Below are 47448 nucleotides of genomic sequence, written 5' to 3' on the forward strand. Positions count from 1 at the left end.
TTCTAATGTCATATCACGCTATGGCAAACACTTCTCTAATCATAACGTACTCTGATCCTTTCCTTCAGGGCACTACCACAAGACGCGGTTTCAACCGCCGATCGCTCAAAAGGGTTACGTGAAAATGATATCTTGGGTGAGGTTTGTCACACCTCAGTGCGATCGCCCTTTCCTATTTTCTACGCAGTCCTATAAAAAATTAGTATTAATCTATACTTACAAATGCCCGGTCTAAAATTATAATGAAAAAAATTGAAAAAGTCCCCAAATTCCTGTAAAATTGCCATAAATAACCAAATAGTCGCGATCGAAAGCACTCAAAGGCGAAAAAGATCGCATATAAAAAAGAAAACAATCAATTAGACAGAAAATAAAGAGGTGAAACCCCTTGCAAAAATTAGCCAGCATAGAAAAGCCGATCGACTCAGGGGAAAAATCCATAGCAGTCAACACCCAAAAGGCTCAAACATTGTACGATCGCGGCAACGCCCTAGAAGCAATGGGACGATTCCAAGCAGCGATCGAATCTTGGGAAGAAGCGATCGAACTTGAACCAAAATTTTATGAAGCCTGGTACAACCAAGGCGTAGCCCTCAAAAAATTGGGCCAGCTAGAAGAAGCGATCGCAGCTTACAACCAATCCCTAAAAATCAAACCAAACAATCCCGAAGCTTGGTATAATCGGGCCAACGTTTTGCGGAAGCTCAACAGACTCTCAGAAGCGATCGCATCCTACGAAAAGGCGATCCAACTCAATCCCAGCTACCCCGAAGCTTGGACGAACCGCGGCAACACCCTCGTCAGCTTAGAAAAATTATCAGAAGCGATAGCCTCCTACGAGAAAGCTATAGCCATCAAACCAGACTACTGCGAAGCTTGGTACAACAAAGCATTTGCCCTGAGAAAATCCGACCAAAATACAGCCGCGATCACCTCCTTCGACAAAGCGATAGAACTTAAACCAAACTTGCATCAAGCCTGGTACAACCGCGGCTTAGCCCTAGCCGATGAAAAACTCTACCCGGAAGCCGTCGCCTCCTACGACAAAACCCTGCAACTGCGGCCGAATTCCGCCGAAGCCTGGAACAAACGCGGCACGGCGATCGCCCAAATGGGAGAATTTGAAGAAGCGATCGCCTCCTGGGACAAAGCTCTCGCACTCAAGCCAAACGACAGCGAAACCTTTTACAACCGCGGCTTAGCCTTGGCCAACTTACAACGCTTTGAAGAAGCAGTCGCCTCTTGGGACAAAACCGTAGAGTTGCAACCAGACAACACGGAAGCCTGGTACAACCGCGCCGTCGCCCTCAAAAAAATTCAACGATTTACCGACGCGATCGCCTCCTACGATAAAATCATCGCGCTCAAACCCGACGATCCAAACCTGTACTATCAAAAAGCTTGCCTTTACGCCCTGGAAAAAGAAGCAGGCGAGCTCACAAACAGCCAGGAACTTGTGGCTAACAGCATCGGGCTGGCGATCGAAAACTTATCCAAGGCGATCGAACTCAATCCGCATAAATACCGGAAATTGTGCAAAAATGACTCTAAATTGCGTACAATACGGGAAGAAGTGCGGTTTTTAGCTTGATTTCAGGGTAGCAATGATTGATGGATACCGATGCCGCACTGCAACCTTTGTAGGCAAAACAGCACCATAAACCCCCATCATGCAAACCCTAGACAAAACTCAAGCCAAATTCGCTCAACTGGCAGCCCACCTGAGAGAAGTTAACGACATCGAATCAGTCTCGTCGCTACTGCATTGGGATCAAGCAACCTATATGCCTGCCAAAGGTGCAAGTGCCAGAGGCCGCCAGTTGGCTACTCTCAAACAAATATCCCACGAAAAATTTACCGATCCAAAAATAGGCGAACTCTTAGAAGACTTGCGTTTCTACGAACAAACCCTCCCCTACGACTCCACCGCAGCCAGCCTGATCCGCATAGCCCGCAGAGACTACGATCGCGCCTCCAGAGTCCCCGCAACCTTCATGTCCGCACTCTGCCGCCACCAAGCCGACAGCTACGAAGCTTGGGCCGCAGCCAGGGCAGCCAACAATTTCGCAGCCGTTGAGCCGTATCTCGAAAAAACCCTAGAATTAAGCAGGCAATACGCTGACTTTTTCCCGGGCTACGAACACATCGCCGATCCTTTGATCGATCGTAGCGACTACGGCATGAAAGTATCTCTGCTGCGCCCGCTTTTCGCCAAACTGCGTCAAGAATTAGTGCCGATAGTCGAAGCCATCACCTCGCAACCACCGGCCGACGACTCCTGCTTGCACCAAGACTTCCCCGAATTCCAACAACTAGAATTCACTCGCAAAGTTGTAGAACGCATGGGGTTTGACTTCCAACGGGGACGGCAAGACACCACCCTGCACCCGTTCATGACCAACTTCTCCATAGACGACGTGCGAATTACCACCCGCGTCTATGAAGACCACCTGGATCAAGCACTGTTCAGCAGCATTCACGAAGCCGGACACGCCCTCTACGAACTCGGAAATTCCCCGGAATTTGAAGGCACGCTTCTGGCAGGCGGGATTTCCTCCGGCGTGCACGAAAGTCAGTCGCGACTTTGGGAAAATTTGGTCGGGCGCAGTCGCGGTTTTTGGGAATGTTTTTACCCGCAACTTCAAGGGGTATTTTTGCGACAGTTGGGACACGTATCCACTGACGCATTTTACCGGGCAATTAACAAAGTCTCGCGATCGCTCATCCGCACCGACGCCGACGAAGTAACCTACAACCTCCATGTCGCCATCCGCTTTGACCTAGAATTGGCAATGGTAGAGGGAAAACTAGCAGTGCGAGATCTCCCCGAAGCCTGGAACGAACGTTATAGAACCGACCTCGGCGTTGTCCCCCCCACCGACAGCGAAGGCGCCATGCAAGATGTTCACTGGTATGTTGGTACGATCGGCGGAATGTTCCAAGGTTACACCCTCGGCAACTTGATGAGCGCTCAATTCTACGAAACAGCAGTAAAAATCAATCCTGAAATTCCCGTAGAAATAGAACGGGGCAATTTTAGCGTACTCCACAACTGGCTCAAACAAAACATCTACCAGCACGGCCGCAAATACACTGCTGTCGAATTGATCGATCGCGTTACAGGTTCACCTTTAACTATCGATCCCTTTATCCGTTACATTCGCCACAAATACGGGGAGTTTTATGTCATTTGAGGGATAGCAAGTTCAGATTGTAGACTTTAAAATTACAAAAAAAGTAGCCGCTGAAAAAACGGGCGATACTGTTTGAGTATCGCCTAATTTTACAGCGGAAATCAAAAGTCTTACATAAGGGAGTATGTATGTCTGAACTTTTTCAGGCTGTGATCGCCAGCGACGAAAAAACCGAGTTGCGTCAGTTTGTCAGCGATTTACGCGCTTTGGGAAACAAATATTTACTGCGAAACGACATAGTTAACGCTTTTGCCGCCTACTGCACCAAATACGAAAAGCCTGAACAGTTCCATCAATCTTCTCTTTTAAGCAAACTAATTTACTACGTTCAGGAAATTATTCTCGAAGATGGCAGTCTTTGCGTCCTGCTGCGACCAAAAATTGCTACAATGGAAATAGTGCGAGTTGCAGACGACTTGACTGTTGAGCAGATGACAGTGCAAGAATTGCTCGACGTGCGCGATCGCTTCGTCAACCACTTTCACCCCCAAGAAGGCGACATTCTCGAACTAGATTTCGGCCCTTTTTACGATTATTCCCCCAAAATTCGCGACCCCAAAAACATCGGCAAAGGAGTGCAATTCCTCAACCGCTACCTGTCCAGCAAACTGTTCCAAGACGCCAGACAGTGGCAGGAAACTCTATTTAATTTCTTGCGGATTCACCGCTACAACGGCGTACAATTACTCATTAACGAGCGCATAAAATCCCAAGAACAACTTTCAGAACAAGTCAAAAAAGCCCTCACCTTTGTCAGCGATCTTTCTGAAGAAGAACCCTACGAAAGATTTCGACTGGTGCTGCAAATGATGGGTTTCGAAGCCGGTTGGGGAAATACTGCCGCCCGCGTGCAAGAAACCCTAGAAATTCTTGACGAATTAATTGATTCCCCCGATCCGCAAACCCTAGAAGCATTTATTTCTCGCATCCCAATGATTTTCAAAATCGTCCTAGTTTCTCCTCACGGCTGGTTCGGCCAAGAAGGAGTTTTGGGGAGACCGGATACGGGAGGTCAGGTAGTTTATGTCCTCGATCAAGCCAAGAGTTTAGAGAAACAACTGCAAGAAGACATTCATCTTGCAGGTCTCGATAGTTTAGAAGTCAAACCTAAAGTAATTATTCTCACCCGATTAATTCCTAACAGCGACGGTACGCGCTGCAACCAACGTTTGGAAAAAGTTCACGGCACAGAAAATGCTTGGATTTTGCGGGTTCCCTTCCGGGAGTTCAATCCCAAATTGACTCAAAATTGGATTTCTAGATTCGAGATTTGGCCTTATTTGGAAACTTACGCGATCGATGCAGAAAAAGAACTGCTCGCTGAGTTTCAGGGCAAACCAGATTTAATTGTCGGCAACTATTCCGACGGCAACTTGGTAGCGTTTTTGCTGTCTCGCAAACTCAAAACGACTCAGTGCAATATTGCCCACGCGCTGGAAAAATCTAAATATTTGTTCAGCAATCTCTACTGGCAAGAATCAGAGGAAAAATACCATTTTTCGCTGCAATTTACGGCTGATATAATTGCTATGAATGCAGCTAATTGTATTGTCAGCAGCACCTATCAAGAGATTGTGGGCCAACCCGATAGTGTCGGTCAGTACGAATCTTACCATTGTTTTACGATGCCGGACTTATATCACGTTGTGAACGGGATTGAACTGTTCAGCCCTAAATTTAACGTCGTGCCGCCGGGAGTTAACGAAAGTGTGTACTTTCCCTACACGCGGATCGAAGACCGGGTGCAAGGCGATCGCGATCGGCTCAACGAATTGCTGTTTACTCTAGAAGACCCCGAACAAGTCTTTGGAAAACTCGACGACCCGCAAAAGCGCCCTTTATTTTCGATGGCGCGGCTCGATCGGATTAAAAACATGACAGGCTTAGCAGAATTGTTTGGAAAAAGCAAGGAATTGCAAGAAAAATGCAACTTAATTCTAGTAGCTGGCAAGCTGCGGATCGAAGAAACCGAAGACTACGAAGAAGCAGAAGAAATTAAAAAGCTCTACGCAATTATCGACCAATACAACCTTCACGGTAAAATTCGCTGGTTGGGAGTGAGGCTTTCCAAAAGCCTGTCCGGCGAAATCTACCGGGTAATCGCCGACGCCCAAGGTATATTTGTTCAGCCAGCATTATTTGAAGCTTTCGGCTTGACAATTCTCGAAGCAATGATTACCGGTATTCCCACTTTCGGGACGCAGTTTGGCGGTCCGCTGGAAATTATTCAAGATGGCGTAAATGGGTTTTATATCAACCCGACCAACCACCAGGAGACTGCCCAAAAACTTCTAGATTTTTTATCGAAATGCGAACACAATCCCAACTATTGGTATGAAATTTCAACGCGAGGAATTGACCGAGTTTACAGCACCTATACCTGGAAAATTCATACTACCAAGCTGCTGACGCTGTCGCGGACTTACGGTTTCTGGAACTACTCGTCCAAGGAAAACCGCGAAGATATGCTTCGCTACATAGAATCGCTGTTTTATCTGATTTACAAGCCGAAAGCGAAGGCTTTATTGGCAGAACACGCGAACCGATAACTGCCGAGTTTTGCTTTTTATATCAAATCCGTTGGCATCGGAATTATTAATCTCTCTCTTCCCTTTCTCTGTATCCTTTGCGTCAATAGGGGTTAAATAATTCCGATACAACCGAAATTGGTATTACGGAGAGATAGAAGGAAAAAACTTCGCCTTTCACAGATCGACTTTCTACACAATCAGCCTGTAAAGATTTGTGAATGACAGCAGGTTTTGTACCATAAGACTGAGGCTAATATACGTAGTTTATACGAAAATATGGACTTTGGTCACGAAACATCTCGAAATCAACCGGGTTTACTAGGAAGAGTGGGAACTTGCCCCTACTTCAAACACGTAACTTCCAACTCGCAACTTCTGAGTGCTGGTGTGCCTATTGCCGAAATTCTAGAGACCGGGCCAGATATAGCAACCGCGCCAGAAGGTTGAACTTTCTTAAGGGTCCAAACCAATACGGTCTATTACCCCTTTTCTCGGACTTCTTGTTACCCGATCACGAAGTGAAATGCTCTTGTTCCTTCTTCCTTTGTTATATGTTTCAGAAAGCAGTCCGGGTAATACAATTAGATTTAGAAACATGAAAACAGCGAAACCTTGTCAAACCTCACTAACAGGATGAAATTTATGCGTGTGACTACTGTTACAATTTTCAGCTTGATTGCTCTGCTCGTTCCCGGCTTAACCCGAAAGGCCACTGCTGCTTTCGACTCCGAACCCTTGGTGCAGGAACAGTACCGCAGAGACTTTACTGCTCCCGCCGATCCGGGTGCGTCAGCCTCGGCCGAGGGAAAGTCCCAAGGAGATATGTTTAACAAGCCTTTTTACGCGGGCGAGCAGGCGCCAGTGAAAAAGGAAAAAACTATCTCGGCGGGAGCTGACGGGCCAGAAGTTGCAGCCATACAGCAGCGCTTGCAGGTACACAGTTTCAAGGTAGGGACGATCGACGGTACCTATGGCTCTCGCACTACATCGGCGGTTCGTGCCTTTCAGCAGTCTAAGGGTTTGAACGCAGATGGCATTGTGGATAAAGAAACTTGGACAGCCTTAGCAGCAGATCCGGCATCAGCTTCTGAAACTGTGCAGAGCAATGCTCCAATTCTGAGCAATGCTGCTGTTTCCGGCAATCCTCCAACTCTTCTAAATAAAGGCGCTGTCGGTTCCAAGGTGAAGACGTTACAGGTGCGTTTGGAAATGCAGGGTTACGATCCGGGCCCGATCGACGGTATTTTTGGCGCTCGCACTGCTACGGCTGTCAAGAACTTTCAGAAATTTAAGGGTTTGACGGTTGACGGCATGGTGGACGAAACAACCTGGAAGGCGCTGGGCCAAAAGTAAGCGACGAGTGAAAAATACGGAAAATTGCTGTGGCGATAACTCATGATTGAACCCGGTGTCCAAAAATGACCGGGTTTCTCGATGTTGGGCGATCGAGCAATTTGGTCATAACCCTGCGGATTTATCAGTGGGTCGCTTTCTTCAATCTAAAATCTAAAATCTCAAATCGATTGACCGATCGCTCTGTTGTGTGCTAGAGTAATTGAATGTCTAAATGCGGATATGGCGAAATTGGCAGACGCGCCAGATTTAGGTTCTGGTTCCGAAAGGAGTGAAGGTTCAAGTCCTTTTATCCGCACTACTCTCACAGCTTTGTACATCAATAGTTTCAGGTTTGTTACTGTACAGTAACAAATTATTTTTGACATACTTACCCCTCTCAATAGACGCTGATTCTTGACACTTGACTGACTGACGCTATCGAGCACTATCAACTGCACGATCGAGTATTTCAACGTCAACTACGACTAACCCATAACCATCCTCAGAGAACCGATATTCTCCTCGCTCTAGTGCATCTGTAAAGGTCTCCAGATAAACGCGAAAATTAGGTGCAATCAGCCCTCTAGTAGGCTCCTGCCACTCAACAATAATGACTTGTCCAACATTTCCGCCTGCTGCTGGGGCTAAATTTACGCATTCGCAAGCACCATTGCTTTCCATTGTGAATGGAATCCAATTCTGGTTCCACCAACCGTTCCAGATTCCTTCAAAAATATTTTCACGATCGCACCTAAAATTATCGTCTGAACAATCCTGCCATTTTTCAGATATTTCGATCGCGCTTTCGAGAGAGAGGAACTCCAAGTGGGGGAACAGGGAATAAGATTCTTCATCCTGACCGTTATGCACGCGGTAAGACAGCTTGAAATCTTCGGGAAACTCTACACCAAAAAATGCTTGTGCCCGATAAATCTCCTCATCAGTAGCGCCTGGTTTAAGACTTTTCAGCACTTGAGGTGCATTGGCTGCCAGCCAATTATGAATTCTTTCCCAAATTATTTTCATGAGAAACCTCCGAAGCTAGAAACTCAGTCTATGCGAGAACTGAGAGGAAAGCGAGATAGCGGTTTTAACCGCCTAAAATTCAACCGGGGTGCTGACTTTCTTTGCCCTGCTACTTTTTATCGACTCTAACGAGCGCTGAGGTCATTATAGCAATCCTAACCACGCTCAACTGCTTCAATCTGAACCTTTTTTCCATCTTCTTTCCCCTCCTCTGCGTCCTCTACGGTTCGTTCAATCATTCCTGAATTTAGCTTAATTTTTAGCGACTATGACAACAACTTTCTAATCTATTACGTCAAGGAACATCTAATATTCTCAAATCACGGCTCAAAAAAAAATTGTAGATTTGTGCCTCTCACGGACTCCTACTACAGCAATGCGAGGTCAATTCATGGTGTCAATCTACTCGGTTCAGGCGATAAACAAAGCAATCATCGTCACCGAACTTTCGGTACTCGATAAATTGAAAGCCAAGACGTTCATAGAAATGGTGGGCGCGAGTATTATTGGCAAGCGGATCGACGAGGACAGCTTTCACCGCCGGATCTGCGAAACATCTGGCAATTGCAAGCTGCATCATTTGTGTTCCATAGCCTTTGCCTAAATCGGTTTGTTCCCCAATCCAAATATCAATTGCACGAAGATCCGCCGTGACATCACCCCAATAGTTGCTATCCTCACGTGCCGGATCAATAATCTGGACAAATCCGATCGGACGACCATCGATTTCAGCAATCAATTGCTCCCTCCAATCGGGCGCGCGCTCAAGTTCCACCTCCCAAGCCCAGTCATCGTTAGGATCTGAGGCAATTACGTGAGGTTGCTCATCCCAGTGTCGTAACAGATCCAAATCAGCGGAAGTCGCGGAGCGTAGATTCATCATAACTTCACGTTTGAATGTCAAACTTTTCATAGCTGAGATCCGAGTTTTCCGAGGTAATGTTAGATCGATCGCCCTCGCTTACCCTAACTAAAATCCTACTCTGCTTCCATAACTATTCCTCTCCCTCTTCTTTTCCTTCCTCTGTACCCTCTGCGCTCTCTGCGGTTTGTTCAATCTTTCCTGCCTTCAGCTCAATCTTTTTCTGCTGGCGTTCCGACGCTGCTTTTTGCAGCATTTTCAATTTTTCTGAATCAGCATTCGATCGCCAAAACAACTTATGATCCTTAATTTTAACGCAATTTTCCTCCAAACACTTCATCCATTCCCGATGTTTCTTAACTACGCCACGATCGAGAATACCTAACTTTTCTTCTTGGCGGGTGAGTTTCACAAACTTTTCGTAATGGGGATAACTAGCAGTAACAAAAGCTTCTTTCCTAACTAAAATTGGCGGGTTGTACAAATCAGAATAGTCTTGATAGCTCACAGAAAGATCGCGCAAATCTATGTGCATAGAAGTGTGAAGGGCTGGATGGGGGTTAGTGTCAAAATCGGGATAAAATAAATAGGAAATCTGAGGTTTGCGAGCGTAAAATTTGATAACTGTCGCGCCGTCAAGTCGGCCAATTGTGCGGTTGGCGCAGCCTTCGTAGAGTCGCAGCAAAGGGTCTAGTTCTTCTAATGCAGAGACGTGAACTGAAAGGGAACCGGGCTGTTTGTAGCCGATCGCACTATCTTCGCAGCAGTCAGCCACAATATCAGGTTTGCTCAGACTGTACAGCATTAAATCAGCCAAAGTGCAAGCTTTTTGATAATTGTCAAACAAACCTTTGATGTCGTTGCGGATTTGAGCTGGGAGTCGGCGCATCGAAGGTCGATCGCCCAAACCGTTGAGAGCTAGATATACTAGCAAATCTTGGCGGCGCTTGTCGGCGATTCTCTCCCAATCATCCGCATCCGTTGCTTGCAAAATCACCCTCCAAGCGCGATTAAAACTGTGGAATTCCCCTTTAATTACCGATTCTTCAGCTAATTCGCCTTTAACAGGAAGGCGGCCCCGATCGCTCACAAAAGCCATCAAAGGAGCCAGCATTTCCGAATAATCCTCAAACCGCTTAACTTGCGATCGTACTCTGGGAGTCGATAAGTGCGATCGAAACCGAGAAGCACGAAAACCTTCACCCTCCGCAGCATCCCGAAACACAAAATAAATCCCCAAAGCCACAGGAATTGCATCAACATTCAAAACTTGGTCAATATAAACTTTTAACTCTTCTTGTTCGTAATACTTCTGAAAAGTATTCCGAGAAGTAATCACCCCATCCCCGTAAGCAATTTGGCCTCGATCGCTATCATCAATCAAAACCTGAGCCGCCACAACTAATAAATTTTTAGTTAATTCCCAAGCATTCAGCAAAGCTTCTCGGCGTTCCGCCAAAGATTCAATGACATTAATCACATAACCAATATTCACAATATCAGCACAAATTCGCGGAGTATCCGGCTGATAGTATGGGTCCCAACCAGAAATAGCATAACCCTCTTGTGCAATATATTTAACATCCCCGCCGTAACCGCAACCGTAGTCAAAAAAAGTCGCCCCGTCCCTCACTAAATCAGCTTCTAAAACCAGACGCAGAGGTTTAGAAAGCGAATTGCGTACCATTGCGGCTTTGTGCCGCTCGATCTTAGGAATTGATACCTCGCTATTCTCCTGTTTCACACGCTCGACAACAGTATGATCTTGGATTTCTACACCGCAATATCCCAAGTATTTGAGCCAACCCTCGCGAGTGCCGATAACGCTAGTATTGTCAAGCAGCCCCCACTTTTCCTCGCAGCGAGTCAGCCTCGAAAACTTTTCGTAATGGGGATAATCCGCAGCTACAAAAGTTTCCTTACGGTGCAAAACCGGGGGATTTTCGCTGTTGCTGTAATCAAAACATTTAACTTCCCCAGTTGCTAGGTTAATCTGGATACTGGTTTGCAAAGAAGGATGAGCATCTGTATCGAAATCAGGGTAAAAAAGATAAGATATTTTAGGTTTATGGAGTGAAATTTTCACTAAAGTTGCTTCATCAATATTTTCCAGAGTGCGTCTGGCACAATTTTCGTAGATTCCGAGGACAGGGTTGAGTGTCTGCAAAGCGGAAACGTGAACGTAAAAAGCCGTCGGTAATTTTTTTCCCACTTGGCTCTCGCGACAGCAGCGAGCCACCTTTGCTAGGAGATTGTCAACACCTAAATTATTGATTTCATCGACCGGGTACAGCACAGCGTTTCCAGAATCTTGCTCAGAGATAGCCTTGTTTTCGTACAATAAAACTTCCCGACCAAAAATCATCAAAGGCGTTAGCAGTTTTTCATCATTTTCTAATGAATCGCTATCTAAAATAGTGTTTGTACTGGTATCGTAATTCATAGCTAAATTAATTATTGTTAATTAACCGCAGAGAACGCAGAGGACACGGAGTGAAGAAACAAACAAAATTTTCCTAGATTTTCTATATGTAGGATGCACACTCCGTACCATACCGCTTTATTTATTAGTCTTTTATAGAAGGACTTCGTTTTTGTGAGGGCGATTTTAATCGCCGACTAATATCGACTACGAGCGAGTAAGATATTAACCAAACATTCGAGTTTCCACAAATTCTTGAACCCGGGCTAAATGACTAGACAAACTCACTAATATGTTTTCAACCCTCTCAATATTTAATAATTCCACCTCTGATGGTTTAGATTGAAAGCCTCGCGCTTGATGCTCCAATTGTGCTGCCAAATCCGACATCAGAGCAACTCCCACATTAGCCGAAGTTCCCTTGAGACGGTGGGCTTGATATTCCACAGCTTGCCAATCTTTAGCTTCTAGAGCTAGTTTGGCAGCAGCCATATCAGCTTGGGCGTCTGCCACAAAAGCTTGCAAAAGTCGCTCGGGCAATTTAATATTAACTCGCCCGAGTTGCTCCAATCTGCTCTTGTCGAACAGTCCGTCGTAGTCTCTATGTTCCCAAGTTTGAAGTCCGATCGCCCTTGGTGTCGGTCCAGCCACAACCTGCGCTTTTTCCACAACTTCTGTATAATTTGTTGCTAATGGAGATTTATTTTCCGAATTAATACTTTTAACTCCATACTTATTTTCACCATGAACATTTAGGGCTTCATACTTTTTCAGTGCCGCGGCCAAAGCATCTAAATCTACAGGTTTGCTGAGATAATCGTCCATCCCCGCCGCCAGACACTTTTCTCGTTCCCCCGGCATAGCATGAGCAGTTAAAGCCATCACAAAAGTATGCCGATCGCTTCCTTCGATTTGCCTCAACTTTTGGGTTGTTTTGTAACCATCAAGTACCGGCATTTGACAGTCCATCAGCACTAAATCATAGCTTTTTTTTGCGAGCAACTCCAGCGCTTCTTGACCGTTGACCACGCAGTCAGCCTGATAGCCTAAAACTGCCAACTGTTCGACAAGAACTTGTTGATTGATCGGGTGGTCTTCCGCCACCAAAATTCTCAGCGATGACGGCGAATTGGAAGTAACATATTGATAATTAACTGGTGACAACTTGCAAGTATTAGTAGGGTCCACTCTCCCAAACTCTCCCGTTCTCTTCACCGGCGCAAGCATTGCCTCAAGCAGGTGGCTTGGTCGCACGGGCTCGATCAAATACCCGTTAAAACCCCGACTGCAAAGCACTTCAGCCTTGGGCTGTTCCCGCAAAGCAGTCATGGCGATTAACGAGCCAACTATAGAGGTCGATCGCACTTTCCTCGCAAATTCCTCCGCATCTAACTCTGGCATTTGCAAGTCCACAAGCACCACGTCCCAGCTTTTTCCCCCCTCCCCTGAAGGCTGAGAAATCCCGCGCTGGGAATTGTTCAACCAACTCAAAGCCTCAGCAGGAGTTTCTGCCTCATCGCAGCGAGCCCCCCAACTTTGAGCGAGCGATCGCACCGCTGCCCTTCTCAAAGTGCTTCCAGAGACTACTAACAGTTTCTTGCCCGCAAGTTCGGGATCGTGAGGCTCAAATTGCAACTGTTTTTCCAAAGGTACAGTAAACCAAAAAGTAGCACCGCTGCCTAGCAAACTGCGAACTCCAATGTCGCCTCCCATCATCTCCACTAACTGCTTGCAAATAGCCAAACCCAAACCCGTCCCGCCGTAAGGCCTAGTAGGAGAATCGTCTACCTGAGAAAAAGATTGGAACAGCTTTGTTTGCCCTTCTGCCGAAATTCCAATGCCAGTATCCCGCACGGAAAATAGCAATCTTGCTTCTTGTCTACCGTCTGCCAGTCGGTTGCCCTGTTTCACAGTTACGTGAACTAGAACTTGACCGCGATCGGTAAATTTTATGGCATTCCCCGTCAAATTCAGCAAAACTTGCTTCAATCTGCCCGCGTCGCCCACCAACTTTCTCGGAACTGAGCTGTCAACTAAAATATTTAATTCAATACCTTTTTCTTCGGCTAAGTGCGCTATGATTTCTATCACCGACTCAACGCAACTATCCAAATCAAAATTAGCCTTGTCCAGTCGCATTTCTCCCGCTTCAATCTTAGAGAAATCGAGGATATCATTAATAACATTCAGCAAATGTTCAGCACTGCGGTAAATAGTCTGAACGCAGTCCCGCTGTTTCTGTTCCAGAGGAGCGCGCAGCAGCAATTGAGCCATTGCCAAAACTCCATTCATCGGAGTGCGAATTTCGTGACTCATGTTCGCCAAGAATTGCGACTTCACCCGGCTCGCTTCTAAGGCCGTTTCCCGCGCTTCCACCAACTCATTAATTTTGTCGGCAACCATCACGATTCCCCCGACTTTCTCGTCTGGATCGTACCAAGGGTGAGCAGCCCACCGCAGGTACAGAACAGATCCGTCTGCTCGTTCCCAGGCATCTTCGCTCACAGAAACTACCTGACCTGTGAGCGCTTGTTGATACATTACTTTCCAGCGATTCGGCGTATCTGGAAACAATTCGTAATGGCTAAAATTATTCAGAGACGGCAAGTCCAAATTAAATTGACTAACCCATTTTTTAGAGTTAGCCATATAGCGCATTTGTGTATCGAACATCGCCATTGCTACAGGCACGCAAGTAATAATTTGTCTCAGTTGCTGCCGTTCCCTTTCCAGAGCATCTTCCGCCTGTTTCCGCTCAGTAATGTCGCTAATCATGCCGGCCATTCGCAGCGCTTGTCCTTGGGAATTACGTTGAGCTTTTCCCTGAGAAGTGCAGTAGCGGTAAGCACCGTTCGAGTGTAACAGCCGGAATTCTACATTATAGTCTATTTCTTGTTCCAAGTGAGCGGCGATCGCCGCTACTATTCCCTCCTTGTCATCGGGGTGCAGGCGGTTGTATAGAGCGTCCATAGTCCTGCCAAATTGCTTTCGCGACAAACCGATAATTTCCAAAAGGCGATCGTTCCAATAAACCTCATTTTTACTTAAATCCCAATCCCAAATTCCGTCGTTCACTCCCTCTAAAACTAACCTGTAGCGTTCCTCGCTTTCCTTGAGTTTTTGACTGGTATGAAACGCCTGAGATTCGGCGCGGTACACGCGCATGGCATTGTACAAACTGCGAGACAAACTATCTGGAGAAAGCTTGTTTTTAGCAATATAATCAGAAGCTCCAGCCTTCATTAATTCCACAGCAATTTGTTCGTCGCCTTGACCTGTGAGAACAATTAAGGGAACTTTCAGCCCCGCTTCTCGTAGATTTTTTACCAAACTCAGTCCGTCTCCGTCCGGCAATCCGTAGTCGAGCAATACGCAGTCAAATTTGCATTCAAATATTTGATTTAATAGCAGCCCATTTTCTATCTCATCAACCTCGCTTAAAAGTTGAGATTTATTTTGTTTGGATAGTTTAGCAGTAGCCTGGGGATAATTTTTATTGACCGAGAGTTGGGCCAGCGCATCCGCGCAGTCTTCTGCTTCAGTAACTGCTGCCGAAACACCAGCGGACTTGAGCGAACGTTTGATCGCCATGCGATCGACTGCATCGTCATCAACTATCAGAATTGTGAGAATTTTGTCCATAAAAACAGAATTGTGGATTACTCCGAAAAAGCTGCTGTCGAGAAAAAGGAATTAAAACAACTGCATAGCTGAAAAATCATAAAGCTCCCTTGAAAAATTTTTATTAAAAATCCCCTATTTTAGTTAGGGAATTTCGCTCAGCATCCAGTATCTGTTGAGGGTAGCCATCACTTCCACAAAATTAGAAAAAGTAACAGGTTTAAGAATATATCCCGCTACATTCAAATTATAAGCTTTTACTTTATCTCTATCTTCATTAGAAGTGGTGAGAACGATCACCGGAATCGACCTCAAACATTCATCCAGTCGCAATTCTTGCAAAAACTCGATCCCGCTCATTCTCGGCATATTCAAGTCCAGCAAAATCAACCGACGGGCTTGAGGCATTGGAGGATCTATTTTTCCTTCTCCACGTAATATAGCTAGAGCTTCTAATCCATTGGCAGCAATGTAGAGGGGGTTGACGATGTTATTTTTTTTGAAAGCTCGCCGGACGTTCATCACATCAACCTCATCATCTTCTACCAAGAGAATATGAATTTTTTTGTCTTGCATAAATCAGCCATTTTATAGATGTTTTTTAAGCGCCCGTCTCGTTGGCGATGTTTAGTCAGCACGGATCGCGAGCCCAGCAGGTTTAATCTCTATTGTCCTTTGTCAAGAATCATTTATGCCTGAGCCGATGACAGTATCTACCTGCAGGCGTACTCGCCCGTCATTCGATTTTAGATTTTAGATTTTAGATTTTGGATTGACCCCACGGATAAATGCGGGGGCTTGAGGATTTTAGATTTTAGATTTTGGATTGATTCCACGGATAAATCTGGGGGCTTGTACCCTCAAGAAATTCTTGGTCAGAGAATGAGCGGTGCAGCGGAGATCCAAAAACTCGCCAATAACACCCGATCGAGCTACGGTAAAATCTAAAACTCATCTACATTATTAATCGCCATGTCAGCCGATCGCAAACTCTACGAAGGCAAAGCCAAAATCCTCTACTCCACCGAAGACAGCGAAATTTTGCTGACACACTTCAAAGATGACGCCACAGCCTTTAACGCCCAGAAACGCGGCAGCATCGTCGGCAAAGGCGAAATCAACTGCGCCATATCCGCCCACTTGTTTCGGATGCTAGAAGCCAAAGGCATTCCCACCCACTTCATCGACACGCCGACCCCCAACCAAATGCGAGTCTGTCGCGTCCAAATCTTGCCCTTGGAAGTCGTAGTCAGAAACATTGCCGCCGGCAGTCTTTGCAAGCAAACCGGACTTGCCCTCGGCACAATTGTCAATCCGCCGCTGGTGGAGTTTTATTACAAAAACGACGATTTGGGAGACCCGCTGCTGACCCGCGACAGGCTGCTGCTAATGCAGCTAGCCACCCCCGAACAAGTAGACCAACTAGAAATGGGCGCCCGCGAAATTAACGAAATACTAAAAGAATTTTTCACCGAGTGCGGCATTACCCTAGTAGACTTCAAACTAGAATTCGGTATCGACCAACATCAAAATCTGATCCTCGCCGACGAAATCAGTCCCGACACCTGCCGCCTCTGGGACAACGCAGAAGCCGACCCAGACGCCCGTGTGATGGACAAAGACCGATTCCGCCGCGACTTAGGATCGGTAGAAACCGCTTACCAGCAAGTTCTCCAACGGGTTCTCGCTCAGAAAGTCTAGAGGTCTTGGTAATGCGCTAGAATTGCACAGTTTGTCACCCTTGTGCCTTTGATGTCAGCAATCAGCGGTCAACAGTCATCAATTAGCGGTCAGCGCGAGATTCAACCGACTTAATAACTAATGACTATGACTAATGAATAATGACTAATGACTAATGTGGTGTGTGGATTGCCCAAAAAAGTGAACAAAAATGCGTTTATCTGCTGTATTGGTGGCAGTATTTACTGCCTCAGCAACATTCGGGTTATCAAATTCTGCAAGCGGCCAAACATCCTACTCTGAATCAGCAGAGGAAGCTTTGGCTGCCGTTCCGCCCGCCCCGTCGATCGAATTACCCGATCGCCCCATTCCAGAATTAACCCAAAACCCTCCTCAAAACCGCAAAGCCGCTAAAACCAGCAAAGGGGAAGCCCTAAAAATAGCTGCGGCCCCTGCCAGAGGAGAAGGCGACAGCGAACCCCCAAGGGTAGTCACAGACCCGCCCTCCCCGGTTTCTCCTCCGATCCTTGAACTAAAACCCGAGCTAGCATCCAACCCCTCCCCCACCTCTAGCAGCCAAAACGCCCTGCAAGACGCGCAACAGGACAGCTCGCTCCCCCCATCGGAAGCGGCTGTAACGCCCGCCTGGATCGCAGCAGAGCTAGCGAAACCAGAGGAATCCGGGACGATCGCTCAAAACGCCCAAGTTACCCCCAGACCGGCCCCGACCAGACCGCCGGCTAACACCGTTCCCCCATTGCCCCCTGGCCCAGCACCGCAGCCCAGACAAACCCCCGCACCCGCCGGGCCGGCAGAACCGCAAGTGCTAGTTGCAGAAGTTACAGTCACCGGGGCGACAGAAGACTTGGAAAGTGAAATTTACCGAGTCATCAGCACCCAACCAGGACGCACGACCAACCGCAGCCAACTGCAACAAGACATCAACGCCATTTTTGCCACAGGCTTTTTCAGAAACGTGCGGGCAGTACCGGAAGACACCCCGTTGGGCGTCCGGGTGACTTTTATTGTGCAGCCAAATCCGGTATTGCGGGGAGTGACAATCACCGGTCAGCAAGTGCTGCCCCAAAGCGTAATTGACGAAAGCTTCCGCGATCAATACGGCAAAATTCTCAACCTCCGCCGCTTTGAGGAGGGAGTGAAAAAAATTAATGCGTGGTATCAAGAGAACGGCTATGTTTTGGGCCAAATCACTGATGCCCCACAAGTAGGAGACGACGGCACAGTCACCCTGGTAGTGGCAGAAGGCCAGATCGAATCAGTTGATGTCCGCTTCCTGAACAAGGAGGGAGAGGCAACAGATGCCACGGGTCAGCCGATCGGAGGCAACACCCGTCGCTTTGTCGTCACCCGCGAAGTAGAACTCAAGCCCGGAGACATCTTTAACCGCACCAAGGCGGAAAGAGATTTGAGACGGGTGTTTGGTTTGGGAATTTTTGAAGACGTGCGACTTGCCTTGGAACCGGGAACGACTGACCCCCGCAAGGCAAGGGTAATTGTCAACGTCATCGAGAAAAATACTGGTTCTTTGGCGGCTGGTGCGGGTTTGAGTTCCGCGACGGGTTTGTTCGGTACGCTGAGTTACCAGCAGCAAAACTTCGGCGGTAGGAACCAGAAGTTGGGCGCTGAAGTACAAATCGGGGAACGCCAAAATCTGTTTGACGTGAGTTTTACTGACCCCTGGATTGCGGGCGATCCTTACCGGACTTCTTATACGATTAATGCGTTTAGAAGACGATCGATCAGCGTGATTTTTGACGGTGGCGAACGGGAAGTCAGATTGCCCAACGACGATCGACCTCGCATCAATCGCACCGGGGCCGGCATCAATTTCACCCGTCCTCTGTCGCGCAATCCTTTTGCCGATTCTGAGTGGACGGCTTCACTCGGCTTGCAGTACCAGCGAGTCTCAATTACCGATCGCAAAGGCAGGCGCGAATCCCGGGACGAACTCGGCAACCTGTTAAGTTTTAGCGATTCGGGATCGGATGACTTGACAACACTGCAAGCAGGTGTTGTGCGCGATCGACGCAACGACCCCCTCCGCCCCACTAGCGGTTCCCTGCTCAGGTTTGGGATGGAACAATCGATTCCTGTAGGTTCCGGCAGCATCCTCTTAAACCGCCTGCGAGCCAGCTACAGCTTGTACCTACCAGTCAAGTACACTAACTTTACCCCCGGCCCTCAAACCCTGGCATTCAGTTTTAGAGGCGGCACCGTATTCGGAGATTTGCCTCCCTACGAAGCCTTTGCCTTGGGCGGCGCCAACTCGGTGCGCGGGTACGCCGAAGGCGACATGGGAGCCGGTCGCAGTTTCCTAGAAGCCAGCGTTGAGTACCGTTTCCCGATTATTTCGTTTATCGGCGGAGCGCTATTTTTGGATGCTGGCACTGACTTGGGCACGGGCAAAGATGTCCCTGGCGACCCTGCAGGTATCCGCGAAAAGCCCGGTAGCGGTTACGGTTACGGCCTCGGTGTACGGATTCAATCTCCTTTAGGGCCGATCCGGATCGATTACGGTATCAACGACACTGGCGACAATCAAATTCACTTTGGCATTGGTGAGCGATTCTAAGTTGGCAGTTGGCAGTTGACAGTTGACAGTTGACCGTTGACAGTTGACTGTTAACTACTGACTCCTGACTACTAACTAATGACTGACTAATGACTATTCAACGTACCTTAAAATCTGAATTTGAACTGTCGGGAATCGGTTTGCACAGCGGCGAACAAACTCGCGTCCGAGTTTTGCCTGCGGAGGTTGGGGAAGGTCGCTATTTTGTCAGAATAGACTTGCCCGGTGCTCCGATAATTCCTGCAAAAATTGAGGCGGTTTGTCAGACTGCACTTTCAACTGAACTGGCAGGTATCGATGCTCAAATTCGCACTGTAGAGCATCTATTAGCAGCTTTGGCGGGGATGGGAGCGGATAATGCTCGAATTGAGGTTGATGGGGCGGAATTGCCGCTGCTGGACGGTTCGGCTCTGGTTTGGGTAGAGGCGATCGCCCATACCGGCTTAGTTCCTCAAGAATCGAAGCAAGACCCCACTTCCTCCTTCGTCCTAGAACAGCCAATTTGGGTGCGCCACGGGGATGCTTTTGCAGTGGCTTTACCCTCAGCCGAAACTCGATTTAGTTACGGAATTGATTTTGAGGAACAGGCGATCGGCAATCAATGGTACAGTTGGTCGCCAGAGGCAGAAAGTTTTGCGACGGCGATCGCCCCAGCCCGCACTTTTGGACTTGCTCGCCAAGTTGACCAATTGCGACAAGCAGGTTTGATCAAAGGTGGTACCCTAGAAAACGCCCTAGTTTGCGATCGATCCGGCTGGCTCAACCCGCCCTTGAGATTTGCCAACGAACCGGTGCGCCATAAAATCCTAGACTTAGCAGGCGACCTCAGTCTGCTCGGAACTTGGCCAAAAGCTCACTACTTGGCTTACAAAGCCAGTCACAACCTGCACGTCCAACTCGCCCAAGCCCTGAAATCGCAAGCTCTAGCTACGCTAGATAAAAGTTAGGAAAAAACACGCGATCTGTTAAGATTGCATATTCCTTCTGCCATACCACACTCAAAAGTCTTCAAGCAATGTCCACGCTGACTGAAGTTAACACCCTCAATACTGCTAATTCTGAATCCGTCCCCACTGAAAAAGGTGAGGAGTCTCCAGCGGTTAAATCTACTTTTACACTCGAAGAAATTCAGAAATTATTGCCTCATCGCTATCCTTTTGCACTGGTTGACAAGATTGTTGATTACGTGCCGTCCGAGAAGGCTATAGGAATTAAAAATGTGACTTTCAACGAACCACATTTTCAAGGGCATTTTCCCGGACGGCCAATTATGCCTGGGGTATTAATTGTTGAAGCTATGGCTCAAGTTGGCGGTATTGTTCTCGCTCAGTTGCCCGACATCAAGCAAGGATTGTGGATGTTTACCGGAATCGATCAAGTCAAGTTCCGTCGTCAGGTTGTACCGGGCGATCAGTTGCTGATGACTGTAGAATTGCTGTGGGTAAAACGCCGCCGCTTCGCAAAAATGCAGGCTCTGGGTGAAGTAGACGGACAAAAAGTTTGTGAAGGAGAATTGACGTTTTCGATGGTAGATTAAATTTGGAATTAGTGAGGGCTTGGGGGTAGTTTTAAGTTATGAGTTTTCAATTTAAATTGAAACCGCGAAGCCTTCCTCGGAAGGAAGTAATCTTAAAATTAAAAAAATTCCTTCTTCGTTCTTCCTTCTTCCCTCTTCCTTCTTGCTTCAACATCCCTCCGTTAAATCAGTTTAATCCCTTACACTGCGCGTTGCCAAACTTCCTTCCCACTTACCAGCAAAACAACTGACAAATGCTTACTTTGATTCACCCAACTGCTGTGATTCATCCCGGTGCTGAACTTCACCCGACTGTAGAAGTGGGAGCTTATGCTGTAATTGGGGAAAGAGTGAAAATCGGGCCTGATACTAAGATTGGTGCCCATGCAATTATCGACGGGCTAACCGAAATAGGCGCTCGCAATCAAATTTTCCCCGGTGCGGCGATTGGTTTGGAACCTCAAGATTTGAAATACGAGGGTTCTCCGACTAGGGTGAAAATTGGCGACAGCAATCAAATTCGGGAATATGTGACAATTAACCGCGCTACTGGAGCCGGGGAAAGCACGACTATTGGCAATCATAATCTATTGATGGCTTATGTTCATGTGGGACACAATTGCGCGATCGCCGATCGAGTAATTATCGCCAATGCTGTAGCCTTAGCCGGACACGTTAAAATCGAGTCTCAAGCCCGCTTGAGCGGTGTTTTGGGCGTTCACCAGTTTGTCCACATCGGTCGCTTGTCTATGGTGGGCGGCTTGAGCAGGATCGATCGAGACGTACCTCCTTATATGCTAGTCGAGGGGAATCCTTCGAGAGTGCGAGCAATCAACAAAGTCGGTCTCCAACGCGCTGGTTTGACAGAAGAAGATTTGCTAGTTTTGAAGAAAACTTTTCGTATTCTCTACCATTCTGGCTACACTCTAAATCAAGCTTTTGAACAGTTGGATTTGTTACCAGAAAACGCCCACTTGCAGCACCTGCGGAGATTTGTGCAGCAGTCTATAACCAAAGGGCGGCGCGGTTTGATTCCTGGCAAAAAGTGAATGATGTAGAATAAACCTAGGAACTAAGCGACTGTTGCCCAATGAATGTTTATACTTCAGTCCAATCTACGTCCCCTGAAACAGAACAAGATGGCTGCATTAGGTTCTTAGATGTGAGTTGGGAGCAATTTGAAGCGATAGAAGCAGCTTTTAAAGATGTCAGAGGTGTGAAATTTTTCTATCTCGATCAAAAACTGCAAATTATGACTGTCTCGCCCGAACACGAAATAATCAAGAGCACTCTCTGTATGCTGCTAGAGGCATATATGAGAGCAAATGGGATTCGATTTTACGGCAAGGGCGGGCCGACTCTCGGTAACAGAGAATTAGGCGGTAGAAAAGAGCCGGGTGATTCCTATGACATAGGAACCCCAAAAAGAGTCCCAGATATTGCTATTGAAGTGGTAATTACCAGTGGCGGGACAAATACTTTAGAATTTTACAAAAGATTGAGCGTTAGGGAAGTCTGGTTTTGGCAAAATAGTCAGTTATCTCTCTATGACTTAACAGGTGAAAATTATGAAGAGATTTGCCAGAGTACATTCCTTCCGGGCGTGGACTTAGAATTACTGCTACGCTGTGCTAATATGCCGGATCAATATGATGCTGTTACCGAGTTATTAGCAAACATCTTACCTGTATAAAGTGAGAATATGAAAATTTTTATCAGCACGGGTGAGGTTTCTGGGGATTTGCAAGGAGCTTTGTTAATTGCAGCCTTAAAACGTCACGCTGTGGCCGCTGGTTTAGAGTTAGAAATAACAGGATTGGGCGGGCCTCGTATGGCAGAAGCTGGGGCTACTATTTTAGGCGATACTGTGGGCATTGGTTCTATGGGCCTTATAGAATCTGTACCCTATATTTTGCCGACAATCAAAGTTCAGGAAAAAGCTAAACAATATCTCAAAAAATTCCGCCCCGATGCGGTTGTATTGATTGATTATTTGACTCCAAATCTCGGCATTGGCAGCTACATCCGTCGCTGTTTGCCGGATTTGCCGGTGATTTGGTACATTGCACCTCAAGAATGGGTTTGGTCGATTTCTCCTCGCAATACTGATTTGATTGTCAATATTTGCGACCACCTTTTGGCAATTTTTCCTGAAGAAGCTTGTTATTATCAAAAAAAAGGAGCCCAAGTGAGTTGGGTTGGTCATCCTTTGGTGGATAGAATGCAATCTGCGCCCAGCCGGGAAGTTGCCCGCAAAACTTTGGGAATTGGGCCGGAACAGGTGTCGATCGCCCTAATTCCCGCTTCTAGACACCAAGAACTCAAGTACCTGATGCCGGTTATATTTGAGGCAGCTCAAACTATTCAAGCTAAATTGCCGGAAGTTGATTTTTTGATTCCGCTTGCTAACAAAGCTTTCCGCAGCAAAATCGAAAAAGCGATCGAGAATTACGGTTTGCGGGCTACTTTGTTAGAAAATCAAACTCTGGAAATCTTGGCGGCTGCCGATCTGGCGATCGCTAAATCTGGTACTGTTAATTTGGAGTTGGCTTTGCTGGATGTTCCGCAAGTTGTCATCTATCGCGTCAGTCCGATTACGGCGATTATTGCTCGCCACGTGCTGAAATTTTCGATTCCTTTTATGTCTCCGCCCAATTTGGTGCAAATGAAGCCGATCGTCCCGGAGTTGCTGCAAGACGACGCTACTGCGCAAAATATAGTGAATCACGCACTGGAATTGCTGCAAAATGCCGATCGACGCCAGCAAACTTTGGCAGGTTATCGGGAAATGCGCGAAAGTCTCGGAGAGGTGGGCGTGTGCGATCGGGCCGCTGCGGAAATAATGAAAAATGTCAACTTAAATACAGCTTCTTAAAGCAATTTTGGTATTGAAAAGTTATGTATAAACCCGGTTTCTTTGTGTATAGCTTCTTGACAAACCCAAGATTTATTACCAAAAACCAGGTTAATTTTTTTAATTTCTATTAAAGCCACTTTGTTATTGAAATGTTATGCCAAGCAATCGGAAAAAGCGACCGATCGCTGTTGATTTATTTGCAGGCGCGGGCGGCATGACCCTGGGCTTTGAACAAGCAGGTTTTGATGTACTTGCATCAGTCGAAATTGACCCTATTCACTGCGCCACACACGAGTTTAATTTCCCGCTGTGTTCTATTCTGTGCAAAGATGTCACACAGCTTACGGGTTCAGAAATTCGGAAAAAATCGGCGATCGGGCGGCGCGAGATAGACGTAGTAATCAGCGGTTCGCCCTGTCAAGGATTCTCCATGATGGGCAAGCGCGAGGTGGACGACCCACGAAATTCTCTAATTTTTCACTTTAAACGCTTAGTTTTGGAGCTAAAACCCAAGTTTTTCGTAATGGAAAATGTGCCGGGAATTGCATCAGGAGAACACAAAGAACTCTTGAATATTTTAATTAGCTCTTTTCTGGAAGCAGGCTATCAAGTAGAAGAAAACTATCAAGTTCTCAACGCGGTTCACTACGGAGTGCCACAAGCTCGCAAACGATTGTTTCTGATTGGGTGCAAAGCAGGTTATGAGCTACCCAAATACCCTCAGCAAACTACGATACTGCCAAAAAATAAAATTCCTAAACGCTATAAAAAAGTTAATTTACCTGCTGTCCCGACAGTTTGGGATGCAATTGGAGATTTGCCGGAAGTGGAAAAGTACAGCGAGTTGCTGCACCGAGATTGGGTAATCGCGGAGTACGGCAAGTGCAGCGCTTATGCGAGTATAATGCGCGGGATTGATGGTTTGGAGGATGATTATTCCTACGATCGCGAGTACGATCGACAAATTCTCTCTTGTAGTTTGCGAACTAAACATTCTCAGGAATGTATGGAAAGGTTTCAGGCGGCCAAACACGGCGAAAAAGAGCCGATCAGCCGTTTTTATAAGCTTCACCCCCAGGGAGTTTGCAACACTCTCAGGGCTGGAACCGACCGAGCTAGGGGGGCTTATACTTCGCCGAGACCGATTCACCCGATCGCGCCTCGGTGCATTACTGTCAGGGAAGCTGCGCGACTGCATTCCTATCCTGACTGGTTTAGATTTCACGTGACAAAATGGCACGGTTTTCGCCAAGTCGGAAATTCTGTACCGCCGCTATTGGCGAAAGCAGTAGCAGCGCAGATTATTAGCGCTTTGGGCGTGGAAGCAATTAAGCCGAGTCTCAAACTGACCTGGGGAGATGATTCGTTGCTTAAGCTGAATTGGTCGGAAGCAGAACAATATTATCTAAAAAGTTAAGAGTTAGATTTAATTATCTCTAACGGGGAATTAGTAATTGGTAATTGGTAATTGGAAATTAGTAATTGCTAATTGGTAAACAAGTAGTGATTTTTGCCTGTCATCTCCTTTTACAAACCGGGTTAGATCAAATCGCATAATTACTTATAGCAATCCTCGCATCATTTGTGAATTTATTACTCCCCAGCGAGCGGGTTCGGGGAGGGTTTGGGTGGGGTAAAAAATTTACGACTCATGCAAGGATTGCTATATGCAGGACTACCCTTAATTAAGCGCGGCCTACCGTCCCCTGTATCGGTGGACACAGTTCGATGACGTGCAGGAGATGTCCCGCGTAGTTAAACAAACCGAGAATGTATTCCGGCGCGTTGTGCAGTTTTTTTTAAGGTGACAGTGGGGGAACTGCTTCGACTACGCCTCTGCTATCCAAGGCGGAGCGATCATCCCATACATCAAATAGCAACATCAACATCTAGATACCATTTAAGATTTTAGATTGTAAAAGTCTCCCGATAAAACATTTTGATAAATTTCGCTGAGTTTTGCAACAATTACGAGTCTTTTGGAATTCTAGAGCTATCTTGGAAAAAGTGTATTTTCAGGAGACTCAACTAATATGGGTTGGTTTAAAAGACTGTTCGGACTCGAAAAGCCTGAAGCCCCGGCTGAACCGATGGCACAAGTAGTACAGCAAGCAGCACAAGCGCAATCCATCGCTCCTGCTAAAGTCGGCCCAGACGGAAACTTTGACGAGAGTGGCTTAGCGAAGCGGGTTGCTTTAGCTTTTGACAGCGATGCAGAAGTTGCTGATATCGAGACTGTTTATGTCGCTCAGCTCAGCAGCACAGTTGTTCTCAAAGGTCAAGTTCCCAGTCAGGAAATTCTTGACAAGTTGGTAGCGATCGCCTCTGCTGAAGAAGGTGCAACAAACGTGCAAACCGATCAGGTGACAGTCGGGTAGTTCTTCGGAACCGAAGCAGTTTCGCTCCGGGCGCGGCTCGAATTAGTCAAAAGCTCGATTAAACCCGCTGCGGCGGGTTTTTTCTTGCCCTCTGCCCCTCAAAATATTAATTTTTGTAAATTCAACGAATTCATCTTAAAAAACAGTATAATTGAATACAGAAACTAAAAAAGTTTTAGCCAAAAAAACCCAAGCTAGCCTGACTGCCCTTTTTATCTCCATACATATAAGGATCAAAAAATATGAAACTCACTTATCGCGGCGCACACTATGAGTACGACATTCCGACTGTCGATATGATCGAAGGCGAAGTCGCGGGCAAATATCGGGGCCAAAACTGGAACTATCGCTATCCGAGACACATTCCCGCCCCAAATAAATACGGCGGTACAAACCATACTACAAAGCGAGATTCTCAAGCTGGCGATCGGGATAGCGCAGCAGTTCGCACCCCAGGGGCGGTTGAATCTTACCCAACAGTTGTGGAAGTGGCGCAAGTCCACCAAGCGAATATTTGCAATATTCTCGATCGTAGAAAGCAAGCAGCCAAAGCCAATGGCGATGAAAGACTGCTGCGCTTGCTAGAAATTGAGTCTAGACAGATGGTGTGTTAGAGAAAAGCTTTAGAAAACAAAGCGTTTGTCAAGAGGGGGGAAATCAACAGCGGCTTGATTTCCCCCCTCTTCCCATAAAGCACTTTCTAGGTAAGTGAATTACAAATAAACCAGTTTCTGTCACCCCTTGACACAAACCATCTGCTTCAGAGTCGCCACAACTTCCACCAAATCCGACTGCTGACTCATCACCTCATCAATCGGCTTATAAGCCCCCGGAATTTCATCTAAAAATTGCTCATCTTTCCGGCACTCAACCCCCTCAGTCTGCAGCACAAAATCATCGAGAGTAAATACATTTTTCGCTTGATTGCGAGACATCAAGCGCCCCGCGCCGTGACTGCAACTACAGTAACTCTCAGCATTTCCCTTCCCTTTAACAATGAAAGACTTCGCCCCCATCGAACCTGGAATAATTCCATAATCCTCTACATCCGCGCGCACAGCACCTTTGCGAGTAACATACACCTCTTCCCCAAAATGCACCTCTTTTTCCGCGTAATTGTGGTGGCAATTCACCTCTAATAAAGGCTTAACAGATTTGCCTCCCGCGACGTGCTTTTCCACAATTCGCTTAAACCGATTCATCATCACATCGCGATTAAAACGAGCATAATCTTGCGCCCACTGCAAATCGTGCCAGTAAGCGGCAAACTCCCGCGTACCCGCTACAAAATAAGCCAAATCTTTGTCAGCCAGATTAATTTCTGCCAGTTTAGCTAAATCTTTAGCAGTCTCGATGTGCTGCTGTGCTAGCAAGTTTCCAATGCCGCGAGAACCAGAGTGCAGCATCAGCCAAACAAAGTTTTCACTATCAACGCAAACCTCAATAAAATGATTGCCACCGCCAAGGGAACCCATTTGTTTTAAGGCTTTATTGTTTTGGTGCTGCACGCCTTGATGAAGTTCCTTAAACTCGCCCCATCCTTGCCAGTTTGTGACAGTTTTTTCTACTTCCTTGTTTTCCGCAAATCCCACAGGGATTGCTGCTTCGATATCGAGGCGAATTTGTTTGAGTTTACCTTCTAAATTTTCAGCCTTGAATGGCATTTTAATCGCAGCCATCCCGCAACCAATATCAACGCCCACAGCAGCCGGAATAATCGCTTCTTTTGTGGCAATTACTGAACCGACTAAAGCACCTTTTCCTAAATGTACATCGGGCATTAGTGCGACGTGTTTGAATACAAAGGGCAAAGATGCTACGTTGGCGGTCATCTTGGTTTCTTTTTCGCCCAGGGCGTGATTTGCCCAAGATAATACTGGTTTTGGGGCTGATATGTCTAATTTTTCGTAGGGCATTTTTGTTTAATTTGGTTTTGCCAGTTCTCGTGTAGTATTATTGTAACACGAAAACTTTCGGATGTCAAAAACACTAATTCTTGTAGGGTGTGTCAGTCGGGAATTTCTTTGGGGAGTCATAAAATTGTTTACTGACGCACCTTACCCACTAATTCTTGCGGCGTCAACTTCACATCAAATGCAGTAGCGGTATTGTTGATAAATCCGACAGTCCGACAGGGAATGAATTCCCTGTCTCATAGCAAAAGTCCTCTGAAAGAGGACTAAAATCGATCGCACTTTCGTCAAAATCTACAGTCGGTTAAAACCGACTTTCGCTTTGAGACAGGGGTGTAAACCCCTGCCGGATTGCGTCGAAGTGCATAAAAAGCTGACACTACATTTTACAAATTCGGAGTCTTTCTCGCCGCCTTCTGCACGGGAATAGCCACCGCCTGCGGCTTCTTCTTCGCTGCAAACATCCCGAAGAAGTCGTGCAGCAAAATGTAAAAACACGGAATAATAAACAGCGTCAGCAGCGTCGCCAGCGACAAACCAGAAAACACCACCACACCCAGTGGTTGCAAGAATTCCGAACCTTCTCCAATGCCCAAAGCTAGGGGAAACAAACCCAAAACTGTAGTAATAGTTGTCATCAAAATCGGCCGTAAGCGCTGAGGTGCCGCCCTCAGAATTGCTGTCGTGCGATCGACTCCTTCCTCTTCCCGAATTTGGTTCGCCAACTCCACCATAATAATACCGTTATTCACGATAATTCCCACGAGCAAAATTGCCCCGATCATCACCGTCGCCCCGATCGCAGTTTTGGTCACATAAAGCCCGAATACTCCCGCCGCCAACGCCAGAGGCACTGTCAGCAAAATCACCAGCGGGTCAACTAAAGAATTGTACTGCACCGCCATCGCTACAAACACTAGAAAAGTCGCCAATCCCCCCAACAGCTTGAGAGAAGTTTGCAATTGCTGATTAGTTTCAGCAGCCGAACTCGGCACAATTCTTACTCCTCGCGGCAAGTTCAGTTCTGATAAAACTGCATCGACTTGCTGGACAGCATCGCCGAGACTTGCACCCTTATTCAAGTTTCCGACAACTAAGAAAACTTGCCGCTGATTGAGACGCTGAATTTCTGCCGGCGCTTTGCCGATCGTAATATTGGCCACGTCACTTAAACGGATGATACTGTTATTGCCGCCCGATAATGGAATTTGTCCGAGTTGGGCAATAGATTTGACAGAAGTGCGATCGAACTGCACCCGCACATCTATTAATCTGTTTCCCCGCTGCAACTGAGTGGGAACAGCACCTTCAATTGCTGTCTGAATTGTCTCCCCAATATCTTGGGCTGTCAGCCCGTACACAGCAGCCCTTTCCCAGTCTGGACGAATTTGTACCTCTGACTGCGGCGGGTCTGCCTCCGGCCGAAACCGGGCTAATTTTACCTTCTCATCTAATGCTTTTAATATCTGACGGCCTGCTTCCTGCAATGATTCTTCAGTGTCCCCCTGAACCACGACATCAATTTCGCCACCCCGCACGGGAGAATTAGTTAAAACTAAACCCCTAATCGATTCTGGAACTAGCCGCAGACGAGTTCCTTTAGGAAGGTCAATTTTTTTTAATTCCTCAGTCATTCTTTCTGTAAAATCGGTGGTATTGGTACCTGATTTGAGCGTAATTGTGCTGCTTCCTCGAAGCAAATTTTCAGACGTATTGTTACCGAACAGCAGCCCTCCCGCTGTCGTTAAAGTGTACTCTGTTTCTGGCTGTTCAAGCAGAATCTTATCGACAGCAGCAATCACTTTTTGATTGGTTTCCAAGTTAGTCCCCGGAGGAAATGAAGCAAATAATCTGGCTTGACTTGTATTAACTCTCGGCAAAATTTCTTGGGGAATTTGTCCTAGCATCACCCATGTGCCACCGCCTAAAATGACAAAAGCTACTACGATTATAATTAACCGCAAACCCAGGACTTTTGAGAGCATCGAACCGTAAGCCCGCGTACCGTTCTCAAAACCGCGGTTGAAATGTTTTATCGGCCCAAACTGACTGATACCACTGGAATAAGACATTCCCATCAAGCGAGAAGTCAGCATCGGCACTACCGTTAAAGCTACTAGCAGAGATGCTGCTACTGCAAAGCTAATTGTCAAAATTAATTCGTTAAATAGCAGCGAAAAGAAGCCGCCGATCAGCAAAAATGGCAGCACTGATACTAAGTTGGCCGCTGTGGAGGCAACCATTGCTGATTCTACTTCTTCACTCCGCAACACAGACTCTTCTATTGTGCGTTCTTTTCGATCTTTAATTCTGCCTTTTTTTAGATGAGGGTTGCTGTCTAGACCGACTACAATATTTTCTAAAATAACTACGCTGGTGTCGATCGCCTGACCGATTCCTAGCGCTAAACCGCCTAAACTAAATAAATTCAGCGACATACCGAACAGCCGCATTAAAATAATGGCTGCTAGAGTACATAGGGGAATTGTCAGAGAAATAATCAGCGTTTGTCTGAGGGAACCTAAAAAGAACAAAACTGCGATCGCAGCCAGCACTGCACCTGAAACTCCCGAATTTGCCACATCGGCTAAGGAATTGCGGATAAATCTCGATTCGTCTAAGGTAGTAACTACAGTCATATCCGCCGAAATCAAGCCTGACTCCTGCATTTCTTTGATGCGATTTTTCACTCCGTCTACGACAGTAATCGTGTTGGCGTCCGGCTGTTTCAAGATGCTAATTTTAACGGCAGGTTTTTGATTGAGAAAAACTTTGACTCGCTGTTCTTCCGTGCCGTCATTGACTTGGGCAAAATCGCGCAGGTAAACTCGTTTTGGCGGGTTAGAACCGGATACTTGAAAGGAAAGATTGGCAATTTCAGAGGCTGTTCTAAAGCGGCCGATGGTTCGCGTCAGCGGTTCGTTAGATTCTTGCCGCAACCGACCGCCGGAAGTGTCTAAATTGCGCTCGCGCAAAGCATTAAAAACGTCATTAAGATTAACTCCTAAACTTTGCAGTCGGTTCAGGTCAATATTAACTTGAATTTCTTCTTGAACGCCGCCGGAAACGTCAACGGAAGCTACTCCGGGAATAACGTTAATTTCCCTGGCTAATTCTTCATCTGCAAATACCCGCAAATCTACCCCTTGTCGCGAGTCTGAAGTCAGGGCGAATTCGTAAACCGGCTGTTGAGAAGGGTCAAATTTAAACAGACTGGGCGATTCAACTGTATCCGGAAGTCGGTTGCGAATTCGGTTGACGGAGGCTGTAGCGTCATTAAGAGCCTGGTCAATATCGCCGCCCGGTCTGAAGAATAAATCGACGCTGACTTGTCCTTCGCGGGTGCGGGAAAAAACTTGCGTGACTCCTTCTGTCGCTGAAAGTCCTTGTTCCAGTGGGCGGGTAATTTCGTCAACTGCAACTTCTGGGGAGACTCCGGGGGCGTCTAAGCGCACGCTGATGCGAGGATACGTGATGGATGGCAGCAAGTCAACGGGCAGTTGGGTGATGTAGAAAATGCCCACGACTATAATCGCAAGTGTCAGCATGAGAGTGCCGATGTGGCGGCGAATCGCGGTCGCGCTAATGCTGAATCCGGGTTTGTCGGCTGTCATTTGATTTTAGATTTTAGATTTTAGATTAAAGACTTGGAAAGTTTACACTGTCACTCAGCCTGCAAAGGAATGAATCGCGGGGCTAGTGACCAAATTGTTTTCGGTCAGGCTTGATTTTGTATAGGGAGTGAGAGAATATTTACGCTCCGCACCTGACAAGTAGTATAATAAATTTTAATAAATTGTCAAAAAGGTTTTTTACAATATTCCTTTAGAGGTAGTCTATCGCCCATAATATACATTGGCAGAAATTGCGATCGGCTTTTTTATAGATCGAAAGCAATGGCTATTTACTGCTATCGTGGGAGTAGGTTGACTATATTGTTGGCCTTATCTACAGGTTGGTTGTAAAATCGGCCACTCCATTCTTATTCGCCGTTGCAGATTTACGGTATGGAAGGCTAAATATGCCGGATCTTCCGTACTTCGTGTGTTCATTTATCTGAAATTAATAGCCTAAATTTTTACACAGCAAGGGTTTCCGATCTTACTTCAGTTAATTAGGAGCAATTTTTTCCTTCGATTCATACATAGCTTGGGTTTTAACTACTTAAACTAATCGTTGGGCACACTAAGTAAGGAAGAGCCAGCTTTACTAAAAAGTTCTTTCTGGTGATTTACTGCTATTCACCCTATTTCCTAAAAAAACCCGGTTTCTTAATGAAACCGGGTTTGTCACACTTAAACTGCGTGTTTTCGATACCAATCAATCGTATTTTTCAATCCTTCCTTAAACTGCACCTCCGCAACAAAACCAAACTTTTCCTTAGCCCTTTGGGTATCCAAACAGCGGCGCGGCTGACCGTTCGGTTTGTCTGTTTCCCAAACAATTTCTCCCTCAAATCCCATCAATTCGCAAATCGTTTCCACTAAATCGCGAATTTTAACTTCACTATTCGTTCCCAAATTAACCGGATCAGATTCACTGTAATCTTGCGTTGCCATCACAATTCCCCGCGCGGCATCTGTGGAATACAAAAACTCGCGGCTAGGGCTGCCGTCGCCCCAAACTGGCAGTGTTTTGTCTCCCCTTTCTTGCGCTTCGTGGACTTTGCGAATTAATGCGGGGATGACGTGGGAACTTTTCGGGTCAAAGTTATCTTCCGGGCCGTACAGATTTACTGGTAGCAAGTAGATACCGTTGAATCCGTACTGCTGGCGGTAGGATTGCAGTTGCACTAATAAGGCTTTTTTCGCTACTCCGTAAGGTGCGTTAGTTACCTCTGGATAGCCGTTCCACAGGTCATCTTCTTTGAAAGGAACTGGGGTGAAGTTAGGATAAGCGCAAATAGTGCCTACGCAGACAAATTTTTCGACTCCTGCTTCGTAGGCGGCGTGGATTAGTTGCGCGCCCATCATCAAATTATCGTAAAATAATTCAGCGGGTTTGACTAGGTTTAAGCCGATGCCGCCGACGTGGGCGGCGAGGTGAATGATAATATCTTGTTTTTCGGCGGCGCGCTTGCAGTTTTCCATGACGCGGAGGTCGCAGTCGATCGATCGAGTTACCGAAATTTTATCAGCATCGGCCCCTGCTTTCACTAGCTGGTCGATTACCTGACGGCCCAAGAAACCGGCGCCGCCCGTGACTAGAATGCGTTTGCTGCTTAAATCCAAGCTTGTCATAATTTTAGCCTCGGGATTTTGAATAAAGGTCGATCGACAATTTCAATTCTAAAATTGTTGCTTTAGCAAAAAAAGCTTTGAGGTGCAGGATGAGGTTGCCCACACATTTGTTTTAGCTGCAGCAGATAGGGACAATTTGCGCGGTGCACACCCGAAAGTTAGATATAGGGGTCGCAACTCCCCAACTATCATTTTAATGTTTTTTTTAGCCCGCACAGCCTAAAATTTTGCGAGCAATTAAGCTGGTTCTTTGAATGCCGATCGCGCTACGCTAATAGCTGTAACAACCCTCTCATCATTTGTGAAGTGTGTGCAGGGGCGATCGTCCGGTGTACGGCTTTCGCCAAAGGGGTAGACACGGGGCCCTACCCCTACAAATTGTTCGTACTGACGGCTTGGTTTAGCGACTTAATCAAATCCGTTGCCCGAACCTCGACCTTGCTGGTCTAAAGCTTTTATATCAGCATCTACCATTAAATGTACTAACTCCTGAAAAGTTACAGAAGGTTCCCAATTTAATTGCTGGCGCGCCTTAGTCGAATCGCCAATCAACAGTTCGACTTCTGCCGGCCGCAAGTAGCGTTCGTCAAACTCCACATATTTTTGCCAATCTAAATTGACGTAAGTAAAAGCCAAATCGAGAAATTCTTTAATGGAATGGGTTTCGTTGGTAGCAATGACATAATCGTCAGGCTTGTCTTGTTGCAGCATCAGCCACATCGCCCGCACGTAGTCTTTAGCATAGCCCCAGTCCCTCTTGGAATCGAGATTGCCCAAATAAATCTTTTTCTGCTTGCCGGCGACTATTCTGGCAACGGCGCGAGTAATTTTGCGAGTTACAAAAGTTTCGCCACGGCGGGGAGATTCGTGATTGAACAAGATGCCGTTGCAGGCAAAAAGTCCGTAAGATTCGCGATAATTTACTGTTTGCCAGTGCCCGTAAACTTTGGCGCAGGCGTAAGGACTTCTGGGATAAAAAGGAGTTGTTTCCTTCTGCGGAACTTCCTGTACCAAACCAAACATTTCCGAAGAACCTGCTTGATAGAACCGCACTTCTATGCCGGTGCGGTGCTGATAGTCCCGAATTGCTTCTAGCAGCCGCAATACTCCCATCCCTACTGTGTCAACCGTATATTCCGGCGAGTCAAAACTGACTCGAACGTGAGATTGAGCGCCTAAGTTATAAATTTCTACCGGCTGAACTTCTTCCAATATCCGGCGGAGAGTGGTGCCGTCCGTCAAGTCGCCGTAGTGTAGAAACAGGCGTGCACCCTCGCTGTGAGGATCGACATAGATGTGGTCAATTCGATCGGTATTGAAACTAGAACTGCGCCGGATAATGCCGTGAACTTCATATCCTTTCTCTAACAGTAATTCGCTCAAGTAGGAGCCGTCTTGACCTGTAATACCTGTTATTAGCGCTCGCTTGCGTTGCGTCATCTGATTTTCCTGTGACAGGCTGTGTTAATTCACAATAATTTTTTGGCAGAGGCTGTTGCTCCCTGCCGGCCGTATTCTCAAACTCTACGTTAACTGCTTTATAAAACTTACTCAAACTTAACTTTAGTTACCTAAAGCCAGTTGAAGTTTACTTCCTACGCTGTTGGGTAGTGGGCTATCCCAAGATAAGTAGGCTATCCCCCTTAAGCCAAAGGTTATAGAGTTAAGTTTAACACCTAAACCTAAAGTAGTCTATCTAGAAGAACCGATCTTTCTAGATGAATAAGAGTTAGGTTTATTTAAGTATTTGCCCCTTTAGTTAAGCTCACAATTCTTTGATCGGCACCCAGGAAATTTTTAGTTTTGACAAAGAGTTTGTCGCGGATTGTCAGTAGTCAGCATCAGTGGTCAGTAACAAATAAAACTAACTACCGATTGCTGACTGCGGACAAAAATTAATATGCGCCGTTATTTTTGGGAAAAATCACAACTCCAATTGTTTTGAAAACAATCCACATATCCATCCAAAGGTTTTTGTCATTTGCGTAATAGAGGTCGATTTGGACTCGGCGGGGATAGGGAATGTCGTTGCGACCGGACACTTGCCACAAGCCTGTAATTCCAGGCCTTATGGTGAGAATTTTGTTGATGTGACTACCGTATCTCGGCAGTTCTTCTTCAACTAAAGGTCTCGGTCCGACGACGCTCATATCTCCTTTTAAAACATTCCAAAACTGGGGAAACTCGTCTAAACTGGTCATTCGTAAAAATCTTCCAATCCAGGTAATTCGAGGGTCTTGTTTCAGCTTGAAATTGTCCTCAAACTCTTGACGCAAATGCGGAGAATTTTCCATGATTTCCAGCAATATATCGTCCGCATTTTCCACCATCGTTCTGAATTTAAGGCAATAAAACCTTTTACGGTTTTTGCCTACTCGTTCCTGTACGTAAAAAATAGGACCGGGCGAGCTTAAGGCGATTAAGAAAGCCAAAAGCAGGTAAACCGGAGCAAACAGGATCAGAACCGATAAGGAAAACAGGATGTCAAATAACCGCTTGAAAAGTTCTCCGTCGAGGCTCTGTAGAGAACGACTTATGCGTCTATCTCCTTGCAGGACAGACCCAAAACCGCGTCTTGCGATCGCTCGAATTACCTTACCGGAGATTAGTTGGCTGTCGGCAGTCATCTTACTCCTTCACTTCACACCACACACAGTCCTGATCATAAAGCCTCAAGACGCTTTGTTCTCTCAATTATGTTTCCAATACTCAATTTTCTGCCTTCTGAAGGCTTCAAAAGGCAGAAGGAAGAAGGAAGAGGGCTTCTGGCGGCATAAGGAAAAAGGCACAAGGCACTTATGCAGAGGTCTTCTGAAGGCACTTATACAAAGGCAGAAGGAAGATTGTCCCGCTATCGGGTTCTGGCACTCTCAAGCCCCAGACTCGGTAAAATCACGGGAGTGAAATTCCTGATAGCAGCGTTCCACAAAAGCTAGATAGCGCTGCCCAAAAACTTCCGGGGCAAACTGTTCAGCGCGCAACCTGCAGATTTCTGGCCGAAATGTGCCTTGCAACTGCTCAAATTCCTTGACAGCTTCGACTAATGCTGCTGCTGTTTGGGAGGAAAAAAATAAACCAGTCCCTGTCTCTGGGTGTTGGCGAATGTCGAGCACTGTCTCCAAAGCGCCCCCTGCTGCATAGGAAATTACTGGTGTTCCGCAAGCTTGAGCCTCTACCAAAGCTATGCCAAAATCTTCGCAAGCTGCATATACAAACGCTTTCGCCTCTGCCATATACTTTTCAACTATGGAGGCGGGCTGCCAGCCGAGCACTTGCACGTTGGGTTTGGCGATTTGCCGAATCATTTCTAATTCTGGCCCGGTGCCGATGACAATTAGAGTATGCCCGAGTTGATTGAATGCTTGGACGATCGCACTTACGTTTTTGTAACTTACCAACCGACAAACTGTGACGTAAAAGTCCTGTTTTTGCCGCATCAAGGAAAATCGCTCGATATTTACCGGCGGATAAATCACCTGGGCCCGCCGCCGATAGCAGCGCCAAATTCGGCGCGCAGTGTGTTGAGAGTTAGCGATGAAATAATCAACACGATTGGCGGAAATTACGTCCCACTGCCGCAGTCGATGCAACAAATATCGCGTCAGCAGCCCCGGGATGCCCCGTCCGGCTTTGCTGCTACGCAAATAGTCAAAAGTTAAGTCCCAAGCGTAGCGCATGGGAGTGTGGCAGTAGCAGACGTGCAGTTGCTGGGGACTGGTGAGGATGCCTTTGGCCACAGCGTGGGATGATGAGAGGATGATGTCGTATTCTCGCAGATCTAGTTGTTCGATCGCGATCGGCAGAAATGGCAGATATTTTTGGACGCCGCTGCGGGCCTTGGGAAAGTGCTGCAAAAATGTTGTGCCAATCTGTCGCCCGAAAAGATAGCTTTCGGGATTGGTTGATTCAAAGTCGATGAGGGCATAGACATCTGCCTCGTCTACGTGTTTGAGGATTTCCTGTACTACGAGTTCTGAACCGCCAGTAGCTAAGGGCGTCAACCATTCGTGAACTAGGGCGTATTTGAGTTTTTTCACTTGTATTTGTAGCCGATCGAACGATTTGTTAGCGCCAGTGCTGTCAATATTAGTCTTACTAAGGGATCAACTTACGCAATATCCAGCTATCAACCAGGTTTCTAGGTAGGTATCTAGGTCAAACCAAGGATTTTGGGAATAAACGGAGTTTTTGTCAAATCAACCACAGCAAAACTGCACTCTCCGGCACGGATTTCCCCGATTGTTGACAAGAAATACTATTAGGCGGAATACTAAGGGTGATTTGCGAGCGCCTAAATCTTCGGAACGGGCGATCGGCTCAATGTGGTGTGAGGAAAAATGTCCAAATTTTTGTGGAAGGGACTTTTAGTTAGTCCCGCTGTATTGGCAGCAGGTTTAGTAGTATCTTCGACGGCGCTAGCAGAGCAACCTGTAGAAATTGCCACGGCAGCTCAAACGGATAAATTGCAATTAGCAGGTGCTGCAACCGAGGCAGCCAAGTCTGAGACAGCAAAGCCTGAGACAGCCGAACCAGCGTCACTAGCTAGCAACTTGACTGTTGAAACTATTGAGAAAGAAAGTGCGAACCTCTACGAGGGCTTTCCTTCGGATCGCTTCGCTAACGCTAACGATCCCATCGCCCCAGTTGCCGAACAAGCAAAAGCAACGGAAAACGCAATTGCAGCAGATTTAAGCGAAACCAAACCCGCAGTAGCGCCCGCAAATTTAAGTGCCGAACAACCAGTCGCGCAGCAAATCCCCGCAGTAGCGCCCGCAAACTTAAGCGAAACGCAACCCGCCGCATCACTGGCTAATTTAAACGCAGAAAAACCGGCCGCGCAACCCGAGCAAATTTCGCAATCCAAAGATTCAAGCGCCCAACCTCAAGCACAGTCAAATGTTTTAGAACAAATCAATCAATACAGCGCAGAAGACAGTCGCAGCGAAGATGGGGCTGGCCAAGTAACCTCAGTTTCTCAACTTTCCGACGTTCGGCCCACCGATTGGGCATTCCAAGCTTTGCAATCCCTAGTAGAGCGCTACGGGTGCATAGCTGGCTATCCTGACGGCACTTTTCGCGGCAATAGGGCGATGACTCGCTACGAGTTTGCAGCAGGTTTAAATGCGTGTTTGGATAAAGTTACCGAGCTGATTCAAGGCGGTTCCAGAAGTCTGGCGACGCGAGAAGATTTGGCTTCTGTGCAAAGGTTGCAAGAAGAATTTGCGGCGGAGTTGGCAACTTTGCGCGGCCGCGTCGATGCTTTGGAAGCGCGCGCCTCGGAATTAGAAGCAAATCAGTTTTCAACTACGACTAAACTCAACGGCGAAGTAATATTTGGTTTGGCGGGTATCGCCGGGGGAGAGGATGCCGAGGGCCGCGAAGCTGATAAAACCACGGCTTTTGGCAGCAGGGTTCGGATAAATTTCGACACGAGTTTTTCTGGAGAAGATTTGCTGAGAACTCGACTGCAAGTTTTGAATCTGGGTTCGTTTTCTACGAATAATACGAAAACCGCTGAAGGAGAATTGCGGTTTAACGCCGGGCCTTTTGCCGAGGCTAGCAATACTGTAGGTTTAGATGCGCTGCTTTACCAATTCCCTCTAGGGAAAAACACGACTGTAATTCTCGAAGCCAACGCCGGGGCGGCTGATGATTTTGCTAACACTGTCAACCCTTACTTTGACGGAGACGGTGGCAGCGGTGCTCTTTCTAATTTCGGTACTCGCAACCCGATTTACTATTTGACTGGCGGTTCTGGCATCGCTCTGCGGCATCAGTTTGGGGAAAAACTCGAGCTGAGTTTGGGATATTTGGCCGGCAACGCTGCGAACCCGACACAGGGTAACGGTTTGTTCAACGGTTCTTACGGCGGTTTGGCTCAGTTGACTTTCAAACCGAACGACAACATGGCTTTAGGTTTAACTTACGTTAATTCCTACAACTTCGTTACTGGTACCGGGAGCAATGCTTCTAATTTTCCGGTGCGTCTCGGTTCCTTCGGCCTCGACAGCGACAGCACTCTGCCAGTTACTAGCAATTCCTACGGCGCACAAGCTTCGTGGCGGTTGAACCGCAGATTGGCAATTGGCGGTTGGGCGGGTTACACCAACCAGCGCATTTTATCCAACTTGGCTACTCCTACCGGTTCTGTGCAGAGGGGGGATCAAAAAATCTGGAACTGGGCAGTTACTTTGGCTTTTCCCGATTTGTTGAAAGAAGGAAATGTGGCAGGCATTTTGGTAGGTATGGAGCCGCGGGTGACGAGTTCTACTAATCGGACTTTGCCGGAAGATAAGGATACTTCGCTGCACGTTGAAGGTTTTTATCAGTTTAAGTTGAGCGACAATATTTCTATCACTCCCGGCCTGATTTGGCTAACTGCTCCTGACCACAATAAGAATAATTCTGATTTGGTGATTGGGGTGGTCAGAACGACGTTTACTTTCTAGGAGAAGCCCACACCGATTTTAGATTTTAGATTGGCGGTTGTAATCTAAAATCGCCAATCTAAAATTGTCCTAACTTGGGTTTAAGGTTTCAACAAAAACGACCAGCTTTAGCAAAAGCTGGTCTGCACAAATAGTTAAATCCGTTGTGTTCCCACAGTGTTGTTCTCACAGTGAGGAAACCCAAGTTGCACGTTTCTTTGCAAAGGGTTCTAAAAGAAATATCATCTCTCTTAAGTGGTACTATAACAACAAAATTTAATTTTATGTAATAAAACTTTACATTACAGGCGGTTTTTAATTTTTAGGACGATCGCACTTTTTTGCACTTTGTATAATACAACCTGTTTCAAAAACCCAGTCTATACGTAGGTTGATGCCTACCAAACCTTTTATTTTGCGAAAAAACGAGGTTTCGAGGGCCGATAGACCCTTTTACTCACTTTATATAAATCAAGCAGGAGCTTGCTGCGGTCTGCCCCAGACAATTCGCTCCTGCTTGTATACAACCATACCCGGTTTCGCGCCTTTCGGCTTGTATACATATTTCGGTTCTGTATAAACCACGGGGACTTGTTCGCTGTGGCGGGCGCGGCTGTAGTAAGCAGTCATGTCGGCGGCAAATTGCAAATCGGTTTCTTCAGCCACAGTACCGGGTTTGAGACGCAGCAAAGCGTGACTTCCGGGAATCTCTAGGGTGTGGAACCACAAGTCGTAGTCGTTGGCGGTGCGAAAAGTGAGTTGGTCGTTTTGGCGATTGTTGCGCCCGATTAATAATTCAAAGCCGCTGGGAGTTTGGTAGCGATGAAATTCGATCGCAGCATTTTTGTCGGTACTGCGATAATCTGGTACGTCTAGATATTTTTGCTGGATCAGTTCTTCGCGGATTTCGGCGAGGGTTTGCAAATCTTGGGTGTTGCGGTAGGTTTCCAATACCGAAAGTGCGACTTCAACTTGTTCTAAATAGTCGATTTCTTCCTGTACCGCGGCTAACAAAGGTTCTACTGCAATGCGTGCTCTTTTAAGTTTTTGGTGTTTTTTGTAGAGGGCTTGAGCGTTTTGAACGGCGTTTTTTTCCGGGTTTAGGGAAATGATAACTGGTTTCTCGGTTTCAAAGTCAGGGAGAGAAATTGATTTCATTCCTGGTTCCCAATGCTGCAAATTTGCCATCAGCAAGTCGGCTTGGGATTTGTGGGTGTCGGCGTCTGCTGATTGCTGCAAGCGTTCTTTAAATGTGTTGGCTTTGAGGCGCAGTTTGGCTAAGACGTTGTTGAGTTTTTGGGTAAGCTGATGCCGCAGTTGGGCGAATACTTCTTGATTGATTTCGCCTGTGTAGTAGCTGTTAAGTAATTCTTGAACGGAAGAGAAGGAAGAACGAACAGAGGAGTTAGATTCGTTTGCAGTTTCTGCCTCTTTTGCATTTGGTGCGGGCCAATCGATGACGGTGTAGCCTTCGGGGGTAAAACTCGGGTGAAATTTCGAGTTTTCTAGACATTGCAGCCAGTATAGCCAGCGCTGGAATAGTTGCTGCCAGTCGTCGGGATTGAGGCTGTCGGTGGATTGTTCGGGGTCTAAAGAAGCCGATCGAATCATTGACAAAACTAAGGCTTTACTCATCCCTCGGTAATTCTTCAACACATTGCCCTTTAATTGACCGGGAACCAGGCTAATTCGCGATTGCCAGCGGTTTTGTGATTCGCTCAAACTCGGCACTGCATCGGTCAAAGACGGGGGCATTTCGTAGGGTTGCCCGGTTTGGATTGGACGGACGGTGGACTGTTTGGCGCTGACTTGGTGGGCGCAGGTGACAACGAGGTTGTCTCGGGCGGTGAGGATGACGTTGCTGTACTTGCCCATGATTTCGGCGTAGAGATGCCAGAGGGCGGGTTCTCCGGGGCGTTTGGCGAATTGCAAGTCGATGACTCTTTCCCAGGATGAAACGGGGGCGATGGAAACTAAGGCTAAACCGCTGAGTTGATGCCGCAGTTGTTCGCTGAAGGTGAAGGTGTCGGGAATGCGGGGCGGGGGGTCGCCGACGCAGATGCGGGCGGCCACAGGATGCCAGGAAAGGTCAATCCAGCCGCGCCCTTTCATGGTACGCAGCGCCAGGGACACTGTGAAGCGATCGCGCTGGTAGACTTGTTCTAAGCGCGCTGGCAGCCATTGGGCTCGCAGTTCGCTGCAAGTGGCGGTTAAAGTTGTAAAGTCTACGGGTTGCACGGTATTCTCAGGGCGATCGAACTATCTATTTCTATGCTGACAGATATCGGTCACATTTTACTAATTATATAAAATTATTGTTTACTCTTGCTTTCCGTCCTTCCCTAGGAAAGCTCTTCAATAATTTCGTTAACAAATAACTAATAACTAATAGACATCTCCTAAAAAGCAGGTTTTGAACAGGCAGGGTAACTGTTCCACAAGAATTATGGCAGATATCTAATAACAACTAACTAATAACTTCCCGAATCAATTGCAAATGTTTGTACAAAGGTGCGATCGTATTGGCGGCGATCGCCCCGCTAGCAGCAACAGCCGGCAAACCAATTCCCGGAAATGTCGAATCTCCGCAGCAAAACAGCCCCGCTAAAGGCGTTCTCTGCCCGGGAAACAAGCCGCTACCAGCCCGAATTCCGGGCCCGTAGGAACCGCGATGGCGGCGCAAAAACCGTTCGTGGGTGAGGGGTGTCCCAACTAAGGTGACTTCGCAGCGCGATCGAATATCGGGAATAATTCTCTCTAAGGCTTCCCACATTACCTCGGCGCGCGCTTGTTTTTGCAGATTGTACTCTTCGCTGGTGCGATCGAGCTTTTGCCACAAATCGTAAGGCTCGTTTCCGGGGGTATATGCGTGAATGACGTGCTTTCCCGGAGGCGCGAGGTGGGGGTCGAGGAGGGAGGGAATCGAGACGAGAACGACGTTCTGAGGGGCTGAAACGCCCATTTCCCAGTCTTTGACGAAAATGTAGTGACAAGCCAAGTCCGATCGCACTCCGGCAGCATCAATTCCCAGATGCAGGTGCATGAAGCTGTCGCACTCGGGCGTCGCCTGCCGCTGTTGCCGAAACCTTTGCGGGACAGAGGTTTCAGGCAAGAGTTTCAGGGTATCCCAAACGGAAGCGTTGGAGACGACGGCTTTGTGCGATCGAATAATTTTGCCCGAACGCAGCCGCACGCCCGCAGCCCGGTTGTTTTCCACCAAAACTTCTGCAACGTGGGAATTTAGCAACAACCGCCCTCCGTGGCGCTCTAAACCGCGTACCAGGGCATTTACCAACGCTGCACTACCGCCGATCGGATAGTCCAAAACTGCATTGGGGCGATACCAGTCGGCGAACATGAATGCGACTTCGGCTGCGATCGTTCCGTCGGCGGGAAGTCCAGACAGCAGGAAACACAACAAGTTCAGCCAATTTCTGACAAAGGGATCTTTGACATTTTTGTCCATAATTTTGCTGAAAGGGCCTGCAAGTGCGATCGCGTCGCCAGCACTTTGCAGGAAAGCCGGCGCAAATTGGCCGAGGGTAAAAACACTGCCCAAATCGAAGCGCAAAGCCAGGGAGGGCAAGGCTATGGCAGCTTTGGCGTAGGGCTGCATGATGCGCTGGAGTTGCCGCCATTCGGCGACTGCTGCCGCGCCGCGCAGTTGTGCGAGCACTTCGCCAAATTGACTCGCACCAACGGATGTGTCGAAATCGCCTTCTGGCAAACAGCAACCCCAGGTATCGTAGGTGATGCAGGGGAGTTTTTCGCCGATCGCATCCAAAACTTGCCGCAGCGGATTCGCAGACGGGCTGTAGGATAATCCTGAGTACAGGGAGGGCCCGGAGTCGAAGCTAAATCCGCCGCGTTCAAAACCGTGTGCGGCGCCGCCCGCGATCGAATGGCTTTCGCAGACAATCACGTCAAAGCCATAGCGGGCCAGCAGTGCACCGCAACTTAACCCGCCAATGCCGCTGCCGATGACGATGATTTCTGTGTCTGTGGGGGGGATCGCAACCATGTTTTTCTCCGCTACTTCAGCTAATATTATCAATGTCTTGCAGCTTTACGACTTACGCATTTAACAGATGCGATCGTCCCTAGCCCTCCAAAACACAAGGGGAGTAGGGGGTGGGATAAGAAGCTGTCAAAGCCCCCCTTAATCAGGGCGAAGAATCTGTAAAAGTCAACCCCTAATCCCCGATTTTTTGGGGGATTTAGGGAGATTTCGACTCAGCTACCACCCTTAAAATACAACTCTGTATATTATTAAATGGAAAATATATCTATTCTAGAACAAGCTGCCAAATCTAATTCTAAACCATCTCCAGACGCTGTAGTCGCCGCTCTCATAGAAGCTGAGAAAAACGCGAAAAAAAATAAAATTCGCTATTCTTTCGAGCAATTAATCGGCAACTGGCAACTCTGCTTTATCACCGGCACCAAAAAGACTCGACAAAAAGCGGGGATTGTCTTGGGTGCGGGACGTTATATTCCTGAGTGGATTGCGAAAATTCAAATTGCTTATTCGGCCGAACCTGTTGCTGAAGGAGAAGAGAATACCGAAATCGGCAGGGTGGAGAATTCGGTGCAAGTTGGGGCGATCGTACTGACTCTTTCCGGGCCGACTAAGTTTTTGGTTAATAAAAATATTTTAGCTTTTGATTTTACCAGAATTACGGTGAAATTGTTGGGTAAAACTGTGTATCAAGGATTTATTCGCGGTGGAGAAGCGCGGGAGGCGGAATTTTTTAGTTTGAGTGTGGGGAAGCAGGCATTTTTTGCATATTTTCTGGTAGAAGATGGGATAATTGCGGCTAGGGGAAGGGGGGGCGGCTTGGCTTTGTGGGGGAGAGTTTAGAGGAATTGAGGAGGCGATCGGGTAATTGTTTTTGATGGCAGTCAGGTATTGGCGAATTCCCAGGGGATGGTTGACCCGAAATACAGTCGAGATTGTCTGCATATGAACCCAGAAGGTTATGTGGTACTCAACCAGGCAATTGCTGGTATCCTGATCCCGTAGGATAAGGCTACTTGACATATATCAAAGTAGTAGACTATATTAGATATGGATGCAGCAGACATCCTCTAAGGATGACATCCCGTTACCCACTAGGGTCGAGGAAATTCCGGTAAAGACGTTCTGAATACCAAAACTGATTTTTTGGCGAAGGCTCCTTAAGGAGCCTTTGTTATTTTATGGCTTCGGTAATTTCTTATTATTCAATAAGTTTTTGGCTATAACGAAGAAGCCGACTTTTTTCACTTTACCTATGCCTTCGTATTTAGGGTAAGCACTTTGTACGTGTAATCTCAGCTTTTTAACTTCTTTGAATACTGCAAAAGCAACGTAATAATCAACCTCTCTACCATTTGAATCCAAAATTTTAACGGTGGCAAATTTTCCATATCCAGCGTGACAAACTAACGTTTCTTTCTCGCCCAATGACTTAATAATACTCGGTAAGTGCTTTGAGAGTTGATATCTCTCAAAATTAAATTGTCTAGACTCTTTCGGCGCACTGTACATCAATAACTGTGATTCTTCGCTAGAAATATCGTCTGAATCTTTAGTGAAGCAATGTAAGCCATAAGTTACTATAAACTTGTATGCGATCGGCTTTTGTTCGTCTGTTTGGTCTAGATACTCAACCCACTGAGCATTAAGATGTGATAGGTCGTAGATATCATCATTTAGTATGAAGTTTTTCCAGGATGTAACTTCTTTTACGGTATTGAACTTCATACTTACCAGAACATATTAACTAAGCTTCGGCTCATGTGTTTAAGACGAAGTGTTTGTCGGACTTGATTAAAGAGAGACGACCCGGACAGTTGATAATACCCAGTACCTTTAGTCATGGAATGGAGACAAATGAGGTAATTTAGAACGATAAAAGACACTATACCGCAAATCATAGATACTAGAAAATCATAAATTTTTCGGATTTTTTTTGACAAAAAAGCAAATATGTGGTATTATTAATGCTTAACAAAAGTTAAAATAACTCTATAACTGATCCAGGATGGATAGGTGGTTTTCCGGGAAATTGGACATATCAAGGTGATGCCAAACTGTTAGTAAAAAATACTGTTCAATTGATAACGATTAGCTTGCGTCTTATATTCATAGAAGAAGTTGAGATAGATGTCAAGCTGATTTGGAAAAGTATTACTGACGATGAGCGTTTGCAAATAGCTAGGCAAATGCACGATGAGGGACAGCAAATTCTTGTTATTAAAGGCAGAATATTACTAATTGGTTATTCTATGCCCCTGTTTAATATTAATGAAGCTGATGGGGTAACAAATTTTAATGTAGTCAAGTTTATAACTTATTCGGGACTACCTCAAAATTGTCATTTTGAAGAAAAGTCTGACTACTTTTTTCAATTGAGAGTTTACTTAAATGATGAATTTTCATCAAGAGACCATTCTTTTATTACAGAGTTTGAAAATACGCCCAGACCACGAAACATAGATGCCGATACCATAGCAGAGAAGCGAAGTTTTTATTGTGCCTTAAACTCAGGTTATGAAGTCAAGTGCGGGAAGAAGTATGTTACTCATAAAGACCACAATGTGTTCTACACAAAAAATATAGATACTCTATACCACCTTAGTTTTATAGATATTAGAATCCCCTTAAAAAATCATCGTATAAATAATCTGATAATCCGTGAAGCCCAAGCAATTGAAGTTTCTTTAGCTAGGCATTTAGAAAATGTTCTTAATGATGTTTGTGCTTTTCTCAGTATTGTCTGCGAGCGTGAAATCTTACCAATCTATTATGATTATTCAATCTGGTATCAAAATAAATATATTTCCGGTCAGATAATTCCTATTTGGGAGAGACGCAGAATACCAAAAATTAGCAAATCTTGGCCTACTCAAGGTATTCATTTTCTAGGTAATGTCACTTCATTCCTAGAATGTTGTCCTTTAAGTAAGCAACTTAGCAGGGGAATAGGACATTTAAAAATAACTGTTTACGAATCTACTGTCGAATTAAAACTTATGGCAGCATGTTCTGCAATCGAATACTTTTATTCCTACTGGTTTTGGGAAATGGACGGACTTTCAAAGCTAATAGATGGATGGTTACAAAAAAATCAGCTTCTATCTTCACATCAAAATTTTGATAAAGATCTTGACAAGATTAAGAAAGAAAATATTAAGGATCGAAAGAATCGCAGAACACCATACCTTTCAAGGGTCATCCGATTCTTCGTGAATGACTTAAGTATTGACTGGAAAAAATACATGGAAACTGAAGGTAGTCCTCTGTTTATCCAAGTTAGAAATGACCTTTTGCACGGAAGCTTTATCTCAGATGATACAGTAATTTTTCAAGCTGAAGAGATAGCTAAAAAGTTGGGAGCAGAAATTTTATTTGCAATTATGAAGATGATTTCTAAAGCAGATGATTCTCAATCGTATGAGATTTTGCCTGTCCGTCCACTAGAAAAAGATTTTTATAAATTTTCAGATGGCTGGCTTGAAATTAAAGAGATATTAGATGAGTTACATAGTGAGGAAAAGTCTCAACGACGATTTTGGAATCGCAACTAAATATCCCAGCTATATCAGTGCATTTACTCTACAAATTTCAAGTATAGTGTAGTGACGATATTGTTAAGCTTATTGAGGCAATATTATCAGTATTAACAGCAGAGAAATCATCTGCACAGTGGCAGTTCAATCGGAGGGATATTGTAAGAAAAATTAAGTTTACGCAAATCAGTCGGAAAATATGCCAAGACTGACTTCAGTAACTATTTCTAAGGTGGGGATGTATGGCGATACCGCATCAACCAATTTGGACCCTATCACCAGAAGATGTATATCAATC

31 protein-coding genes and 1 tRNA gene are annotated in these 47448 nt (G+C 46.4%); 18 read left to right on the forward strand and 14 right to left on the reverse strand.

Annotated features, from left to right (window positions below):
* Nucleotides 1-388: 388 nt before the first annotated feature.
* The 5 genes from QUA45_RS14425 (at nt 389) to QUA45_RS14445 (ending at nt 7376) form a co-directional block, all read left to right on the forward strand.
* Complete coding sequence (locus tag QUA45_RS14425) at nt 389-1591, forward strand: tetratricopeptide repeat protein (RefSeq protein ID WP_333101031.1); 1203 nt, start codon at nt 389-391, stop codon at nt 1589-1591.
* Nucleotides 1592-1670: 79 nt separating this feature from the next.
* On the forward strand, nt 1671-3194 hold the full coding sequence (locus QUA45_RS14430; RefSeq protein ID WP_333101029.1) for a carboxypeptidase M32: 1524 nt from the start codon (nt 1671-1673) through the stop codon (nt 3192-3194).
* Between the two features lie 128 nt (nt 3195-3322).
* Nucleotides 3323-5743 (forward strand): sucrose synthase, encoded by a 2421-nt coding sequence (locus QUA45_RS14435; protein WP_333221227.1) that lies wholly within the window; start codon nt 3323-3325, stop codon nt 5741-5743.
* A 624-nt stretch (nt 5744-6367) separates the two neighbouring features.
* Entirely contained in the window at nt 6368-7078 is a 711-nt protein-coding gene (locus tag QUA45_RS14440; protein WP_333101027.1) for a peptidoglycan-binding protein, read from the forward strand.
* A gap of 216 nt (nt 7079-7294) precedes the next feature.
* Nucleotides 7295-7376, forward strand: a tRNA-Leu gene (locus QUA45_RS14445).
* A 119-nt stretch (nt 7377-7495) separates the two neighbouring features.
* Here the strand turns inward: QUA45_RS14445 and QUA45_RS14450 are convergent.
* From QUA45_RS14450 to QUA45_RS14470, 5 genes are all read right to left on the reverse strand, one after another.
* Nucleotides 7496-8086 (reverse strand): SMI1/KNR4 family protein, encoded by a 591-nt coding sequence (locus QUA45_RS14450; protein ID WP_333221229.1) that lies wholly within the window; start codon nt 8084-8086, stop codon nt 7496-7498.
* A gap of 397 nt (nt 8087-8483) precedes the next feature.
* The gene (locus QUA45_RS14455; protein ID WP_333096165.1) at nt 8484-8999 is read right to left on the reverse strand and encodes a GNAT family N-acetyltransferase; all 516 of its coding nucleotides are present in this window, start codon (nt 8997-8999) and stop codon (nt 8484-8486) included.
* Between the two features lie 82 nt (nt 9000-9081).
* Nucleotides 9082-11391 (reverse strand): DNA phosphorothioation-associated putative methyltransferase, encoded by a 2310-nt coding sequence (locus QUA45_RS14460; protein ID WP_333096166.1) that lies wholly within the window; start codon nt 11389-11391, stop codon nt 9082-9084.
* A 204-nt stretch (nt 11392-11595) separates the two neighbouring features.
* A complete protein-coding gene (locus QUA45_RS14465) occupies nt 11596-15012 on the reverse strand; it encodes a response regulator (protein WP_333096167.1) in 3417 nt (1138 codons plus the stop codon).
* Between the two features lie 123 nt (nt 15013-15135).
* A complete protein-coding gene (locus QUA45_RS14470; RefSeq protein ID WP_333076249.1) occupies nt 15136-15567 on the reverse strand; it encodes a response regulator in 432 nt (143 codons plus the stop codon).
* Nucleotides 15568-15963: 396 nt separating this feature from the next.
* Between QUA45_RS14470 and purC the strand changes: the two genes are divergently transcribed.
* The 10 genes from purC (at nt 15964) to QUA45_RS14520 (ending at nt 26629) form a co-directional block, all read left to right on the forward strand.
* Nucleotides 15964-16692, forward strand: coding sequence for a phosphoribosylaminoimidazolesuccinocarboxamide synthase (gene purC, locus QUA45_RS14475; RefSeq protein ID WP_333221231.1), 729 nt, complete (start codon nt 15964-15966; stop codon nt 16690-16692).
* A 190-nt stretch (nt 16693-16882) separates the two neighbouring features.
* On the forward strand, nt 16883-19264 hold the full coding sequence (locus QUA45_RS14480; protein ID WP_333096169.1) for a BamA/TamA family outer membrane protein: 2382 nt from the start codon (nt 16883-16885) through the stop codon (nt 19262-19264).
* A gap of 89 nt (nt 19265-19353) precedes the next feature.
* Complete coding sequence (lpxC, locus tag QUA45_RS14485; protein ID WP_333221233.1) at nt 19354-20211, forward strand: UDP-3-O-acyl-N-acetylglucosamine deacetylase; 858 nt, start codon at nt 19354-19356, stop codon at nt 20209-20211.
* 68 nt (nt 20212-20279) lie between these two features.
* Nucleotides 20280-20801: a 3-hydroxyacyl-ACP dehydratase FabZ gene (gene fabZ, locus QUA45_RS14490; protein WP_333096171.1), complete on the forward strand. Its 522-nt coding sequence runs from the start codon at nt 20280-20282 to the stop codon at nt 20799-20801.
* A 233-nt stretch (nt 20802-21034) separates the two neighbouring features.
* Nucleotides 21035-21829, forward strand: coding sequence for an acyl-ACP--UDP-N-acetylglucosamine O-acyltransferase (gene lpxA, locus QUA45_RS14495; protein ID WP_333076244.1), 795 nt, complete (start codon nt 21035-21037; stop codon nt 21827-21829).
* 41 nt (nt 21830-21870) lie between these two features.
* On the forward strand, nt 21871-22473 hold the full coding sequence (locus QUA45_RS14500; RefSeq protein WP_333221235.1) for a Uma2 family endonuclease: 603 nt from the start codon (nt 21871-21873) through the stop codon (nt 22471-22473).
* A gap of 9 nt (nt 22474-22482) precedes the next feature.
* Complete coding sequence (lpxB, locus tag QUA45_RS14505; RefSeq protein WP_333096173.1) at nt 22483-23655, forward strand: lipid-A-disaccharide synthase; 1173 nt, start codon at nt 22483-22485, stop codon at nt 23653-23655.
* A gap of 136 nt (nt 23656-23791) precedes the next feature.
* Entirely contained in the window at nt 23792-25054 is a 1263-nt protein-coding gene (locus QUA45_RS14510; protein ID WP_333221237.1) for a DNA cytosine methyltransferase, read from the forward strand.
* A 616-nt stretch (nt 25055-25670) separates the two neighbouring features.
* Complete coding sequence (locus tag QUA45_RS14515) at nt 25671-26015, forward strand: BON domain-containing protein (RefSeq protein ID WP_333096175.1); 345 nt, start codon at nt 25671-25673, stop codon at nt 26013-26015.
* 242 nt (nt 26016-26257) lie between these two features.
* Nucleotides 26258-26629 (forward strand): DUF4278 domain-containing protein, encoded by a 372-nt coding sequence (locus QUA45_RS14520; RefSeq protein ID WP_333096176.1) that lies wholly within the window; start codon nt 26258-26260, stop codon nt 26627-26629.
* Nucleotides 26630-26749: 120 nt separating this feature from the next.
* Here QUA45_RS14520 and QUA45_RS14525 read toward each other — a convergent pair whose 3' ends face one another.
* The 6 genes from QUA45_RS14525 to QUA45_RS14550 form a co-directional block, all read right to left on the reverse strand.
* A complete protein-coding gene (locus QUA45_RS14525; protein WP_333096177.1) occupies nt 26750-27931 on the reverse strand; it encodes an RtcB family protein in 1182 nt (393 codons plus the stop codon).
* Between the two features lie 383 nt (nt 27932-28314).
* Nucleotides 28315-31542 (reverse strand): efflux RND transporter permease subunit, encoded by a 3228-nt coding sequence (locus QUA45_RS14530; protein WP_333096178.1) that lies wholly within the window; start codon nt 31540-31542, stop codon nt 28315-28317.
* Between the two features lie 681 nt (nt 31543-32223).
* Complete coding sequence (locus QUA45_RS14535) at nt 32224-33168, reverse strand: GDP-L-fucose synthase (RefSeq protein ID WP_333096179.1); 945 nt, start codon at nt 33166-33168, stop codon at nt 32224-32226.
* A 408-nt stretch (nt 33169-33576) separates the two neighbouring features.
* Nucleotides 33577-34608, reverse strand: a complete 1032-nt coding sequence (gene gmd, locus QUA45_RS14540) for a GDP-mannose 4,6-dehydratase (protein WP_333096180.1) — start codon at nt 34606-34608, stop codon at nt 33577-33579.
* A gap of 455 nt (nt 34609-35063) precedes the next feature.
* On the reverse strand, nt 35064-35795 hold the full coding sequence (locus QUA45_RS14545; protein ID WP_333076234.1) for a sugar transferase: 732 nt from the start codon (nt 35793-35795) through the stop codon (nt 35064-35066).
* 243 nt (nt 35796-36038) lie between these two features.
* Nucleotides 36039-37205 carry a glycosyltransferase gene (locus QUA45_RS14550; RefSeq protein ID WP_333096181.1) on the reverse strand — a complete coding sequence of 389 codons (1167 nt, stop codon included), beginning with the start codon at nt 37203-37205 and terminating at the stop codon, nt 36039-36041.
* Nucleotides 37206-37505: 300 nt separating this feature from the next.
* Here QUA45_RS14550 and QUA45_RS14555 point away from each other — a divergent pair, with 300 nt between their 5' ends.
* Nucleotides 37506-39617: an iron uptake porin gene (locus QUA45_RS14555; RefSeq protein WP_333096182.1), complete on the forward strand. Its 2112-nt coding sequence runs from the start codon at nt 37506-37508 to the stop codon at nt 39615-39617.
* A gap of 450 nt (nt 39618-40067) precedes the next feature.
* Here the strand turns inward: QUA45_RS14555 and QUA45_RS14560 are convergent, their stop codons facing one another.
* Nucleotides 40068-41834, reverse strand: coding sequence for an NFACT RNA binding domain-containing protein (locus QUA45_RS14560; protein ID WP_333221239.1), 1767 nt, complete (start codon nt 41832-41834; stop codon nt 40068-40070).
* Nucleotides 41835-42063: 229 nt separating this feature from the next.
* On the reverse strand, nt 42064-43617 hold the full coding sequence (locus QUA45_RS14565; RefSeq protein WP_333221241.1) for an NAD(P)/FAD-dependent oxidoreductase: 1554 nt from the start codon (nt 43615-43617) through the stop codon (nt 42064-42066).
* Between the two features lie 252 nt (nt 43618-43869).
* On the opposite strand from QUA45_RS14565, the gene QUA45_RS14570 reads away from it, so the two are divergent.
* Entirely contained in the window at nt 43870-44457 is a 588-nt protein-coding gene (locus tag QUA45_RS14570; protein WP_333221243.1) for a hypothetical protein, read from the forward strand.
* 336 nt (nt 44458-44793) lie between these two features.
* Here the strand turns inward: QUA45_RS14570 and QUA45_RS14575 are convergent, their stop codons facing one another.
* Entirely contained in the window at nt 44794-45342 is a 549-nt protein-coding gene (locus QUA45_RS14575) for a hypothetical protein (protein WP_333221245.1), read from the reverse strand.
* 353 nt (nt 45343-45695) lie between these two features.
* Here QUA45_RS14575 and QUA45_RS14580 point away from each other — a divergent pair, with 353 nt between their 5' ends.
* On the forward strand, nt 45696-47168 hold the full coding sequence (locus tag QUA45_RS14580) for a hypothetical protein (protein WP_333221246.1): 1473 nt from the start codon (nt 45696-45698) through the stop codon (nt 47166-47168).
* Nucleotides 47169-47448 lie beyond the last annotated feature (280 nt).

The organism is Microcoleus sp. Pol12A5 (assembly GCF_036701435.1).
Taxonomy (GTDB): Bacteria; Cyanobacteriota; Cyanobacteriia; order Cyanobacteriales; family Microcoleaceae; genus Microcoleus.

Coding starts and splice junctions, on each gene's coding strand:
- QUA45_RS14430 (WP_333101029.1), top strand. CDS start 1,671: ATGCAAACCCTAGACAAAACTCAAGCCAAATTCGCTCAACTGGCAGCC.
- QUA45_RS14435 (WP_333221227.1), top strand. CDS start 3,323: ATGTCTGAACTTTTTCAGGCTGTGATCGCCAGCGACGAAAAAACCGAG.
- QUA45_RS14440 (WP_333101027.1), top strand. CDS start 6,368: ATGCGTGTGACTACTGTTACAATTTTCAGCTTGATTGCTCTGCTCGTT.
- QUA45_RS14450 (WP_333221229.1), bottom strand. CDS start 8,086: ATGAAAATAATTTGGGAAAGAATTCATAATTGGCTGGCAGCCAATGCA.
- QUA45_RS14455 (WP_333096165.1), bottom strand. CDS start 8,999: ATGAAAAGTTTGACATTCAAACGTGAAGTTATGATGAATCTACGCTCC.
- QUA45_RS14460 (WP_333096166.1), bottom strand. CDS start 11,391: ATGAATTACGATACCAGTACAAACACTATTTTAGATAGCGATTCATTA.
- QUA45_RS14465 (WP_333096167.1), bottom strand. CDS start 15,012: ATGGACAAAATTCTCACAATTCTGATAGTTGATGACGATGCAGTCGAT.
- QUA45_RS14470 (WP_333076249.1), bottom strand. CDS start 15,567: ATGCAAGACAAAAAAATTCATATTCTCTTGGTAGAAGATGATGAGGTT.
- purC (WP_333221231.1), top strand. CDS start 15,964: ATGTCAGCCGATCGCAAACTCTACGAAGGCAAAGCCAAAATCCTCTAC.
- QUA45_RS14480 (WP_333096169.1), top strand. CDS start 16,883: ATGCGTTTATCTGCTGTATTGGTGGCAGTATTTACTGCCTCAGCAACA.
- lpxC (WP_333221233.1), top strand. CDS start 19,354: ATGACTATTCAACGTACCTTAAAATCTGAATTTGAACTGTCGGGAATC.
- fabZ (WP_333096171.1), top strand. CDS start 20,280: ATGTCCACGCTGACTGAAGTTAACACCCTCAATACTGCTAATTCTGAA.
- lpxA (WP_333076244.1), top strand. CDS start 21,035: ATGCTTACTTTGATTCACCCAACTGCTGTGATTCATCCCGGTGCTGAA.
- QUA45_RS14500 (WP_333221235.1), top strand. CDS start 21,871: ATGAATGTTTATACTTCAGTCCAATCTACGTCCCCTGAAACAGAACAA.
- lpxB (WP_333096173.1), top strand. CDS start 22,483: ATGAAAATTTTTATCAGCACGGGTGAGGTTTCTGGGGATTTGCAAGGA.
- QUA45_RS14510 (WP_333221237.1), top strand. CDS start 23,792: ATGCCAAGCAATCGGAAAAAGCGACCGATCGCTGTTGATTTATTTGCA.
- QUA45_RS14515 (WP_333096175.1), top strand. CDS start 25,671: ATGGGTTGGTTTAAAAGACTGTTCGGACTCGAAAAGCCTGAAGCCCCG.
- QUA45_RS14520 (WP_333096176.1), top strand. CDS start 26,258: ATGAAACTCACTTATCGCGGCGCACACTATGAGTACGACATTCCGACT.
- QUA45_RS14525 (WP_333096177.1), bottom strand. CDS start 27,931: ATGCCCTACGAAAAATTAGACATATCAGCCCCAAAACCAGTATTATCT.
- QUA45_RS14530 (WP_333096178.1), bottom strand. CDS start 31,542: ATGACAGCCGACAAACCCGGATTCAGCATTAGCGCGACCGCGATTCGC.
- QUA45_RS14535 (WP_333096179.1), bottom strand. CDS start 33,168: ATGACAAGCTTGGATTTAAGCAGCAAACGCATTCTAGTCACGGGCGGC.
- gmd (WP_333096180.1), bottom strand. CDS start 34,608: ATGACGCAACGCAAGCGAGCGCTAATAACAGGTATTACAGGTCAAGAC.
- QUA45_RS14545 (WP_333076234.1), bottom strand. CDS start 35,795: ATGACTGCCGACAGCCAACTAATCTCCGGTAAGGTAATTCGAGCGATC.
- QUA45_RS14555 (WP_333096182.1), top strand. CDS start 37,506: ATGTCCAAATTTTTGTGGAAGGGACTTTTAGTTAGTCCCGCTGTATTG.
- QUA45_RS14565 (WP_333221241.1), bottom strand. CDS start 43,617: ATGGTTGCGATCCCCCCCACAGACACAGAAATCATCGTCATCGGCAGC.
- QUA45_RS14570 (WP_333221243.1), top strand. CDS start 43,870: ATGGAAAATATATCTATTCTAGAACAAGCTGCCAAATCTAATTCTAAA.
- QUA45_RS14575 (WP_333221245.1), bottom strand. CDS start 45,342: ATGAAGTTCAATACCGTAAAAGAAGTTACATCCTGGAAAAACTTCATA.